Below are 57,671 nucleotides of genomic sequence, written 5' to 3'. Positions count from 1 at the left end.
CCGAAAATCGGCCGAAAAAGACCTGCTCGCGTCGTTGGACGATTGTTGATCCCATGAGGACGACGCGTTTCGAAGCGCGTTCGTGTGCAGATCTGCCGCCGAACCTGACAAACCAATGGACTTGGATCGCGCGCTACTTCGGGAATCTCCCGGCCAACACATCGCCAACCCAAATGTCTTCATCCAGACTCTCCCAACGCAGGGCCCTGCCTTCGACGCGCAAGCTGACTTGCTTGAGCCCTTCCGCAGTCGCGGCTGCGAGTCGTGGAAATTTCGAAACGGGAAAACTGATCGTGCGCTCATCGGCGAGCTCGAGACAAACCCGGCGGTTTTCGATCCAGCACCGCACCGCCTGCGGCGCTTCTGTTTCCAGTTCAGCGGTTGCCATGAAATTGACGATAAGCTTCGATGAGAAAATCGCAATGTTCCTCGACCAAGCGTCGAATGTCGCCTAGCTCCGACGGAGCAAAGCCGAAGTTCGCCGCCACTGAAATTGGACGCAGCCAGAATTTCACTTCAAGATCGTTGCGGGCGACGTGAATGTGCGGCGGTTCGTGCGATTCCCGGCTGTAAAAATGGAACCGATACGGGCCAATTCGCAGCACTGTCGGCATCGCCGCATCATCCGTCTCCCATCGACAATTTCAAAGGCCAAAGCTTCGCCTCTCAAACATGGGCGATGCGACCGAAGAGACCGTCTCGCATCTGCTCGCCTGCCTCGACGACTGCCTCGCCTCTTAGGCGGAAAGCTCGCTACGAGCCGAGGATGGCGCGTTTGGCGTCAGCGAGTTCTTCATCGCGGCGATGGTAGCCGCAATCGTTGATGAGTTTCTCAGCGGCGGCGAGATCCGCCGCGGCCGATTCCCACGGATACGCCGTCCCTTCTTTCCGGTTTCCGTTCTCCGCCTCCCGGTTTCCAAACAGCCTTGCCCGATAGAGATGGATGTCGGCTAGGAACAGTTTCATGGACCCGCGCTCGGCGATTTCCCATGCTTCTTCCAAATCCTCGTGCGGGCTTTCGGGCCCGTTGCGCGCACCCATGAGAAAACGCAGCCAGGCGCGGGTGAGGAGGCCGGCGGGAATCCATTGAGTCGTGCCGGCGCGGCGGAGGCCGGAGATACTCTGTTCAATTTCAGACGCCGCAACTCCGACGTCGGAGGGCGCGAGGATCGCCGTATAGAGGGCGGCGCGGCCCAACGTGAGGTAGTCGAGCGCGATGGTAAGGAGACCGAATTTCGCATCGGTCACCCACTTGAGTGTCTGCGCCGCGCGCTGAGAGACGGAGCGACAATCGGGAACGGTGAAGTTGATGGTTGATGGCTGAGAGTTGAGCGAGAGAACTTGTTGCCATGCGGCGCGCTCAGCGGCGGCGAGAAGCAGGTCGCAATAGTGGAAGCCTCTCACTGAGAAGAGCACCGGGAAGGAGGGCTGGCGCTCGGCCTGCATTTGCTCAGCCTCGCGGAATTGCGTCTCCGCCCCGGCCCGATGGCCCGCCTGGTGCAGCGCGTCGGCGGCTCTTGAGCGCGTGATTTCCCGCATGAACGCTTCGCTACTGCGGTCGGCGTAAGTCACTGACTGCTCGGCGTCCCCCAACGCCCCAGCCACCTCGCCCAGCGTTAGCTCCAGCTCGCTGAGGTTGACGTTGACGATGGCAGCGTTCTTCCAGTCCTCCTGCTCGATGAACATTTTCAGCCCAGCCCGCATCGGCTCGAGGGCCTCGGCCAGCCGGCCCAAAGCACGCAGGCGGAAGGCGGCTTCATTCAGCAACCATGCTTGGACGGCTTCAGTCAGCGCGGACGAGACACGACTCCAAGGTTGCTCGTAGAAGCATGCAACTGCGCCCAATTCAGAGCCAAATGCGCCGAGTTTTCGCATGGCATAATCTTTGTTTCCTCGTCGCGTACGAGTGAAGTAAACCTTGTCACATGCCTCTTGCTGCAAGCCCGCTTGGCAGCCGTGCGCCACGGCTTGGTAGAGCGGCTGGAGGTCTTCGAGCATTGGCTCGTCACCTTCCTTCGTCGTCGCGCAGAGGTGTTCGAAGAGCCGCCGGTGGGCAGCGCGCCAGGCATCGGGATTCTGCTCGCGGAGTTGCTTCGCGAAATACTCGCGCAGGTGCGGATGCGCATCCAGCGAGACGAGCGTGCCGGCCGCGTCGCGGTTCACCGTGAGCAGTTTCGCGGCTTCGAGACCGCTGAGGCAGAATTCCCAATCGTCGTCGGCCAGCCTGGCGAGCGGTTCGGTGAGGCCGGGGATGGTTCCGCTCCGCAGGGCCGCGAGACAGCCAGCGTCGGCGGGTCGGTCGAACAGGCCCATGAGCTGCAGCACGGCCACTTCGCGCAGGCCTTCGTCGCCGCCGTCGCGCAAGAGCCATTGCTCGTAGGCGGCCATGGTCCGGAACGCGTGCCCGCCATCCATCTTCTCGTCGGCCTTTTCGAACTTCACGCGGTCGCGCTGGCGGATGTCACCGCGGAAGGCGCGTTTCAGGAATCCGCCGAGCAGGGTCAGCGTGAGCGCGTGGCCTTTCACGTCTTCGACGAGCGTCTCGAATTCCTGCGCCGTGCCGCTTTCTTTTCTGACGCCGAGGGTTTTCAGCAGATGCACGCCGGCTTCGTGGGAGAGGCGGAGCAGCTTCACCTCCGGCGTGGTGGTCTGCCAGAACGCCCGCAGGTCCGGAAGCGAATACCGGGTGGTGACGACGCAGAGGCCGTGGCTGGCGGCGGCCAAACCCTTGAGCAGCGCGGCGATGCCCTGGTCCTTGAGCCGGCCCGGCGTGGGCGAGGTGGGCGCGTATTGCAGCGGCTCGAGGCCGTCGAGGATGAGGAGGCTGCGCCGCTGGCCTATGATGCGGGCGAGGCGTTGTCCTTTCTCGAATGCGCCGGCGCTACTGGCGGCGAACTGCTTGTCCGCGTCGTCGCCGAAAAACGTGAGAGCTTCTTTTAGGAACAGGTCGCCGGAAGCGGCCACCTGGTCGCGCGTACCCTGACTGTAGAAGCTCCACGCGAAGACGGCGTCGCAGCCGGGCCAATCCTGCGCGGCGAGCTCGACGGCCCACTTAGCAACGAGCGAAGTTTTCCCTTCGCCACCCAGAGCGACGAAGGTGATGACGTGGGCGCGGCCCTTTTCGAGGCGGAGAACCTTCTGCCACGCCTCATTAAGTTGCTTCGTCTCCTCTTCTCGTCCAATCAGGTCAGCGGGCGCATACTTGAGAATGCGGTCGATATTGAAGCGTCGTTCCGCGCGGGTCCGTGGTCGGAAGTCGATTACGTCGCGATCGGCGAACGTGGAAGGAAGGGGGCAGTTCTCCCGCCAAATTGGGATGATCTTCTTCGAAAGGCTTCGCGCAAATTCTACTTCACGCTTCACCCACTCTGAAGCATTGGCCGCGGCGGTGATGACGACGACGAAGGTTTCGCAGTCGGTAATTCCTTCCTCGATCTTCGGCCAGAATTTCTCGTCTGGATGGATAGCGCTGACATCGTTAAACACCTCGTCAAAGCCGGCAGCGCGGAGGAACGATTCCAACTCCGCGACGTAGTTGTCGTCGGCCGAGCTGTGGGAAACAAATGCGCGCCGCATCTGGAGGAACGAGGAGTATCATGAACCTGCGGCGCAGTCGCGCGATTTCTGCCAGGCATCGGCTCGCTTGCCTGAACAGATTTCTTCGGGAGATGATCATTTAGCCAGTCGCTTCTTGCAAGGCGCACGGCGAACTTGTGTTCGACCGGCGAAGACGGACTCTACTGACCGTCTCGTGCGCCAATCCAAGCTGATTTTCATTGCGGTTTTCCCGTTCCTTGCCAGCGCCATTTTGACAAATGCCCAGGAGGCCATGTCCCCTGTCATCGTGACCGCGCCGGCGGAGCTGGAATCGTTGACTTCCCCCTCTTTCACCCAAGCCGCGGAACAGAAGCGCGAGATCCCCGGAGGCTTCAGCTTGAGAAGCGCGGAAGAAATGGAACGTGGGCGCGGGTCGAATTTCGAGGATCTCCTGAAACGAACTCCCGGGTTGTTCCTGCAAACGGATAACGGAACGGAAATCACCAAAGTCTCAATTCGCGGTTCGGGAATATTGTCGGAGAACGAGCCGCTGGGCGTGCAGTTCATGCTGGACGGACTCACCCTCAACCAGGCTGATGGCGAAGCCATCCTGGAAGACTTCGACCTGGCTACGGTCAAGTACGCGGAGGTGTTTCGGGGAGCCAATGCCTTCAAATACGGCTCCCTTACCCTCGGGGGGGCGATCAATCTCGTGACCGTCACCGGCTACGAGGCCGACCGCTTCCGACTTCGACTCGAAGGCGGGAGCTTCGGATACTTCCGCGGCCAGATCAGTTTTGGCGGCGCGTCAGGTCCGGTCGATTACATCGGCTCGGTCATGGGCCGGTCGCGCGGCGGGTTTCGCGATCACAGTAGAGAGAACACAGAACGGATTTTCGGCGATGTCGGCTCCAAGGTCAGCGAGCATCTCGAAAACAGATTCTATGTGACGCTCGACCGGGTCGATCGCCAATTGCCCGGCGGATTGACCAAAGAAGAATTCAGGAATGATCCGGGACAGGCGAATGCGGACGCCGTGGCTGAGGATTTTGACAAGAAGTGGGAGCTGATTCGCCTTGCCGACAAGATCAGCTATCGAGACGACGGGCGTGAATTCGACGCAGGTCTGTTCTGGTTTCATCGAAACATGGAGGAACGCGGGTTTTTCCAATCCGATTTCAGACAGGGCCTCACCGCATTCTACTCGGACAATTTTGGCGGCAGTCTGACTTTCGTGACGCACGACGAGCTATTTGGCCGGCGCAATATTTTCACCGCCGGCTTCAGCCCCCAATTCGAGAGGGAAGTTTCCCAGAACTTCGAGAACCTGAGCGGGACCCGCGGAGAAACGACGGCCCTGGCGACCACAATTGCAATTAACGCGCCGCTCTATGTCGAGAACCAGCATTACCTGACGGAACAGCTCTCCATTCTTCTGGGGATGCAGGCGATCTATGCCCGACGTCAATTCGATGACCATTTCTTAGGCGACGACGAAGGAAACCAGTCGCACGAACAAACATTTTACGGCTGGAACCCGAAGATCGGAATGATCTACGAGATCGATGAAAGCAATCAGCTTTTCGGGAACTTCAGCGGGAGCTGGCAGCCCCCCTCCTTCGATAACATGGTCGAGTTTGCGGACGGTCCAAATTCCAGCGTCGTTTACACACCATTACAGCCGCAAAGGGCACGGACGCTGGAGCTGGGCACGCGAGGCGAGCACGGGCGCTTCGAGTGGGAATTGTCGCTCTACCATTCCTGGTTACGGAACGAACTGCTCGAATTGAATGACGCCCAGGGAAACGAGATCGGAGCCGTCAATGTCTCCCGATCGGAGCACCGGGGGATGGAAGCGAGCCTTGAGATCGAATTATTGGAATCACTCTTCCAGGAAAAGAAAAAAGACGATGCCGGAGATCGGCTCACGTTCAGTCAAACCTACACCCTGAACGATTTTCATTTCGACGGCGATCCGGTTTATGGTGCCAACCGTATCGCCGGCGTTCCCATGCATTTTTATGAAACGGATTTGCTTTATGAAAACGCAGCCGGCTTCTACGCTGGGGCGAATTTGCAGTGTAATCTCGCTCGTTATCCCGTGGACCAGGCCAACACCCTCTTCGCCGATCCCTACGCGCTTCTTGGATTAAAAATTGGATTTCGATCGAAAAAGGGCCTTTCCGTTTTTCTCGAAGCAAAGAATCTGACCAACAAACGCTTTGCGGCCGCCGTGGATCCAATTGCCGACGCGCGGACGGCCCCCGACGCCCGAATTTTTCATCCGGGGGACGGTCGGGCGTTTTACGGTGGCGTTTCTTGGAATTGGTGAGCATCACACGGCGCGGGCTGAAATCGCCGATTGGCGCTAGGATAGCGGAAGGGCGCCTTCGTTTCCGAAAGCGCCCTTCATTTTGATGGCTGTAAGCCGAATTCTGTCGCTCCCGCAGATGCGGGACGGATGATCATTTATCTCATCCCGCTCGCGCGGGACGCCCGGTGAACCATGATCGGCGGTCAGAGACCGCCGCTACAGTAACCGTGATGCGACGATACCCGAGGGTCTGCGGAGCCGGCTGTCCTGCCTCTGTTTTGTCTTGCACCACATGGGGTTTTTCGTGCCTCGCGGATTGCTCCGCGAGCGGTGAGCTCTTACCTCGCCTTTTCACCCTTGCCTGACCTTCGTTGCCAAAGAACCGGCGGTGTCTTTTCTGTGACACTTTCCGTCACCGCAACCTTGCGACTGCGGCGCCCGCGTGTTTTCCGCGGCATGCTGCCGTATGGTGTTCGGACTTTCCTCTCCGAATTGCTCCGGAGCGATCATCTGCCATCGCGCGTAACTTAGCACAATCCGGAAAGCGAGACATCAGGGAGTTGAACGCCCGATCTCACCGCATTCAATTTGGATTTTCGTGACGGCCTTTTGAGTCGCCGGACTTCTTTCCGTTAAGGCTGTCGAACCAATGGGTGAGGAAGAATTTCTTTTCGCCCGGGAGAAAACGGTCCGAGGTGCCGATGAGGGGCCGGAGAGTCGTGGTCATTTGCAGACAAACCAGGATGAAGATCAGACTCCATAGGTTCATCTGACCTCCTGAGCCGGCCAACAGGCGTCCCATCGCGCCAATCAAACGCAGTCCAAAACTGATGGCGATCACCCAAAGGATCAGGTGCAATCCACCCATAAAGGGAATGGAATCGGTTGATTGCGAGAATATCCAGGCCACCGGCGCGAAACCGATCAAGAGCAAGGCACTAAGAGCGACCGCGGCAAAAAGAACGCCAATAACAGTGCGAAATCGGACGTCCATTCCGGCCAGACCGGCGAAGATGTAGAGACTTGGAAGGCAGATGAGGACCGACAAAAGAGTGCCGAGGACAAGTTTGGCGGGCGCAATCCAGATTTGAGCGCCACCGGAAAAGCTCCCTACGACCACCCCGTAAGCAGCCATGCCTGCCAGGGCAAAAGCAAACAGCCAACCGCTCAGGTCGGCGCGCCAGTTGTTTTGCAATTCGTAAATGATGCGACCGGGAAATTTTAGCAGGGTCTCGATTATCAAAAGCGGTGATTTGCCGGCAGGCATCGGCTCGAACGCGAGTCTGGCAGCCCGCGGGAGTCGCGGGGGTTGTTGGGTTGGATTTTGCATGGGTGGTGGGATGGGGTTCTTAGAGAAAGACTTCTCGGATAGCGTACCAGACGTGTTCGTAAAAATTCCCCCAGAGCGGATTATCCCGCAGGAATTGCACCTCCAGGGTGGGATGACCGATGAAAGGTCGCAAATTCCACGCCAGCTGAGCGCCGAGAAACAGATTACCGGCCAGCCAACTCAATAATACGACAAATGCGGTCCTCGAATCGCCGCTCACTTTTCGAAGCAGGTCGAGCACGCGCCGGTTGGCCATGAGGCCGGCGAAAGCGATAGCACAGACATGGGCAAACAACATGAGGCTGTGCCCTAGCGAAGCGCTTTCAGAAGCAAGCGGAGGCGCGTTGAACCAGATAAAAAGAGTGATCGGGCTAAATCCACCCAGAATGATCGCCGCGATGGCGAAGCTCATGAGAATGGCGAGCGAGGTCTGCTTGAAGGAGAGACCTGCCCCGAGAATCTGGGCGAGCATGCCATTGAGCAACGCGTTGCCGCCACACGTGAGAAAAATCAGGACAGGAAATTTGATCGCCGTGTAAAGCGACTGCAGGGGCGCGCGCCAAAGGCCGAGGGTGAAACCGTAAAGTCCCGATCCAATCAAGATAATGATAAGGCAACCCGCCACCGACCGCAGGTCTGGCGCGGCCAGCCATTTCGCCAATTGCTCGGCATCGCCACGCAACAGAGCTTTGACGCGCTCTATCATAAATCTTCGCCGCCCAGAATTACACAGCCGTTCGTGTCCGGCCAAGACTGTTTCAGGCTGCCGCCCCGTTTAAATCGGCGACGGCACGGCAACCAGAAACCAGCAGACCATCGCGAGGGCGATCACGAGTTTGCCGATGATTCCGGCCAAATTGCCCAGAACCGTGCCCCAGCCCGCCCGGCCTGCGCTAACCAGACGTTTGCCCGCTACCAGCTCTCCGGCAATGGCGCCAACCAGCGGTCCGATCAATAGTCCCGGAAACGGATAGAACAGGCCGACGATCGTCCCAATCGTAGCGCCGAAGGCCCCCCATTTCGTGGCGCCGAACCGCTTCGCGCCGAAATATCCGCTCCCGAATTCCAAGGCGTAGGACAACAGCGTCAGGACGATCAACCCCGCGATATTCCACCAGCCAAGACTCTTTCCCGGTCCGACCATTACCTGATGAAGAATGGCCGCAGCCAGGATAACGACTGCGCCGGGAACCAGCGGCAGCACGGTCCCGATCAGCCCAACGGCCATCAGCACAATCGCAATCAACCACCAAAGAAGTTCCATCGCATTACCTTCGCCTTAAACTTTTTGACCATGTCCCCGCTGTTTCTATACTTGATCTCCCCCGATCAACCCAAACAGGAGATTCATATGGCACTCGCAGTTGGAACAAAAGCTCCCGATTTTTCTCTCCCCACCAAGACCGCTGAAGGACCCAAACAGGTCAAGCTCAGCGACAATTTCGGCAAGACCAACACGTTGCTCCTCTTTTTCCCGATGGCTTTCACCGGGGTCTGCACGACGGAAATGTGCGGCCAGAGCTCGGAGCTGGACAATTACGCCGGGATGAATGCAACGGTTTACGGGATCAGCGGCGACAACCCGTTCGCGCAGGAAGCGTGGGCGAAGAAGGAAAATATCTCCGTAACCCTGTTGAGCGATTACGAGCACAAGGTCGCCAACCAATACGACGTGGTCTACGACTCGTTCCTGCCGCAGATAAACCTCGGGATGGGCGGCGTGCCGAAACGCTCGGCTTTCATCGTCGATCGCAACGGCGTGATCCAATACGCGGAGAGCAACGACGACGCGAAAGAGCTGCCGAGTTTCGACAAGATCAAAGCGAAACTGGCGGAACTGAAGTGAACGACGAATTCAAGACGCTAAAGAAATTCGACGCGGGTGGCGGCCGCGAAGGATCGCTCTTCTCGCTGCCGACGCTGGAAGAACAGGGCATCGGGCGAGTTTCGCGGTTACCGGTCAGCATTCGGATCGTGCTGGAGTCCGTTCTGCGGAACTGCGATGGAAAAAAGGTCCGGCGCAAGGATGTCGAGACGCTGGCGAATTGGAACGCGAAGTCGCCGGCGAACGAGGAGATCCCGTTTGTCGTCGCGCGGATTGTTCTCCAGGATTTTACCGGTGTCCCGCTGGTGGTGGATCTGGCCGCGATGCGGAGCGCCGTGAAGGAGCTCGGCGGCGATCCGAAAATCATCGAGCCGCTCGTTCCGGTGGACCTCGTGGTCGATCACTCGGTCCAGGTCGATTTCGCGGGCTCGGCGCAGGCTCTCCAATTGAACATGGAAATGGAGTTCAAGCGGAACCGGGAGCGTTACCAATTCCTGAAATGGGGCCAGCAGGCCTTTAAAACTTTCGGCCTCGTGCCGCCCGGGATCGGGATCGTGCACCAGGTTAATCTCGAGTATCTCGCGAAGGGCGTGTTGTCATCGAAACCGGAAAGCGGAGACCAGAGACCGGAAATATTTTACCCCGACACGCTCGTTGGAACGGATTCGCACACGACGATGATCAACGGGCTCGGGGTCGTCGGCTGGGGCGTCGGCGGCATCGAAGCGGAAGCGGGAATGCTCGGGCAGCCTGTCTATTTTCTGACGCCGGAAGTGGTGGGCGTTCACATGACTGGCCAACTGCGCGAAGGCGTCACCGCGACCGACCTGGCGCTGCACATTACCCAGATGCTGCGGGCCCAAAAAGTCGTCGGGAAGTTTGTCGAGTTTTATGGCGAAGGCGCGGCGTCGCTTCCCCTGCCCGATCGCGCGACAGTCGGAAACATGGCGCCGGAGTACGGCGCGACCATGGGCTATTTCCCCGTCGATAGCGAGTCAGTCAATTATTTGCGGGCGACCGGACGAACGGACGAACAGTGCGCTGCGTTCGAGAATTATTTCCGCGCCCAAAAAATGTTCGGGATGCCGCGGAAAGGCGAAATTGATTACAGCGTCGATCTCGAGCTAGATCTTGGCGACGTCCAACCGAGCGTCGCTGGACCGAAACGTCCGCAGGATCGCGTGAACCTTCCGGAGCTGGGCGATGTTTTCCGCTCGCTCCTGCAGAAGCCGCTTACTGATGGGGGATACGGCAAGGCCAACGGCGATCTCGGCAAGCTTCATTTCGTCAACCTGAACGGCACGCCGCCGGTCCAGGGCGAAATGGCTTCCACCGATAAGACTGACCAGGGGATCCAGCCCGGCGATGAGCGGAACAAGATTGAGATGGTCGCGAACCGTCCAACGCCGGATCGGGTTGACGAAATCGACGCGAAACCGGGCGAGACTTTCGCCCACGGCCAAAGCCGGATTGGGCATGGCAGCGTTCTGATCGCGGCTATCACGAGTTGCACGAACACGAGCAATCCGAGCGTTATGCTCGCCGCAGGCCTCCTCGCCAAGAAAGCGGTCGAGCGTGGGCTGAAAATCGATCCGGCCGTGAAAACCTCGCTCGCCCCCGGCTCACGCGTGGTCTCCGATTACCTTCAGAAAACGGGGCTTCAAACCTATCTCGATCGGCTCGGGTTCAATATCGTCGGGTACGGGTGCACGACCTGCATCGGCAATTCCGGCCCGCTTCATCCGAAGATCGAGAAAGCAATTAGCGAACACGATCTCGTCGCGGCCTCGGTGCTTTCCGGAAACCGCAACTTCGAGGCGCGCGTGCACCAAAACATCAAGGCAAACTTCCTGATGTCGCCGCCGCTGGTCGTCGCCTTCGCTCTCGCCGGCCGGGTCGATCTCGATCTTTCCAAGGAATCAATGGGGCGCGGCTCCGACGGCAAGGAAGTTTATCTGCGTGATCTTTGGCCGACGCTCGCCGAGATCCGCGACACCATGCAGTCCGCCCTTACCCCGGAAGTTTTCCGCCGGCTCTACCGGGATTTCGCCGGACAAAATCCGAAGTGGAATGATATCCCGTCGAGCGTTGGCGAAATTTACGAGTGGGATGAGAAGAGCGACTACATTCATCAGCCGCCGTTCTTCGCGAATTTCTCGATGTCGGCGGGAACAATTGGCGATATTCGGGACGCGCGTCCGCTTGGCATTTTCGGCGACTCGGTGACGACGGATCACATTTCCCCGGCGGGCGCGATCAAGCCGACTTCGCCGGCAGGGCAATATCTGAAGTCGCGCGGCATCGAGCCGGTGGACTTCAACAGCTACGGCTCGCGGCGCGGAAACGACCTGGTCATGACGCGCGGCACGTTCGCGAATGTCCGGATCAAGAACCTGATGGTCCCGGGAACGGAAGGCGGCGTGACGAAATATTTCGGGAACCGGAATGCCGGACTCGGAGACGAAATGTCGATCTTCGACGCGGCCATGGAGTATCAGATGGAAGGGGTGCCGCTCGTTATCCTGGCCGGGCACGAATACGGGACCGGCTCGAGCCGGGACTGGGCGGCGAAAGGGACGCGATTGCTCGGGGTGAAAGCGGTTGTCGCAGCAAGCTTTGAGCGGATTCATCGCTCGAATCTCGTCGGCATGGGTGTGCTGCCGTTGCAGTTCGCGGACGGAACCAACGCGCAGACTCTCGGGCTCGATGGTTCGGAAATTTATTCGGTGACCGGATTGTCGGACGCGATCCAGCCCGGACAGACCGTGACGCTCAAGATCGCGCGCAAAAACGGGAAGGACGAATCCATTCCGGTGAAGTTGCGAATCGATACGCCGATCGAAATCGATTACTACCGTCACGGAGGCATTTTGCCATTTGTCCTGCGCGAACTAATGGCGCGCAGCTGAACTCCCGAGAGCGAAAACCGATCGAATTATGCGGAAGGTGCGCGTGGCAGTCTTGTACGGCGGCCGGTCGGGGGAACATGAGGTTTCGCTGCAATCGGCCGCTTCGGTCATCAATCATCTGGACCGGGAGCGTTTCGAAATCGTGCCGGTCGCAATCGATAAACAGGGTCGCTGGCATCTCAACGACATTTCATTGCTGGAAGGGCAAAAATCACTTCCTGTATTCAAGGATGCACCGAAGGTCGTGCTCCCGCCCAATGTTCCGGAGGCGAGCGATGGCAGTGCGCTGATTCATTTGGGCGAAAGCGGGGAAGACAAGGCAATCGACGTCGTTTTCCCAGTCGTGCACGGCCCTCTCTGCGAAGACGGAACCATCCAGGGGTTACTCGAACTCGCGGACGTCCCCTACGTCGGATGCGGAGTGCTCGCGTCGGCCGTGGCGATGGACAAGGAGATGGCGAAACGCGTGGCTCGTGACGCCGGCGTTCCGATCGTTCCTTATGTTTCGTTGAAGTCCGAGTCTTGGAAGAAACCAAAGCGCGAGGCGGCGGAGAAGATTCAGAAAGAACTTGGGTATCCGGTCTTCGTGAAGCCGGCCAACCTGGGCTCGAGTGTCGGCGTGCACAAGGTAACCGAACCAAGCGGACTCGACGCGGCGCTGGAGGACGCGTTCCGCTACGACACCAAGGTTCTGATCGAAGTGGCGATCAACGCGCGCGAAATCGAGTTGTCGGTGCTGGAAAATCCGGATCCTGGAGCCGAGCCGCTGGTCAGTGTCCCGGGCGAAGTAAATCCGACCCACGAATTTTATTCCTATGAGGCCAAATACCTCGACGAAAAGGGCGCGGAATTGATCATCCCCGCCAGGCTCGATGCGCCGCGGACGGAACGGGCCCAGGAAATCGCGGGGCAAATCTTCTCCGCGATCGAATGCGAAGGGATGGCGCGGGTGGATCTGCTCCTTGATCGCAAAACGGGTCAGTTTTTCTTCAACGAACTGAATACCATTCCCGGTTTCACCTCGATCAGCATGTATCCAAAAATGTGGGAAGCCTCCGGGATCAGCTACCGGGAGCTCTTGTCACGGCTGGTGGATCTGGCCGTCTCGAGGCATCAGCGCAAGAAGGCGTTGGTGCGCGAGTTTCAGACGCAACCCGAAAAACCATTCTAACCTTATAGTCTGCGCGGGCCAGTCTCCAACGAGGGTGTGTGACGCGGTCCGCGCCTAGCCCGGAATGCCGCGGAGTCGAAGCCGCTGCCTTAGTCTTTTTGCCCAGAACCCTTGAAGAATTCGTGAGCGGCGTTTTCTCTTACATTCGTAGCCGGAGTCGCTGCGGTGTTTTCCCAAATGAGTTGCACTGTCGAGGAACACGCATTTGCCAGCCTTCCCCCCGAGCCGTTGACATTGAAATTAACTGTATCCCCGACCGCGAGCTCCTGCATTTCAACTACTCTTCCGTTCGGCATCCACCCGACTCGACCCGGCTTGCCATCACCCTCATTTGTTCGGTAGACACGAACCAAGCCTTTGATTTCGTTGTGCGCGACCTCCTTGACGGCATGTGGCACTAAATTTTGGACTGGCATATTATGAGTTTCTTCTACGCAGTCCGGGATGACAAGCATTCATACCGCGCTCATTCCAGCTCGCGCGTGCGGCGGTGCACTTCGATGGGTGAGCCCTCGGCGATGAAACCCGAGACCGGCGGCGCCGCCAGCGTTTCCACAAATCGCGGCCCATAGAGGGTCGCGACGTCGGCATCGAATTTCGTGGTCTCCGCTTTCCACAACTTCCAGCGTGGATGTTCCACCCGATACTCGCTGCAGCCTGAGCGTCGCGCCGTGTAACCCCAATAATGCTCCGTGATAAATTCTTCGTGCGATCCCTCCGCCGCGCTTTGCGGTTCGCCCGTCGCCGTCATGGCGAGCGTCTCCCAGCGCCGGCCGCGTCGCCATTGATACTCAGCGAAAACGCGCCCCTCTTTGTGTTCGAGGTTATGCCGCATCGGCAACGCGGAATAGGGTTCCCCATAAAAAGTCCGGGCGACGATGGCGATGGCTGCCCGCGGAACCAGCTCGCGGACAAAGACGACGCCGCGGCGCCATTCCTCCGCGCTCTGGCGGCGCACATAAAAACGAAGATTCACTTCCTCGAAATCGCGATGGAAGGGAATCGGAAGACCAACTACGCGCGTATCCAGAAAAAGAAAGCCGACGACGCTGACGAAAGTCTGCCCGTGGTGGAAATCCAGTTCCGTCTCGGCCGGCACGAGCGGCTCCAGGATTCTCGGATCGACCGGGAAATTCAGCATCGCAAGATAACGCCATTTCGCGGTTAGAAACGGTTTTAGCATGGTGAATCGAGCTCGCCGCGCTCGATCGTTAAGATAGCCAGGGCACGATCCCGCGCATGCGGGACGCATCCACCTAGCGGAGCAACTTTTCCATGGCGGGGTCTGGCTCGGCCCCCAGCGCAGTTGCCTTGGTGTAATGCAATTTCGCTTTTTCCGTCGCGGGGGGCGAACTCGTCGCGTAAACCACCGCGAGGTTGAAGTGCGCGTCGGCGTAGTCGGGATTGGCTGCAATCGCGTCGAGCATTTCTTTCTCGGCCGCTTCCTGCCAACCTTTCTGGCTGGCCGTGATCCCGAGGTAATTGTGTGCCGTCGCGCTCTTCGGATTGATTCCAAGCGCCGTCGTCAGCTCAGTGATCGCGTCATCAAATTTGCTTTGGCGATAATAAACAATGCCAAGAGTGGTGTGGGAAAACTCATCCTTGGGCGCCAGAGCGACCGCCTTTTTCAGGGTCAATTCCGCCGCCTTCCATTTTCCAGTGCGGAAATAAACGACGCCCAGATTGGAGAGCGAATAGAGGTTGTTCGGACTTTTCGTCAGGATTTGCTGATACTGCTTTTCCGCGGCCCGGTATTTCCCCTTGTCGAAATTCTCTTTCGCTTCGCGGGCGACTGAGGCCAGTTCCTCCGGGACAGCGGGGACCGAAGTTTGCACGGAAGGTCCGGTCTGTTTTGTCGGCCCCTGTTGCTTCGGAAGCGAAAATGTCCCCGTCATCGCTGCCGGGTTGCTGTCCGAAATGCTCACGACCGGTTGTCGCAACAAGGCGAGCTCTTCTTCGCTGAGCTTCGTGACCGGCTGCGCCAGGAGCGCGATCTGTTGATTCAGGGTGTCGGACTTGACCTGCAATTTTTCGAACTCAGACAGCATGAGTTTCTTGGCCTGTTCGCGGCGTGCTTCCTCCTGGCGTTCGCGAACGACAATCCGGCGCAGCATCTCGTTCTCCTTCGTGAGCCGGGCCGTCTCCTCGGCGTTCGCGCCGGTCAATTTCGCTTTTTCCAGCTCTGTGCTCGCCTGGTCGAGCTGCGACCGCAGATCAGCCACCGTCACTTCAAAGTCCTTGTTTTGCTTCTGGCTGGCCGCGAGCTGCTCCCGTAGTTGCTCAACCTGGCGTTTTACGTCCGCCACCTCCTGCTCCTTCTTCGGCTTGTCGGCGCTGATTTCCCTGACCGTCTTTTCGGCTATCGCGAGTTTCGTCTTCAGGTCGGTGTTCTCCGTCACCAGGACCTGCACTCGTTCCTGCGCTTGTTTCGCGGTCTTCAACTCAGCCAATAACTGGTTCCGCTCTTTCGTCACCGTGGTGACCTTCGCGCTCTCCGCTTCTTTTTCTTTCTCCGCGGCGGCGCGTCCTTTTTCCGCGGAAGCGAGCGCTTTCTTCAATTGGGCAATTTCTGCCCGTAACGCTTCCTGCTTTTTCGAGTCCGTCTTGTCGGAACCCGCGATTTTCTTCAGGGAATCCTCGGCCTGCGCCAGCTGAGTTCGCGCTTCTTTGTCAGCGCCCCTGGTTTTTTCCAGCTCGCCCTGGGCCTGCTCGAGCTTCGTGTTTGTCTCCTGCAAACGGCCGTTCAGGGTATCCTTTTCTTTCGCGACGGCGTCATATTGGCTCCGCGATTTCTCGAGCTCGACCTGAAGTTGATCGACTTTGTCCTGCAATTTCTTAGTCGCTTCCTTGATGGCGGCATCGCTGGCCACCGAAGGGCTCGGTTGAGGCGGAGGAGGCGCTGAAGCCGCCGGGGCTGGAGGAGCCGGGGCACGGCTTGGAACCGCGGAAGGCTTCGCGACTTCCACACTCGGTTCCGGCGGCCCGGACTTTTTGGGAAGCACGGGCGGATTTGAGGCTACCGGAGGCGGTGGCCCGGTGGCAGCCGAGAGATCTTTTTGGGTCCCCATCTTCGCCTGCACGCGCACGATGCTTTCACCAATCTTGCGGCTCCGATAATCGACAATCGCGGTCTGCCAATCGCCATGCGTCTTCTTGAGCTCTTCGAGCAGACTGCCGGCAAAGCGGAACTTCGAGAGCGCGGCGTCGAACTGATTGTCGTGCTCGAGTTTTTCGCCCTGTTGCGAAGTCAAATAAGCCTTAAGAAATACCTCACTCGGGTCGTTCGATTGGGCGACCACCAGGGATGGCCCGAGGGAAAAGCAAAACGCGGCGAGAAGAATCAAACCGATTTTCTTCATGCCTTGAAGGAGCCGAGAATAGTCATGTGTGGTTGAGTTGCAATGCTGGAGAGCGTTGCGCCGGGTAGTAAAGCGCCCGGCGTGCCACTTTCTCCCGCTTTGCCTTTGCAATCCAGCGTCTAAAATCTAGGTTCCGCAACGCGACGGTGGCCGTAGCTCAATGGTAGAGCTCCAGATTGTGATTCTGGCTGTTGCGGGTTCGAGTCCCGTCGGCCACCCCTCCAGGGATTTTCGATCTTCGGTTTTCGATTGGCGATCGGGATAACGGTGGACGCGCTGGCACGTGCGTTGCTTAAGAAGTCGTCATGCTCAATCCTGCCACCCTCCTCGAACCCACGGCTTCCCACCCCCTCGTAGAAAATTTCGAGAATTTCTGGGTCCGCATCTTGGGGGACGAAACTTTGAGCGACTGCAACAACCTCCAAAAGCTGGTTGTCGGCTGCGAAATCATCGCGGCTCTGGACGCCGTCGACTTGCTCGCGGCCTGACAAACTCTGCGCGGCCCCAAAGCCGGCTCTCCCTGCGAGTTACGCGCGAACGGGCGCGATCCGAAACGCCGGTTTTTCTCGACCTCCGCAGGTAACAAGTGCGTTACCTTTACCCTCTCGCGCCCCGACGCGATTTCCGTACGGTCAATGATGGAGGATTCTTCGAAACGAATTGTCGACGAACAATGCGGGCGCTTTTAGCGTCGGTCTCAACCTCATGCACATACTGGTGATAGATGACGAAGTTCGCCTGGCCCGGCACGTCGCTTCGGCTTTGACCGAGGCGGGCCACGAGCCGGTGGTGATCCACGACGGCGAATCGGCTTTGGGAGAAATGGAAAGCACGCCCTTCGATCTGGTCGTTCTCGATGTCGGTTTGCCTGGAATGGATGGCTTCGAAGTCTTGCGGCGGATGCGAGCCAAGAACATCTCGCACCGGGTCCTGATGCTGACCGCGCGCGGCGAATTGAACGATCGCGTCACCGGATTGCAACTGGGCGCCGACGATTACCTGGCGAAGCCTTTTGCGATGCAGGAATTAATGGCGCGGGTGCGGGCCCTCGGGCGCCGTTACGCGGAAGAGCCTGAAATTACCCTGCGGGTCGCGGACCTCACGCTCGACCTGGCGAACCAGCAGGTCCATCGGGGGGATCGTCATATCGAGCTTTCCACCCGCGAAATGACTTTGTTAAAAGTCCTCATGCGCGAACCGGGCCGGGTGTTTACCCGGACGGAGCTGTGTGAACGCGTCTGGGAACGCGAGCATGAATATGATATGAAACTCGTGGAAGTTTTTGTGGGACGTTTGCGAAAGAAAATTGGCACACCGCCGCTCATTCACACGGTGCGGCATGTTGGCTATACGATTCGCGAACTCGAATCGCCATGAGGCGTTGGCCGCTGCGCTGGAAATTAGCGCTCTACGCCGCGGCCCTGGGAATCGGGGCGACCATCGCCGGCGCCGCGACGACCTGGACGATCATGCGCTATTGGGAGCTGAGAGCCTTCGATAACCGGCTCGCTCTGGACGCGCAGGAGCTCTTTCGCGATGTGGAAAATTTTGAAGGCGGAATTGCGAACAATAGCCGGATTTTCCAGGAGCGATTTGTTCCGCTCGCTCTCCGCGACCGATATGTTGAAATCCGTGGACCCGGGGGCGAATTACTTTACCTCTCGCCCAACGTTGAGGCGCCCGTGCTGAATGACGGCATTGAAAAATTTCATACCCGCAAAATCGGCACCAGCAGCGTTCGCCTGGGAACCTTTCATTGGAACGGGCTGACGCTTCACGTCGGCGCCGACCTGAAGGAAGTAAACAAAATCGGCTGGAACATCATGCTCGGAATGCTGGGGGCGATTCCAACCGTATTGATTGTGATCACGATCGGCGGCCGCTGGGTGGCGAGAAAAGCGCTCGCGCCCGTTGACGCAATTCGCGAAGCCGCTTCCCGCATCACCCTCCAGAATCTTCATCAGCGATTGCCGGCCCCCTCGACGAATGACGAGATCGCCGCGCTCATCGCGGTCCTCAACGCGACGTTCGACCGGTTGCAGCGCAGCTTCGAACAGTCGGTTCGCTTTTCCGCGGAAGCATCGCACCATCTTAAAACTCCGATCTCCGTCCTGCGCGCCGGAATTGAGGAAATCCTCACTGATCCGGACACGCCGGCGAAACAACAGACTCGCGCGGATGCATTGCTCCATCAGGTTCACCAGCTCACTTCCGTTGCCGAAAATCTTCTCCTCCTGGCCCGGGCGGATGCGGGACGGCTCGAACTGCATCGCGAGCAATTTAATTTAACTGAAGTCTTGGAAGGCGTTTGCGACGATGCGAGCGCCATGGCGGAGGCGGAAGGGTTGACCGTCGAGGCGGAGTTGCCGCCGAAATTGCCGGTGGAGGCGGACCGCCGCGCGGTTTCGCTGATTGTTCAGAACCTGCTCGAAAACGCGATCAAGTACAATCAGCCGGCAGGTTGCATTTGCATTCAGGCCCGCGCCCTTGATGGGAAAGCAGAGTTAACGGTGAGGAATAACGGCGAGCCGATTCCGCCAGACCGTGCCCCGCATATTTTCGAGCGCTTTTATCGCGCCCGTTCAGACGGCCGCATCCAGGGTCAGGGACTAGGGTTGAGTGTCGCCGTCGAGTTGGCCAAGGCCCACGGGGGCGATCTTGCCTTGGTCAGGTCGGACGAGGAGTGGACGGAATTTCGATTGTCGATGCCGCGCGGTCGAGCCTCAGTTTCGGATTCCTGAGCCCTCCCGCGCCTCTATTCTTCGCGTCGCGTAGGTGGATCGAGCGCTCCGTCGCTCGATATGTGACCAAGTCAGAACCGCGCGCAGAGCGCCCGGTCCACCCACGGCCGCTCGGCCAATCCGCAACTTTGGCGGGTTCAATCTGTTGAATCGAAACATGGCCAGAAACCCTGACCCGGATTCGAGCGAAAAGAGCAAAATCCAATTCGAAGAGGACATCTGCATCCACATCTTCACCGTTTCGTCCGCGATGGTCGGCGTTTGCCTGACGGTGATCGGACTCATCCGGGTGGTCATTACTCTCGGCAAAGCCGACACCCTGGCAGACGACCTCCTGGCGGCGGACGCGCTCCTCTTTCTTCTTTCCTGTCTTCTCTCCTACGCCGCGCTCCGTTCCCGCGGCTTCCGGCGCATGCACCGGATCGAACGCGCGGCGGACGCTACCTTTATTGTCGCCATGCTGGTCATGGTAACGATCTGCGGGTTTATCACCTACGCTGTTACGGCTCCCGGCCATTCCTAAGGCCTTGGGAAATGGACGGCGACAAAGCGCCGTGGCTACAGCAGCCGCAGCGCGTTAAGCGAAATTTACCGCGGGAACGGCTTCTCGAGATTTGCCAGCGCGTAGGCAGTCACCGCTACCACGGCGGCGTTTTCGGCAAGTTCCTGGGGCACAATTTTGTCCAGGGTATCGGCGGCCGTGTGGTGATAATTGAAGTAGGTCCGGTTGTCCTGGATCGGGCTGAACCCGGGCACGCCCAGTTTCGTCAGCGGGCTGATATCAGCGCCGGGATGTTCGGCCAGATTCAAGATGCCCGCGCCCGATTTCCGAAGGATTTGCGCCACCGGCTCGAAGAATGATTTCGCTTCGGGCTTCGTCGCGTAATTGATCCCGAGCGGATGTCCCGCTCCGCCATCCGTTTCCATTGCGGCGAAATGATTGGCAATTTCCTGTTGATGATTTTTCGCGTAAGTCTTGCCACCCGCGAGTCCGTTCTCTTCATTCATCCAGGCGATGACGCGGAGTGTTCGTTTCGGACGAAGATGCAGCTTCTGAAACAGGTTCGCGGCCTCCATCGAAACCGCCACGCCGGCGCCATCGTCGATGGCCCCAGTCCCGAGGTCCCAGGAATCCAAATGTCCTGAGACAATAATGATTTGCTCGGGATGTTCGCTTCCCTTTAGGTCTCCGATGACGTTATAGCTGACAGCTTCCGGGAGTTGTTGCGGCGTCAGGAGAAGGCGCATGCGTAACGGGCCTTGCGGAGCAAGGGCGGCCATTAGGTCGGCATCCTCGGCCGTCACAGCGGCGGCCGGAATCTTCGGCGCATCTTTCTTGTAATCGGTCTGGCCGGTGTGCGGGAGCCGATATTCCGCCCCGCCGACCGAGCGGATCAACGCCGCTACAGCTCCAAGTTTTCCCGCGGCGACAGGCGCGTCGGCACGATACTTCACCGCTTGTCCGTAGGCATCCCCCGCCCTGCTTTGCGCCGCCATCTGCTTGTCGAAATGGTAATTAAACAGAACGATCTTGCCGGCCACTTTGTCGCGACCGAGCTTTTGCAACTCGTCGAAATCGGCCACGACGACGACTTCGGCGGTCAATCCATGAGGCGGCGTCGCCACGCTGCCGCCAAGAGCGGTGAGAACAATTTTTTGGGTCGTGTTCTCGGCCATGCCCGGGAACTCAACCAGGGCCGCCGTTTCTTCGCCCCGCACCCAATGCTGCACCATGACTTTCTCGAGTTGAACCTCGAGACCGAGCGCCTTCAGTTCCCCCGCAACGTAATCCACCGCCTTTTGCGCCTGGGCCGAACCAGTCAACCGCGGCCCAATGTTATTCGAAAGATGCGCTACTTGCCGATAGGCGTAGTCGCTTTTCAAGGCCGCATCCTGAAGCTTTTCCAACTCAGCCAGAGTTTGCGCCGAATACAGGGGCGGCGTGGGTACCGGCGTCGGGGTCGGCGAATCTTCCTGCGCCCAGCAAGGCATCGCTCCAATCCAAACCACGCAGGCAAGGACCGCTAAACGAGTTGTGCTAGTTCGAATTCTACTTTGCCTCATATGTATGGAACCAGTTCATGGTTGTTATTTCCCGGGCCTTGCCAACAACAATGCCGCGACCGCCGCCGCGTTCAATTCAAACCGGAAAATTTCATGCATCCAACCAAACACCAGTCACGCCCTTCGTTTTTCGCGTTGCAATTATCTTATTCCACCCAAGGCCGAAGCGCCAAAGCGCTTCGACGTTTACCTCGCTCGAGCGGTCGCCGGCAACTATTACTTCCTAGGGTTGCGGAGCTCGAAGGTCGAATCGTTGCAGAAACTTGTCCGCAGTTGGTAAATATCCTTGACGGCCTCGCGGCCACAACATAAAAGGAGGCCGATTACGTCACCCGACGTTTCAACGCATCTTCGGCCGGGCTGAAGGAACCCGTGGGGCTGAACCTTCGCTGGAAGGCCGCTTAACGCGATCCCCCAGATTTCACCTGAAGCCCCGAGTCAGCCGAAATGAGGCCTAATTCTTGGAACGCGCCTCGCGAGGATGGTTCCCGGTTCCGGGCGGTCTGGAAACCGTTCAGGTCAACAATCCCTCCCTAGAAGCCAATCCCCATGAAAAAAAGATCCGCCTCTCGCTCGGCTTTCTTTAGTCCGCGCGTCTTAATGACCTGTTGTGCAATCGGCGTCCTCCTCGTGCTGCTTGCCTTTGCCCTCGACCCAGGCGGGACCGCCAGGGCACAGGGCTCGCAGCAAAATCAACAAACTGGTCAGGCAAGACCGCTTACGCCCGAGGAAGCCCGGGGACTGGTGGCGGCACTCAAACCGCTGCTCAATCAGTCGAGCAAGGCCTGCAACTCCGCGTCTAACGCATTCGTTATTCTCCTGACGTGCATATCTGGGGTGTCGTTACGCAGATGAATACGACGTTCCTTCAACGGAAAGCGAGAAGTATTTTCCGCGCCGCTATTACTTCCTTTGGACTACTGAGTCCGCAATAAGCGTGCGGTTGGCTAACGACATGTATTACTCCGTACGATGGATAGACGGCAATCGCCGAGATTCCCTACACTTCCAGAACTCAAGAAAGGCCCCGCCAGACAAAAGCGTCTGCCGGCCCCAAAAAGCCCCAGAGTCCCAGAGCCCCACAGCCCAGAAACGCAAAATAAGATTCCAAAGCATTTGAACTCCCTCATCTGCAAAGACCGTTGCATCGCCCTCTCTCGACGGGAAGACCATTCTTCACTTCTGCTTGTCGGGCTCCCGCGCCTTCTCTTCACTTCATTTGCGGGAGCAAAATCTAAAGTCAGGAAACCTACGCTGTTACTGTTTTCCGTTGCCGTGCTGCTGCCGGGCGGCACAGCGGCAATGCGCGGGCAATCTGCGCTTGATGGTTTCGACCCGAAAAACGGCGGGATTTGCGGCAGCGGCGTGCAGCCAGACGAGCGCGGCGGCATTGCGTTCTCGACGCAGAAAGTTTTTCTGCCCGGCGACAGCACGAAACCCAACGCCGGGACATGGAACTGGGCTGATCTCACCGGAGGCGTCAGCACCAGCAATCTGGACAATCTCGTCATGGACATAAGGACGGAGACGGCCTATACGCTGGCTGATTCTTCCGGCATCGCGTTGCCGTTTGCGGCCGAGCCGGGCAAAACACAACATCTCGCCTCTGCCGATGCTGTTCCCGAAGGGCTCACCGCGTCCGACTGGACTAATATCCGCGCTGCCTACCAAGCGCATCAACATCAAGCGATACGAGTGGAAGGCCGATACGCGGCGCGCAATCCAGAGCAACAGTGGCGGACGGATTTCGATGACCGCGGTTTTACCACACGACCGGATGCGGGCGGTTGGCAGCGGGGCTGGAAGTTGAAAAGTTACGGCTTCCGAGGGCAGGAGCGCGCCATCGGCGGGCGGTCAGAGGCTTCCAACACCGATGCCAGTGACGACTTCGCCAGTTCGGTGGCCCCAACGCCGACCCCAACACCGACGCCAACGCCCACTCCTTGCGCAGCTTGTACTCCAACCCCGACCCCGACCGCATCACCTACGGCTACACCCACAGCTACTCCGACCGCGACCCCTGCATGCACCCCGTTCACCTTTGCGGGGACGGGAGCAGGACCTATTGCTGATGGCGGCAGTGGGACGCCGCCGGTGTTCGGCACCCCGCTGGTGATTAGCTTCGCCGTTGCGGGCCAGAGCGCACCGCTTAGCAGTGTGGCAGTCGACCTGACCCTGACCCACTCGTGGGTGGGAGACCTGGATATGATCCTGACCTCCCCGGGCGGCACAGCCAGCCTGATTACGGTAAGCCGGATCGGGGTGACGACCGCGAACTCTGTGGGAGACAGCTCCAATTACGCCGGGACGTATAACTTCACCGATGCCGCGGCAGGAACGAACATCTGGACGATAGCGACAGCAGCGGCGTGCGGAGACACCTGCAACATCACGGTGGGCGATTACCGGACGACGGCCGGAGGCACTACCGGGCAGACCAATCCGCCACCGGTGACCTCGCTGAACACGACGTTTGCGGGGCTGACGACTGGCCAGATCAACGGGATCTGGACACTGACCATCCGCGACGGCGCGGCGGTGGACACCGGAAGTGTGACGGCCGCGAACCTGAAGCTGGCTGGCGCTTGTGGGCCGACGCCGACGCCTGGGGTCACAGCTACACCTACAGCCACCCCGACGCCGACGGCAACGGGAACGCCTCCACCGTGCCAAATCACAGCGTATGCGTTCGACGTGACCGGCGATTCTCAGGGCACGGTCGATCCGGATGACGACACCTTTTCCCCCGACACCTTTTCCTTTGGGGTGTACGTGACCGGCTCACATGTGGGTCCCCACTGGATGGCCAATACTCCGTCGGGGATTTTGACCGGCAATTACGACGAGCTTGTCCACCTGGGTCCATATTCCACGAGCCTGTTGCCGCTCACGGTGACATTCCGGGATGAAACTGATGCGGCTTGCACCGCCGTCGTCGTGGTTTCCAACGTGGCCACTCCGCCCTGCTCGGTCACCATCAATGTCCCGCCCGTTGTCACTGTTACGGCGGAAGAAGCAGGCGGCGCGTATATTGGTTTCCTACTGCCGGTCACTAAACCCGCAGGCTGCAACCGCCAGGTTGAGCTGCTTTTCTCGCCACCGTCGGGATCGTTTTTCGCGGTCGGTTCCCATCAGGTTGTTGCGCAAGTTTCTGGATCACCTAACGAAAGAGCCTTGTTTACACTGGTCGTCCAACCTCCTGATCCAGCTGATTTGCCGAATCCACTGGGCATTTATGTTCCGACCCCAGGAGGCCCGCGCATGGAATTGGCCCTCGACGAGGCAGAATTCACGGTGGCGGCGAATGCAGGCGCATTCTCATGGAGCATGGATGCCGTGGGCGGATTTGCTGGACAGGCCCCGCTGACCATTCCCGCGACATCACCCTCCGATGGCTTGCTCTTTGGCGCAGTATCAAGGGAAGAAAGCGACCCGAAGGTGGCGATGACTACTGTGGCAACGGGGACGGGTTGGACGCTGCATCTCACGACCTGCCGGCCATTCGTCGATGACAACCCGAATCCGGCAGAGCCCGCCCCGCTTACCTGGCAACCGCCGACTACAGGGGGAATGGAAGCCCTGTTCGTTCCGTGGTCCACGCCAAGGCTGATCGCTGGCCGCGTCCTGGCTGCCAGCGGAGCTGTGACCCAACGCGCGGGCGCCTTCGATCTGTCTAAGCTGGGCGCGGGTAAATTCAATATTCGGATTCAAAACGGGAACGATGAGAGTGGGAACCTCCTCATCATGCCAACCGCACTCGATGACCGTGGGAAGGCACCGCTCGTGACCACGGAATTTGCTGACGGAGTGTTTACAGTCAGCTTGCGGCAGGCGATTCCGAGCCCGGATGGATTCGATCCGAACGCACCTCTGATCGATGTCGACTTCGTGTTCGTTTGGGTACCGCTGATCAATCGCGACGACAGCGAGGTGGTAACTCGCCTGAATAACTCCCACTTCAACATCACGAGGCCAGGTGGGAGCACTGCCCGATTAGAGTGGAACGACACACAGGACCCGGCATCTCTCGAAGCATCCACGGATCTCACATCGTGGGCACCGCTCGGAGGCTCCCCCGTGCTCGCAAACGGCCGCTGGTCTCAGGATACGCCGATGATCGGAGTGAATGGTTTTTTTCGTCTCGCACCGAATTATGCCACTGCAGACGATGACACTGCAGCTCCCTCCGGGTCTTGCAGTGTATGTACGAACGGCGGGTTTGAACTCAATAACTTAGATCATTGGTCTTGCGAAACTGGTAATACTTACTCTTTGAAATGGAAGTCCGGATGCGTGACTGAGCCGCCCGCACCGGGAAGGCAGACAATCATGAGCGCTGGATTTGACCCTAAAATCCCGACGCTGCCTAAAGTATGGTCCGGGGCGCACAGCGCCCGCTTGGGGAATTCGGCCGTTGGATCCGAGAGAGAACGACTGAAGTTTACCTTTTTGGTTACCAACCAGACACAGAACTTTGCCTTCGGCTACGCCGTGGTGCTTCAGAATCCTCCACATCCCAAAAAACGGCAACCGTATTTTTCGTACCGCTTTTTTAAGGGGGCTACCTATCACTGGTGGAAAAAGATTGGGTCCGAGGTCAAAAAAGTTGCGGACGGACATGACCATTACTTCACGCACGCTTCCTCGAACTCCAACATACTTTACCGCCCTTGGGACTGCTATAAGAAGGATCTGAGTAAATTTGTGGGCAAGTGCGTTAGTGTCGAATTCGAAACAGCCGACTGCGAGGACAGCGGCCACTTCGGCTACGCCTATATCGATGGTCTTTGCGAGCCACCCGACAACTCCCTTAATCCCGTCTTCACTCTGCCTCCGGTGAGGTGTGCTCCCACTGGGCCCTTCATCGCTGATGCAACTGCGACAACAGGCGAAACGTCATATTTTTGGAGTATAGAAGAAAGTGATCCATGGTGCGGGCGCAAACCGTCGACCGAGGTGATGGAATGGTTCGTCGCGCAGCAAGCGGGGCAGATAAATCTAACATCATGGTACGCTTCCAAGGGAGGCACGTTCAAGCCTGGCCAGTGTTACCGCATCAAGCTAGCCGTTCAAAACGGTTGCTCCCAGTGGAAGGAAACCGTTCAGTGTCCGTGTTTTCTTCCCGCACCGAAAGCCGATGCCGGTCCCGACCGTCATATCTGCCGGACTACCGATACCTTTGTCCAGATTGGAACGCCTGCTGTTGCGGGCAACACCTACATGTGGACTTCCGATCCTTTGGGCTTTTCAAGTTCACAAGCCAATCCCTCGGTGGATCCACACTGTACCACCACGTATATCCTCACTGTTACCGGCCAGAACGGCTGTTCCGCCACCGATCGCGTGACGGTCTTCGTTGACGATACTTTTACCCTTGGCGTCAATAGGACACACGTTGGGGGCGAGCCGTGCGACCTTTGCGATTTATCGTCCAGTTATTATGATCTGGAAGCTTTGTCAGTATCCCCTCCGACCAGCTGCCGAACCATCAGCGGTAAGCCTCCACCGGTTGAGTATTCTTACGCCTGGAGCACGGGTGAGACGACCTCGCACATCAAAGTGCGGCCAACCGTGGCAACAACCTACTCAGTGACTGTTTCAAATGCCTGCATGAGCGCGACCAGGCAAGTCATAGTGCCGCCAAGCGTCCCGGGGGACAATTCGCGACCCACGCTCTACATTCCGAATGTCTTCGCTCCAAACAGTAGCACTCCAGCAAACCAAGTGTTCCGGATAATGCATGTACCCCTGGCTCCGGGGCAAGCACCTGCCTACCGAGCCGTACAATACAACTTTAGAGTTTATAACAGGTGGGGCAACACGGTTTATTCCAAGACGAGGATGGTGTGTTCCTTGAACGACGCCTTCTTAAACGGTGAAATTAGTTGGGATGGAAGAAGATCCAACGGAAAAGTTCGTCCTACGGCTTCCTATGATTGGGTACTCGAGCTTCGCAATTGCGAAAAAGGCTGGTTTGCCCCCTGGAAAGGCAGTGTCACCTTGCTCAAGTAAACGTCATGACTGCGATTTGCGAATTTGTTTGTGTTGATAGCGGGCCACGCCAGCCATCGAGGGGCATGTTCTCATCTAATGTTGTTCGCAAAATCTGCCTGTTAGGTTGTACAGCTATTTTCGCCGGCGCGTCCCCGTTGTCTGGACAGATGGTGATCACCGAGCCTGTGGGCTTCACGCGCATCAACTGCCTCGGCAACTCAGATACCTTTGTGGGGATGCCGTTCACCCGGCCGCCCGAATTCGTCGGAACCATTCAATCTGTCTCCGGCAACACAATTGTGGTGAGCGGCACTCCGTGGACAGCGGGCCAATTTGTCTACGCGACTGGCACCCAGCCAAATCGCTATTATATGCTGGTCGGTCCGGCCGGGACGACCAATCCGACGGAGGGCCGTACGTTCTTTATCACCGGTAACTCATCGAACACCCTGACGCTCGAGACAACGCCAGATGAATTGGGCGGCACGCCGGCCGGCGCACAGCTGCTCGTGATCCCGTACTGGACACTCAACTCCGTTTTCCCAGCCAGCCACGCCAATGCCTCTTTCACCCCCACCGTCTCCACGCGTGACTTCAAGACGCAAATTCTGATCCCCGCTAACGGTGCGACAGGTGTGAACCTGGCCAATGCTCAAGTCTATTTCTTTAGCAACAACGTCAACAATACCACCGGGAATATCGGGTGGCGCGTGGTGGGCGACAACACCGCCGATCATGGCGACGATCCGTTGGGCCCTGGGGGTTCCTTCGTTGTGAGAAATTTGAATGCGGCGCCGACTCTTTCTCTCGTTTCGGCTGGCGCGGTTTTGACGAAAAGGCTTTCCATTCCACTGACTGCTCCCACCTCGGGTAGCCAGGGCCAGGACAAAGCGGTTAGCATGGTCCGCCCCGTGGAGGTGACGTTGACCAACACTGGTTTATGGCCGGCCGATGACTCGTTTGTTGCCACCACGAATACAAACGATTTCAAGGACCGCCTCCTAGTCTATAACAACGCTCAAGCAGCATTGAATAAGGCTCCGAGCGCAGTCTATTTCTATAGTGACAACGTTAATTCCTCGACGTCGAATTTCGGATGGCGCCTCGTCGGGGACAACACAACACCGCACGACAATGATGTTATCCCCTTAGGTGCCGGGTTCACTGTCCGCAAGGCTGGCAATGGCGGCCAAACCGTAATCTGGACGAACGCCCCAACCTACTAGCTCAAAGTGAAGAACTTATTTTCTCTATTCTTCTTTTCGACCGTCGCCGTTGCCTACGCTGATTTCTCAATCCAGTTGGACGCCGGGCGGCTGCGCATCAACGCGTCCTTGCCGCTTTCGCATATCGACAACACGTCGCCTTCCAACGGCGGTTCACTGCTTCTCGTGATTGCCGCCAATGGCGACGGTGGATTCGACAATAGTATCGCTTCGGGGAACTATGTCGCCGGTAACGATCTTGTCCTAGCCGCTGGCGGCTTTAGCACCTCCGGCGGCACAGACGAGACGATCACCTTCTTTTACGTCTCGACCAACAACCTGACGCTTCCTGCGAATGATCGGATCGCGTTGCGTTGGTTCCCGCAAATTACGTTTCAAGATTACAAAAATGGTGTGACTCCGTCCACCGGACAGACGTTCGGCACCTACAATCCGCGTACGTCCAATCCGCCAAACGCCAGCGACGACCCCGATGGAGGAGATCCTTGGCTCGTGCCGTTAGGTGGCTTGATTTATCTAAACTTCTTTACCACTGGATCAGATCTCGGCGGTACCCAAAGCCCTGGAGAGGGGTTTGCCCAATTCGTAATTGGGACCGGTCCTTCTCCTACCCCACCTCAACCGCCAACCCCCACTCCCACTCTCACCCCAACCGCGACTCCAACCCCGACTCCGCCTACGCCTACGCCTACGCCTACGCCTACGCTGACACCTACGGCGACGGCAACGCCGCCTCCCGCGGTGTGTAACCTAACGGAAGGGTTTGACGCCGTCACGACGTTGGTTCCGGGCGGCTGGGTCATGCGGAACAACAGCAGCCCGATAGGAACCACTGGATGGTTCAAAGGCAATTCGACCCTGTTCCCGTCTCAGTCGGGTGCTCCCGACTCCTACATTGCCGCCAACCTTAACAACACCATGGACACCGGCACGATCAGCAACTGGCTGTTGACTCCACCGTTGACCTTGCAGAACGGTGCCCAGTTCAGCTTCTGGACTCGGACGACGAACGGCATATTCCCAGACCGTCTCCAGGTGCGCATGAGCACCAACGGCACCAGCTCGAACGTGGGGACCACGGCCACCAGCGTAGGTGATTTTGGGACCATCCCCGAGGGGGGAACTGGCAATGGGGCCCTCCTGCTCGACATCAATCCGACCTATTCGACGACTGGCTATCCAACTGGGTGGACTAATTTCACCGTGACAGTCAGCGGGCTTGGTTTGCCAATCACAGGCCGGCTTGCCTTCCGCTACTTTGTCGAAAGCGGCGGATCCGCCAGCCCGAACTCAGATTACATCGGTATTGACGCGGTGCAGTACTCCTGCAACGCGGGACTACCAACGCCGACTCCAACGCCGACGCCAACGGTAACGCCGACGGTAACGCCGCCTCCCACGGTGTGTAACCTAACGGACGGGTTTGACGCCATCACGACGTTGGCTCCAGGCGGCTGGGTCATGCGGAACAACAGCAGCTCGGTGGGAACCACCGGCTGGTTCCAAGGCAATTCGATCCTGTTCCCGTCCCAGTGGGGCGCTCCCGACTCCTACATTGCCGCCGACTTTAATAACACCACGGACACCGGCACGATCAGCAACTGGTTGTTGACTCCACCGTTGACCTTGCAGAACGGTGGCCAGTTCAGCTTCTGGACTCGGACGACGGACGGCACCTTCCCAGACCGTCTCCAAGTGCGCATGAGCACCAACGGCACCAGCTCGAACGTGGGGAACACGGCCACCAGCGTAGGTGACTTTACGACTCTCCTGCTCGACATCAATCCGACCTATACGACGACTGGCTATCCCACTGGGTGGACTAATTTCACCGTGACGGTCAGCGGGCTTGGTGGCCCGGCACAGGGCCGGGTTGCCTTCCGCTACTTTGTCGAGAGCGGCGGACCAGACGGCGCCAACTCGGATTACATCGGCATTGACGCGGTGCAGTACTCCTGCAATGGGGGAATACCAACGCCAACGCCAACCTCGACGGTAACGCCAACGGTAACGCCGGCTCCCACGGTGTGTAACCTGACGGAAGGGTTTGACACCAGCACGACGTTGGTTCCGGGCGGCTGGGTCATGCAGAACAACAGCAGCCCGGTGGGAAGCACGGGCTGGTTCCAAGGCAATTCGGCAGTGTTCCCGTCTCAGTCGGGCGCTCCCGACTCCTACATTACCGCCGACTTTAACAACACCATGGGCACCAACACGATCAGCAACTGGCTGTTGACTCCACCCGTCACCTTGCAGAACGGCGCTCAGTTGGCCTTCTGGACCCGGACGACGGACGGCATATTCCCAGACCGTCTTCAAGTGCGCATGAGCACCAACGGCACCAGCTCGAATGTGGGGACCACGGCCACGAGCGTAGGTGACTTTACGACGCTCCTGCTCGACGTCAATCCGACCTATGCGACGACTGGGTATCCAACCGGGTGGACTAATTTCGTCGTGACGATGAGCGGACTTGGCGGGCCCGTAACAGGCCGGCTTGCCTTCCGATACTTTGTGGAAAACGGCGGACCTAGTGGTGCCAACTCGGATTACATCGGCATCGACGCGGTGGATTACCACTGCAACGGGGTAACATCAACACCAACACCAACACCAACACCAACACCAACACCAACACCAACACCAACACCAACACCAACACCAACACCAACACCAACACCAACACCAACACCAACACCAACACCAACACCAACACCAACACCAGCAACACCGACACCGACACCGACACCAACGCCCATCCCCATACCGACCCCGACACCAACGCCAACCCCGACAGCGACAGCGACACCAACACCGACACCGGCCGTCACACCAACGCCAACGCCGACACCATCACCAACGTCAACTCCAACCCCCACACACACACCAACACCGAGCCCGACATCAACGCCGACGGCAATCCCCACAGCTACCCCAACTGCTACCCCCGTACCTTCAGCGACTCCCACACCGACTCCAACCCCGACGCCGACTGCTACAGCAACACCGTCACCCCCCATTGGCCAGTTGGGTAACATCTCGAGCCGGCTGCAAGTGGGGACCGGTGGCAGGGTGATGATCGCCGGTTTCATTATTCAGGGAAGCGCGCCGAAGCAGGTGCTCATCCGAGCAGGAGGTCCCTCCTTGACCCAATTCGGAGTTCCGAATGCGCTGGCTAACCCGCGGCTGGAGCTCCACGACACCACTAACACCATTGCGAGGAACAATGATTGGCAGACAACGCAAATCGGCGGCGTGATTACCTTAGACCAAGTCGCGGCGATTCAAAGCAGCGGACTAGCTCCGACCGATCCACTCGAGTCCGCGATTATCGCCACCGTACCGCCGGGTAGCTACACGGCCATTGTGGAAGGCGTAAGCGCCGGGACTGGCGTAGGGATCGTGGAAGTTTACGATTTAGACCTAACGGGCGGATCCATCCTCGGCAACATCGCCACGCGCGGCTTCGTGCAGACCGGGAACAATGTCATGATCGGCGGATTCATCTTGGGAGGAACTACCCAGAACACCGGGATAATCGTGCGCGGGATCGGACCCTCGCTGGCCCCATTCGGTCTCAGTCCCCTGCTGGCCGATCCTACCCTTGAGTTGCGCGATAGCAACGGCGCTCTCTTGATCTCGAACGACGATTGGCAGGACGACCCGGGTCAAGCGGCCCAGTTGAGCGCCCGCGGCCTGGCTCCGCAAGCCCCAAAGGAGTCTGGAATCTTCGTCTCATTGCCGGTCGGTGCCTTTACCGCCATCGTGGCTGGAAAGAACGGCGGCTCGGGGATCGGTTTGGTTGAGATCTACAACGTGAACTAAGTCCGTCTCTCTAGTCGGTGATCTGCGGCCAGATTACGCGGCCGCCGAGAACAGGGCTCCATGTAGCTGCGCTCAACACCCGTTCCGATTGGCAGCGCGGGTGTTCCGGGTCAGAGTCAGTTCGTGCGCGACTTGTTGCAAGGCGCAGGTCAAAGCGACGGCGATCAGGCAGCGGAGATTCGTCTCGAAAGAATTTCATTGCTGATTGTTCTTTTCTTGATGTCGTACTAATAATGCCGCGCTCGCCGTGGCATGCGATTCAAACCAAAACTTCCGTGCACTTGACCAAACTTCTCATCACGCCCGTCGCCTGCGCTGGGTTGCAACTTTGCCAGGCCGCCGGCGCGCAAAGCAACAACGACCACGCCGAGGCGGCTAAATCGCTTAACGTCTTTTTTGAAGCGGAGTGGAACTACGAGATGGAGCAAAGTCCGGCGCGCGCTTCGTCGATGGGCGATCGCCGGTGGAACGATCGCTGGGGCGACCAGAATCTCGAGGCGATCCGAAAGCGGGAAGAACATGCCGCCGACACCCTGACGCGCCTAAAGAAATTCGATCGCGCAAAACTCTCCGCCGCGGATCAGCTGAATTACGACCTCTTCCAAAAAGACCTCGAGACCGACATCGAAGGCTTCAAGTTCAAGACCTATTTGATGCCCATCAATCAGCGCGGTGGCATCCAGACCCTGGACGAGCTCGGCGACCGGCTCCGTTTTGAGACGGTCAAGGATTACGAAGATTGGATCGCGCGGCTGAAAGCCTTTTCCGGTTTGATGGACCAGAACATCGCGCTCATGCGGGAAGGAGCGCGCAGTCACGTCATCTGGCCCAAGATCGTGTTGGAACGAGTCCCGGCCCAGATCGACAAGCAGCTTGTCTCAAAGCCGGAGGAGAGCCCCTTTTTCAAGCCGTTCAAAAAGTTCCCGGACGAGATTTCACCCGCGGATCGCGAGCGCCTGGTGAAAGCAGCCCAGGCCGCAATCACCTCGGACGTGCTGCCTTCGTTTCAAAAGCTCAAAAAATATTTCGTCGATGAATATCTGCCCGCGGCCTTCGACCAGGTCGGAGTCTGGCAAATGCCGCAGGGCGCCGAGTTCTATGCCTTTCTCGCGCGACGCCACACCACGACTGCCCTGACCCCGGAGCAGATTCACGAGAAAGGACTCTCCGAAGTGGCCCGGATCAAAGCCGAGATGGAGGCGATCAAGGAGAAGGTGGGATTCAAAGGAACGCTGCCGGAATTCTTCACCAAGCTGCGAACCGATCCGCAGTTTTTTTACAAGACCCCGGATGAATTGCTGGAGGCGTATCGGGCGCTGGCGAAGCGCATCGATCCGAACCTGGTCAAGGTTTCCAAGACGCTTCCACGCACTCCCTACGGCGTGACGCCCATTCCTGATAAGATCGCGCCGGATACGACAACCGCCTATTACAACCAGCCCGCGGCGGATGGCTCGCGAGCGGGGCTTTATTTCGTTAATCTCTACAAACCCGAGACGCGGCCAAAATGGGAGATGATGGCGCTCTCCCTCCACGAATCCGTTCCGGGACATCACCTGCAAATCGCCCTCGCCCAGGAGCTCGGCGATATCCCAAAATTCCGGCGTTACGGCGGCTACACTGCTTTCGTGGAGGGCTGGGGCCTGTACGCCGAATCGCTTGGTCAGGACATGGGACTGTATGACGATCCCTATTCGAAGTTCGGCCAGCTTACTTACGAAATGTGGCGCGCTGTCCGCCTCGTCGTCGATACCGGAATGCATCACATGAAATGGGATCGCCAGCGGGCGATCAACTACTTCATGGACAATGCGCCCAAGGCCGAGAACGACATCGTCAACGAGATCGACCGTTACATCTCGATGCCCGGCCAGGCTCTCGCCTACAAAATCGGCGAACTAAAGATCAAAGAGCTGCGGAATCTGGCCCGGCAGGAGATCGGCGAATCTTTTGACGTGCGCGAGTTTCACGATGCCGTGCTGCTCTCGGGCGCCGTCCCGCTCGACGTCCTCGAGACCAAGGTCAAGGCGTGGATCGCCACCAGGAAAAAAACTGCGACGCCATCCCCCACGGCCACTCGTTAGGGCCGAAATCACGAGCATTGAGCGGACATGCAACGCCCTTTGATGGCCTCGACGTGGTTGCCTTGAACGCGATATCTCCTCGAACTAATCGAAAAGGCTTGCAGCCGTCTCTTTGAATCTGTCTAACTCGCCGCCATGAACCCTCCCGCCCCCGGGATTAGTTCTGGCTTTAGATTGATGTTGCCCTTCATCGGGCCGGCTCAATTGCCCCTCCGCCAATCGGTCTCCCCCGAGTCACCCCTCAGGATAATTGCAACCCAACCAATCGGTGACTCCTATGACAAAACTCATTCACTCCGGTTTCTTTCTCTTTGCGATCTTTCTTTTCCTATGGCCTGAACATGTGCTGGGTCAGGAACCGCTGATTCCGCCGCTTTCCCCCCCCGCGATTCTCCCGCCGGATCCGCCTGACCCGGACACATTGCCGCCACCGCCGCAACTGCAGTGGGAATCGCTCACGCCCAAGGGCGGGGACGACATAAGCGGCGGGAGTGTGGAGGCAGTCATTCCGCCAGAACAATTGGAAACGCCAATCGCTCCGCCGCCGCCGCCGGTGACTGAAATTCCGCTTCCAGCACCTGACCCGGCGGAATTGGTTTTGGCTCAGCCTAGTGTTGAAGTGTGGCGCGCCGGCTCGGAGTCGCCGCAAGTCCCGCCGCGCCAATTCAACAAGTTGGACGTGGCCTATGTGACGGGCACCGAGCCGGTATGGTTGCGCGTCCAATTCGACCCGGCTGCGGCCGGTAAGACGGTTTACGTCAAGCCGAGCCGGGGGATCACGCTCAATCCTCCGATGTCGCAGATGACCATTTCAGGAACCGGCGAATGCCTCTTCCTCGCGCAGGTCCCTGAAGATTTCACGCGGAGCCACATCATTTTTTACTGCGAGGGAATCAAGACGGTCCTGCCGGTGGTGCGCGCGTCGCTCGAGAAAGTGGAAGAAATGGAAGGGGCAAGCCTGCCATGAGAGCCCAATTTGGTCTTGCTTTGATGTTGAGCGTCTTCGTCGTGAGTCAAAATGTGCTGACCGCCGAGGACAATCCATCGGGAAATGCGGGAGCGCTCAAAGGGCAGATTGAAACCGGAGGCAGTTATGACGCTCATAGCGGCAACGCCACCCGAGTAGTAAACGATCTCCACGTTCCCGGCGCCTTGGGCGAATATGGGCTCGATTTCACCCGCTACTGGAATTCGACCCACAATGATTATGACAACGATGATGCCGATTGGCCCCTGGACTTCGGCATGTCCGGTTGGTCGCATTCCTGGAAATGGACCGCGGTCGAAGGCCAGGAAGGCGGGGTGCCGATCCCGGGCACAGACCATGAGACTCCCGTCCGAAAAACGTCTATTACCATTACGTTCCCGGATGGCCATACTTCGAAGTACCAGGTTATTCGCTGCGAACCTGCATCGTGGAACTGTAGCGGGCATCCTGGATCCAGTTCGCCTTACGGTCCGCCTTATTCGGGGGCAGAGATCACGGCGGCCTGGCCCAACGGCGGGCTTGGCGTTCATGACCACATCACCAAAATGGCCCCCGACGGCTCGGACTTCTGGCTGGCCCGCGCGGACGGGGGTTCGGTTCATTTCACTGGCGGGCCGGGAGTCTATAATGCAACCGAGGTGTACGACCCGCACGGTTTTCGCACCACCCTTCATTACGACGCGAATGGACATCTCGATCACGTGGACCAGGATGGCGGCCGATCCCTGTATCTGCATTGGGACTTTTACCCCGGTGGGGGCTGGGCAATTTCGGGTGTCGACACGGGCAATACCGCCGGCACCCAGCACGTAACCTACGCCTATACCATGGCGAGCGGCTTTTTCGTGCTGGCGACGGTGACTTATGAAAACGACCCGATGCCAGGCCAAACGGCCACCGCGTTCTACACCTACGGGAACTGTTATGGAGCTGGGACCGAGCCGTGCTCCATACTGACGGGAGAAGGCGCTCCCTTCCCTGTGCTGAAGCGCGCGGATGATCCGCATTTTGCCGGGCCCATGACAAAGATCAGTTATGACTACCGGGCAATGGCATGCCCGTCTCCGCCCCCGCCTCCGACCGGGCAGCCGGAGTTCTATCACGATTTTGTTCCAGCCCAACCATATGCCATCGCGGCGGAAAAAAGCGATAGAGGCGCCGTCGTGGTATCAGGATTTACCCTGAACTGTCTTACCGGCCAGCGTTTGGAATCAAATGGCCTGGGCGGTCAGCGTAAATTTTATTTCGGGCGGGGCGCGGGCACGACGCTGAATTGCCGCAGCTATCAACTGGGCAAGATGACCGATTTCACTCAGGGGTACCTGCCAGATCCCCAGGGCGAGAACTGTGCGCCCGGGGTCCCTTGCGACAGGCAAAACTATAATGGCGACGGCCAGCCGGCTCAGATTTGGGATGGACGAAATAACCGCACCTGGCAGTACTCCACGACCGGGGACGACAGCGGCCAGCCGGGCCGGATTGATTATGAGGGGGGCGGCAGTTGCACCTATGACCGGATTAACGTTATCGGCACGGCGACCCTCGACGCCACCTGCATGAATAACGATTACAATCATTGGCTCTTCCAGAAGAACGAATTTGGGAAAGCCACCACTTACACGCGGGATTCGCGCCGGCGGGTGACACAGATTTCCTACTACAACGGCCCGGCCCAGGGAAATCCAGCCGCGGTGGAAAGTTTTACTTACAATCTGTGGAACCAGGTCGAAACCCATACGTTGCCCAGCGGCGCCGTTCAGCATTATGAGTACGACGCGTATCACCGGCTCCAGAAGGAATACAACTCCGTCGACAATCCGACGGGTTCAGGCCCGGACTACACGTTCTACACCTACTATGGCCGCACGAATAATCACCCGGAATGGACCGATCTGGTGGCGACCGTGACTGACGGCCGGGCCCGGGCCAACGGCACATTTACGGTCACAAAGACTTACAACGGCCGGCAACAGGTGATCAGCGAAGAATACCCTTCTACCGACGGCGGCGTGTCGCATCCAACCGTCCGCTACGAGTACGACAAGTACGGCAATCGCACCGCCGTTATCAACGAGGTGGGACACCGGAAGGATTTCATCTTTGATATCTACCGGCGCTGCCTGTCCGCCACGGAGCAGGTCGGTTCCAGCACGGAGTGCAATGGCGTCCAGGTCCGCCGGACGGACTGGATTTATGATCGGGTGATTGAAGGCGACACCCAGCCGACTCGTTCCGCCTTCGCCCATACTTCGAAGGAATGGCGCATCCAGATCGAGCCCGCCTTTGACGCCACGGGCCGGCGCCGTGCGACCTCGCGGACCTTCGACGTCAACAACCGGATTCTCTCAGAGCAAACGGGTCTGATTCAATTACCCACCGAAGCGCTGGGGATCTTGCACCCGGGCGATGACACCGAGACGCACCGGATTACTTACGATGAAAATGGCCAGAAGAAGACGTCGACCGATCCGCGCGGACGCGTGACCACGTACGGGTACGACGTCCGCAACCGGCTGGAGACGACGACAGAGCCGAAGCGGGAGGACCAGCCGGATTTTCCAGTCACCCGGTTCCAATACGACGTGGCGGGAAACAAGATGAGGGTGACCTTCCCCGACCTGAAAACACAACATTGGGAAAACTACGATGCCTTTGGCCAGCCGGGGCAGTTCTTCGACGAACTGGAACAACGGACCGATCTGACCTACCAGTGGGGGCCGATGAAAAAGCTCGATACGGTCACGACTTTTCGGCAACCCGGCGGTGGAGACCCGCAATTGACCAATTTCGACTACGACGGTTTGGGCCGACTGACCAAAACAACGTTCCCCGACACCAGCACCGAAGTGAGCACGTATGAATTCGGACAGCTGAAAACCTACAAGACGCGGCGCGGCCAGACGAAAATTGTCGATCTTTACGACGCCCGGGGACGGGAGTTGCACCATTCCTGGTTCGACATCCACAATAACCCAGACCCCGCCACTTCGGCGATCGTGCAGAACTGGGACAACGCGGGGCGGATGACAAACATTTCGAACAAATTTTCCCTCATCGAGTACACGTATGACGAAGCCGGAGGGGTGCGGACGGAACGCACGACCGTGGCGGGAAGCGGCGGATCGAATGAAGTTCGCTATTGCCGGTATCCCAGCGGGGAAGTGTCGCGAATTACCTATCCCAATGGAACGCTGGTGGATCGCTTTTACACGGCGCGGGGGCAACTCCAGAGCGTGGGCTGGGGTGTCGGGGCCACCAGCTACGTTTATTGGCCGGACGGCAGAGTGCATTATCAGGCCCGGACCAATAACGTCACGACCAGCTATGAGTATGATGGACGAGGAATGATCAGCTCGGTCCGGCACAGGAAGGAGGTCGACGTATTGAATCCGACGGCATACGATCTCGCTTTTCGAGAGTATTGGCGGGACAACCGGGATCGAATCGTGGCTTGGAAGCGGGGGTTCGACGCCACTCACAACCCGATGGAGAACGGGCGGGGAAACCGTTACAAGTACTATGACGACGGGCAACTGGAGAGAGCGTGGTATCGGGCGGAAAATCCTGAGACGGAGAATCCGGGAACTCCGGCGCGGGGCGATCATTTCTATTATGACGGGATGGGGAACCGGGTGGGTTGGAACGAGGTGGCGAGCCGGGGACTGATGCTGTTCCAGGGCAAGAACAACGGGCTCAATCAATATTTCAGCTGGGAGAACAGCCATCCGCCCGGGGAGCCGGGGCACTGGGGGACTACGACAAATTACGACGACGACGTGGGCGGGGAGTGGGGTGCGCCGGGGGCGGCCAATGGAGTGCTCATGCAGGATGGATATATCACGGCGGGTTATAACGCGCTGAACCAGCCGATCAAGATGTGGGGCAAATCCTACTTCATTACCGATTGGATGTGGTTTGGGTATGATCCGCTGGGGCGACTGGTGAAGCGGTGGAAGAGCGCTTCGGGCGATCCGAACACGACCAGCGCCACGTTCTTTTACTACGACGGCTCGGACCTGGTGCAGGAAGGGCCGGCGGCGCCGTTCGTGGATCGCGTCTATGTGCATGGGGGACGGATTGATGAGATCGTGGCGAGTCAGGTGAACGGGGTTTGGTATAACCATCATTACGACGCGCAGGGCAGTTGCATTCTGCTGAGCAACACCAGCGGCGGAATCGAGCAGCAGTACGACTACGATGCGTTTGGGTTCCCTTATTTCTACACGGCGAGCGGAGGCAAAGTCGGCAGCCTGAAAACGCGGTTTCTGTTTACCGGCCGGGAATGGATCAACGACATGCGGATCTACGATTTCCGCGCTCGGATGTATCAGCCCGAGCTGGGCCGCTTCCTCCAGCCCGATCCGGTGGAGTTTGCAGCCAGCGACTACAACCTCTATCGGTATTGCCACAATGACCCTGTGAACAAGAACGATCCGACGGGGTTACGGTCAGAGCTAATCGGTGAATTAAGTAGAACCTTTCAGTGGAAAATAAGTTGTTTCTTCGATGGCGGGAACGTTTATCAAGGCTCGTTTGGAGAATTCATGAATCCGGGACACAACCTTGCATCGCTCGATTCACACGGAACATCGAGGACGATATCGAGATCCGACTTGGAACGAGAAATGAGCCCTTCGGCTCCCCTTTCAAATGAGGCCAAGGCGAATTTAGATCGTGGATGTATCGGATTAACTTCGGAGTACCAAGGACTGCACCAGAAGTTTCCTGAGGATGCTCCTGGAACTAAAGCCTATCTTTCCGAGGACCAAGCCCGCAAACGAGATGTGGGGGCCGGGAAAGCGAACTTTGTATTCGCAAAACAAGCTGAATGGGCAAGGGGTGAGCCGACACCAGACAAGAAGACAGGAGAAGTTCCGTTGAAGTCTGTTATAGGCCGGGGGGGTCACTTCAATTATGTGACCAGTTTTGCAAGCACACACAGTTATGCCTGGATGAATAACGGAGCGTCGCCTATTCGACCTCAGACCGCTACAATAGCGCCGGCTCCGCCTCCATCTCCATATTGGCATACTGTGTGGTATTCTACGCCCAGGGACTATTGAGGATTGACGATTATGAAACAGTTCGCTTCGTGTCTGATACTTCTGATAGCATTTGAGTCGCACTGTTTTGGCGAGACGAGACGCGGGGAGTCTGACATGAATGAGTTTGCCTCGAAATATAAACTGGCGTCTTCGGAAAAGGAGCGAATGCAGCTGTGCATCGAAGCCATTGATTTGGGACTCGTTTACCGGGGTGGCTCTATAAGGGATTTTGACTCTCTTTTTGGGACACGTCTCAGCGCGAACATTCCGGCTAAAGGCAAGTCGGTCGAAAAGGGATGTCTGTTTTTTGTCGATAACCCGCCTTCTCCTTCGGAGGATATTGCGGCGGTGATGACGGGATGGTATCTGGTTGTAGAGTTCGATTCCGGCGGGATGATTCAGAATTACTTCCTCAGTAATCTGCATAAGTAAATGGCGAGGCGGGAATCCTGAGAGGGTCAGTCTTTTTTTTGCATTTTTTGGCAATTGGAGAGAGCGTGGTATCGCGCGGAAAATCCTGACACGGAGAATCCGGGGACTCCGGCTCGGGGCGATCATTTCTATTACGACGCGCTGGGGAACCGGGTGGGCTGGAACGAGTTGGCGAGCCGGGGACCGATGCTGTTTCAAGGCAAGACCAACGGGCTCAACCAATATTTCAGCTGGGAGAACGGCTATGACGGGCCGGCGCAGCACTGGGGGACCACGACCAATTACGACGACGACGTGGGCGGGGAGTGGGGTGCGCCGGGAGCGGCCAATGGAGTGCTCATGCAGGATGGTTATATCACGGCGGGTTATAACGCGCTGAACCAGCCGATAAAGATGTGGGGCAAATCTTACTTCAGTGCCGATTGGATGTGGTTTGGGTATGATCCGCTGGGGCGACTGGTCAAGCGGTGGAAGAGCTCTTCGGGCGATCCGAACACGACCAGCGCCACGTTCTTTTACTACGACGGCTCAAGCCTGGTGCAGGAAGGGCCGGCGGCGGCGTTCGTGGATCGCGTCTATGTGCATGGGGGACGGATCGATGAGATCGTGGCGAGCCAGGTGAGCGGGGTTTGGTATAACCATCATTACGATGCGCAGGGCAGTTGCATTCTGCTGAGCAACGACAGCGGCGGGATCGAGCAGCAGTACGACTACGACGCGTTTGGATTCCCGTATTTCTACACGGGGAGCGGAGGGAAGGCCGGCAGCCCGAAGACACGGTTTCTGTTCACCGGCCGGGAATGGATTGTTGACATGCGGATTTACGATTTCCGGGCCCGGATGTATCAGCCCGAGCTGGGCCGCTTCCTCCAGCCCGATCCGGTGGAGTTTGCGGCGAGCGATTACAATCTGTATCGGTATTGCCACAATGACCCTGTGAACAGTAGCGATCCGATGGGGCTGCGAGAACAACTAGCCGGGGAAATCATGAGAGACAGTATGTGGGATTTCGCATGCCGAATGGATAGTGGGGACAGCTTTCAAGGTGAGTACAGCGCTTTCCCGAATGGACATGATCATACCGCGATGGGCAACGGCGACGGCGGCAGTGGTGGAGGAGGCGACGGTGGCCGTCGGTATTCATTCGCGCAGGTCTCACAGAGCAACGGTGCCGACGAAGCTACTATCCAAAAGAGCAGACGGATTCTCGCTCAACAAACAAAGGAGGGAGAGGACTCAACGGGCGCGATTGTTGACGGCAAGCCAGTCCCCGGTGACACGATCAGAGGAAAACAGGTTCCATATAGGTTTGGAAAACCGGTTTACGCCGCGTCTGGTAATTCTGTTTTGGTACTTAGAAAAGTCGACCACTACGAAGAGCCCCCAGTGCCCAGTCGCCCAGACGCCTTATCCCATTATCACTCACGAACTGGGTTCAACTCTCACGGAGTCTCGGTCGCTGAACCGACGCCTCTCGACATGAGGGCGTTAACAAAAACTGGATTCATGCTTTTTTCCAACCCAAACCTGAAAGCACAAGGTGCTTACCGAATTTATCGAGATGGCGTCCCCGGTTACGTAACTCGTCATGACCTTTACGATCCCTAAGCGACATGCGTATATGACCAGAACTACAACCATTTTTTGCGCTTTGTTGGCATCGACCTGTTGGTTGGTGACGCCACAACTCCGGGGAGGCGATCTTCTTTTCGAGGAGGGCTCCAAGAGTTATCACATGGAGGGAGATTTAGGGGAAGCATTCCGCCGGGAGTTCGAGCCACGTATGTTTACTCAGGCGACCTGGCGTCAAAGATTTTACAGAAACTTCAGCTTTGGCGACGACGAGACGCTTGAATTCTACGTCCGAAGCGATGGCTCGCGATGGTTGAGCTTTCGGCGGGCCACTCCTTCACTGACGCAGGCAATACTCGATCGTTATTGGTCTGGCGAGGAATTCGACTTGAAGAAGCGATTGGATTCTTCCCGCATCGTAGCCTGCGAAGCAAAGCTGCCTGCGGACATTGCAAATCAGATCGAGGCGCTCTGGCAAACGATGGTGCCGGGAGTGCCCAAGGAACCAGAGCGAAAAACGTTTGGCTCAACAATGCCCGGAGTAATCTACGCCTTGAAGAAAAATGGCGACTCGCCTGAGATCGGGGTCATGGCATTTGGCGCCTACCACACTCCAGCTTATGAAGAGTTTATTAAGATCGTGGATGACCTAATCGCTCTGTGCGAGCGGCCAGCTGCCCGGGCGCGCCTTCTACGGAAATTGCCTCCAAAGATACGACATCTAACTGAGCGATTGCGCGCCAAGTAGTCAAACACAGGAAAAATACAAAAGGGGTCAGTGCACCACGGCGAATTCGTCTGGCGCAAATCTGTGAATCACGTCAAATCGGCTGGGATGACGCGGGCCGGATGACAAACATCTCAAACAGCTTCTCCATTATCGAATACACGTATGACGACGCGGGAGGAGAGCACGACCGTGGCGGGAAGCGGCGGATTGAATGAAGTTCGCTATTGCCGGTATCCCAGCGGGGAAGTGTCGCGAATTACTTATCCCAAGAGCGGCGAAATAGGAGGTCAGTCCTTTTTTCTTGCATTTTCAGGCAGCCGGAGAGAAAGCGGAGTGCTCTCTTCCCGCAGCCGGAAGGATTCATTACTCCGGCAAGAACTTTCTCAGTTTTTCTTAATTAGATCCGCGCCCCTTTGCGCTTTCCAACGGCGAGGTCGATCGGCAGAATCGCTCAGGCGCATCCCTCATGAAGGCGATTCATACACCCCTGGAAGCTCCTCCTGAGGAATCGGCCGCTACGGGAGCGTTGGCGTGCAGTCATGCCCGGGCCATGCGCGCGGAAGCGAAGGGCCATTATTCGCGCCTGTTTGAGAAGCCCGCTACCCCTCTAACCCGAGAGGATGAAGGTAAGCTAGTCGAGCTGGGCAGCGCGATGCGTTATGAAAAAGAGCGGGAAGGCACACTGACCCCGCGGGTGGGCTACACTTATTTCGGACAATTTCTCGGGCACGACCTGACGCACGATCCAACCCCGTTGGCCGGGCCTTATCTTGACCCGGAGGAAACGCCGAATTTTCGAACCGCCTCGTTCGATCTGGACCATGTTTACGGGCAAGGCCCCGAAGGATCGCCCTACCTTTACGAAGGGGAACCAGGCGCGGAAACATTCAAGATCGGCGCTACGACGCCGACCGGGTACCAGCGCGATCTGCCGATCAGGCACGGAAGAATCCTGATCGGCGACATGGAAGACACGCGCAATCTCGACAATCTTATTCTGAGGCAACTGCACGTTCTCTTTTTGAAGTTTCACAACGAGGCGATCAGACAGCTAAGCGACAGCGCTTCTTCGATATCGGCAATTAACGGCTCTGTATCTGGCTCGCTCTTCGAGCGCGCCCAACGGCTGGTTCGCTGGCACTACCAATGGATCATTCGCCATGATTACCTGCCGCGCATTCTGCACAATGATGTCTGGCATTCTCAGGAGCAACGCACGCCTCGCAAACCGGAGTGTGGCTTCTCCGTGCCTATTGAGTTCTCGCTGGCGGCATTCCGCTTCGGCCATAGCATGGTGCGCAATGCCTACCGGCTCAATTGCCGGAGGAAGCGCGTGCTGATCGGCGAACTGATGGCGCTCGGCCAAGAAGCCTCCCCGATTCCGGACGATTATCTCGTCGAATGGGGAACATTTTTGGACGGTTTACCCGCCTCCGGCCCGCAAGCGTCCAGCAATTACATCGATACGTCCCTGAGCGCCGCGATGCATGGTTTGGCCCCCGGGACTATTCGCCTTGCCAATCGTCTGGAGACGCCGGACCCGCCGAATTTGCCGGTGCGAACGCTTCTGCGCGGCGCCCGCGCCCAATTGCCCTCGGGACCGGAAGCAGCGGCGGAATTGGTAAGGCAGGGCAGAATCAACTCCGAGGATCAGCTGACCGAGCTCCAACTGAACAAAGACACCTGCGATCGGACCGGGAGCGTCCTGCGCAAACATCGGCTGGCACAAAACGCGCCGCTTTTTTATTACATCCTGAAGGAAGCGGAACTGAAGGGGCGCGGCGTTACCCTGGGGCCGGTGGGGAGTCACATTACTTTTGACGTGATCCAAAGCGCGCTCGAGGCAGACCCTGAGAGTTATCTATCAGTCGCAGGCCCGAAATGGGAAATGCCGCGATGGCGGTTTCCGAATGGATCACAACGACCCCTCAACTCGCTTATCGGAATTGTTCAACTCGTCGGCAACGACCAACTTCTCCCAGAATGTGAAGCGCAGTGGCGACGGTACCAATTTCTTCCCGAGCCCGCGTAACGGCCGCCAACCGGCGGCGGTTGCTGGCTGGAGTGGAGCGGGCCGCATATAAATCAGGCGGAGGCTCGCCGCTGGCGAAATTGTGTGGCGCGGGAGTCGATTTTGGGTGGGGCGAGGTGGAGCGATCAGCAGGGGACCATCTTCTCCAGACGTCGGCGAGAGCGCGGCGAAGTTTGCGGCGTTACCTCCACGCGAAGTTGGAATGGATCACCCGGCCGTGCCTGGAACTGGAATGGGAGAGCTTCGCGCTCGCAGTCAATTCGCTCGGCCTCGCGCCCGGGTCGGACCATGCAACCCTTGAGCGGATGTTCTTGCGAGACCGGCCTGGTTATCGTCTCTGCCAATTGTTCCAGAAGTTTCCTCTCCTCGAGGATCTCTGGTCCCTCTCGATTTCCCAATGGCGAAACCAGATCGACGAAATCCTCGGCCGTGCTGCGGCCGACGCCCAGGCACTCTCGCGCAGTTTTTTTGACGGACGGCCCTGGAAACGGATCGAAGACCTGCGGCTCGGACTATCCGATCCTCACGAGGGTGGGCGGTCCGTTGCCCTCGTCGAATTTGACGCCGGACGCCTGATTCATAAGCCGCGCTCCGGCGCAAGTGAAGTGGCCTGGTTTTCGTTGTTGGAATCGATGAACCGCCAGGGCTTTCGGCCCCCGCTCCGGATCGCGCGCGTTCTCGTGGGCGAGCGTTACTGCTGGATGGAATATGTCGAGAACGCCTCGTGCGAAAGCGAAGCAGCCGTCCGGCGGTTTTATGAACGCCTGGGAGGAATTATCGCGGCCGCGTATTTGCTCAAGGGCGTCGATTGTCATCGACAAAACCTCATCGCCGCCGGCGAACACCCCGTGCTCGTGGACATCGACGCACTCTGGCAGGTAGCGCCCCACACCGAAACGCAAAGCTTCGCCGACGTCCTTTACCGCACCGGTTTCTTTCCCAATCCAAAACGGAAGAGCTTGCAGAGTCGGAGCAGCGTCCTGGGCCCGGCGACCAACGGAGCGCATCTGGCACGGATCGCAGGCAAGCCGGTGATCGCGGCTGATTATGAGCGCGAGATAGTTCGGGGTTTTAAGCGAGGCTGGCATCGGCTTATCGGAACCCCGACGCGCCGGGCGACGTTTTTAAGAAAAGTGCGGCGCCTCCGCGGCCAGCCTCGACGCTGGATTTATCTCGCGACGGAGAAATACGCTGCGATCAGGCAGGCCTCCATCGGACCAGCGGCGCTGCGGTCAGCGGCAGCGCGCAACGCGCTCATCACGGAGGCTTGCCGGCGCAAGAGCGCAGACCACGCTGTGGTGCGGGCGGAAATCGAAGCTTTGCGGCAGCTCGACCTTCCTTACTTCGTGCGAACGACTAACGAATCAATGCCGGCCGATCCCCAAGTCGCTCCGCCGGAATTGATTCAGGCGATTCGGGACGCGCTCCGTTGGGGTGCGTCAGGCGTCCCGAAAAAACCCTAGCTCCTCCAGGGAAAATAAGTGCAGGTCTGATAGTCTTCCGCGTTCCGCAGTTCAGCCTCGCCGTTTTGCGGCGGAATGAAATCAGGAACCGCCAGAACGAGTTTCTTCATCCGCTGCTCGGGCGTAAGAAACTGAACCTCGAAGTCAGGAGCGAACTCAATTCCTGCCATTTCGCTCACCGCTTTTTTGGCGGACTCTGGCGAGACCAGACACCGATCGCGAAACTTGACATCCGACCCTGCGAGAGTCAGCACGGAGGTCAGACGATCGAGTTTTTCGTCGTTGGTCATTTCGTCCCATTTTTTCGTATCTGTATCGTTCATGTTGCTACTAATTGTCCTTAATTGCCCTTAACCGCATCTCCGCCACCTTGGCGGATATCTCCCCGGTAATTCGAATGAATTCCGGATCCGATCGAAGCGAATCGAAGCGCGGATCCAGGAGGAGGGAACGATAGTCGAGCCAGCCGAGATCGATCGCCTGGCGTAAATGTTGGTAAGATTTTTCGGAAAGATTTAGGCAAGCTTCGACAGCGGCGACCCGATACGCGGCGTCCGGATTCATCGGCTGGCGCGCCAGCATCGCCGCCTCTGCGGCCAGACAATCTTTTAGAAGAATCGTGGCCGCTTCATTTTCTCCAAGCTCTTGTTGGATTCGGCCCAGGGCGGATTGGTAGGTTACGGTTCCGTAAAATGATCCGCCTCCATTGGGATCTCCCAGGGCAAGCTTGCGGTAAAGCTCCTCGGCGGCCGGGAAGTTTCTGGCGAAGAATTCGATTTGGGCCGCAATCGCCGTCAGATCGCCAAGTTCATTGTGAGTTCCGAGACGAGTCCGAATGATTTCGCGGGCCGAATCAAAATGACTCTGAACAAGCTCCAGATGACATTTCCCGACCACGCCATCGGAAGATCCGGGCCGTAGTTCTATCTTTCGATTGTAGGCCCGGAGAGCCCGCTCATCGTCAGCAAGTTTTGTCCACGCATCGCCCGCCGGACCCTCGATGTCTCCGGGACTTTTGAACAACCTGGAGGCCAGTTTATACCAGCGCAGAGACTGATGCGGACTTCCTAGCGAGTCCAGAATCAGCCCGATTGACGTCATCGCAATCCCCTCCATTCCGCCAATTTCAAGAGTTCGAATTTGTTCTTCCAAGGCTTCGCGAAGCTTCCCCTCTTGAAGATAAACTCCAGCCAAAGCGCGGTGTGCATCCGCCAAGTCCGGAGAAAGCTGGAGAGCCTTGTTCGCTTCGGCTCTGCCGAGTTCCAGGAATCGTTGATCCGCAATATAATGGGTCCGGGTCGTGACCGCACTGGCAAGATAGGAGTGGGCCAGAGCTGAGTTAGGTTCCTCGCTGAGGGCTCTCTCGAACAAGGCTATGGCCCGGTCAGTGTCCGAAACCGTGTAGTGGGTCATCCATTCGCGGCCGGCGATCATCGCTTCCCGCGCGACATCGTTGCGCAATCCAGGATCGACTTTCGATTGCCGAATCTCCGACCAATCATTGGCGCTTAATACCGCGTAAATGTTCTGGCTCAATTGCCGGGTCTCGTTGGCCGGCTGTTCCGGTTCGGCTCCTTCTTCCCAAATTTTTACAAAGAGCGGATCCCCATTCGCTGCATCTAACAACCGAACAGAGAAGCGCTTCCTACCTTCAACAATTCGAACCGTGCCGGTCAGGACCGTCCGAGCCTTGCTCTCCTGGCCAGCAATTCGGACATCCTCCGGCGCATCCCACGTCCGCAGCGACCCCGGGGTCACCCGCGCCGGGCCGAATTTTTCGAGTTGCCCCTGCAAAAAAGCAGCGAACGCCTGTGACTCGGTTGAATCGCGCGCAACATTGTCGAGATCGAGAAAGGGCAGCACCACCACGGAACGCTGACTCAGCGCAGTCGCTCGCATGGCGGATTGCAGCCTGCTGGCCCGGATCTGCCAGACAAGGGACGCCACGCCGAGGAGACAGAAGGCGGCGACCAGAGCCGCCATCCAGCGATTGCGGCGAACCCAGCGCCGCGAATGGCGCCACAGGTTGCTCCGCCGCGCAGCGATTGGCCGATCGTCGAGCCATCTTTCCAAGTCTTCGGCCAGCTCGGCGGCGGATTGATAGCGATCGCCCGGTTCGCGTTCAAGACAGCGCGCGCAGATTGTTTCCAGGTCTCGATCCACGTGCGGCACGAACGTCCGCACTTTGGGTGCGGGATTGTCGGCCGACTGTTTCATGACCGCGAACGCATTTTCGCCCACGAAAGGAAGCCGGCCGGTGAGGAGCTCAAACAGGATCGCCCCGAGACTGTAGATATCCGCGGCGGGAGTCAGTTGCGCGGCGGGACCATCGGCCTGTTCCGGAGCGATGTAACCCGGCGTTCCGAAGCTGGCGAGCGACCGCGTGAGATAACTTGAGTTTGCCTCGCACCGGGCCAGGCCAAAATCGCTGACCAGCGGTTCACCCCGCTCGTCCAGAAGGATATTTCCCGGCTTGAGATCGCGATGCAAAACGCCCTTTTCGTGCGCGTACTGAACGGCATTCGCCACCTTCAAGAGCAGCTGGACGCTTTGGCGCGGATGCTGAAGCAGGGGACCGCGAGCCTGCAACAGGCTACCCGCAAGCGCGTACTTCATCGTGTAATACGGGAAGCCGTCTGCCGTCTCCCCGACCTGATAGATCGGGACAATGTTAGGATGGTCCAGGCGCGCGGCCGTTTCCGCTTCGCGACGAAAACGCGCGACCGCGTGGTCGGAATCGCCCTGGTAAGCCAGAACGCATTTCAAGGCGACGATGCGGTCGGAATGGGGCTCCCTTGCCTGGTAAACGACGCCCATTCCGCCCCGGGCGATTTCATCGAGAATCTCGTGGTCGGCAATCTGCCAATCGCCATTTCGCGACCTCACCGCGGCGAGCGCTTCCTTGAAAACTTCGCGGCCCGAAGAAGCTGTCTGCTCGCCGAGGGCGCCCCGCAGGAGACAATTCAGGCAAAGGCCATTCGTCAGGCGCGAAACGGACTGGCATTCGCTGCAAACTTCGGGTTCGGCCACAGCTGCAAACGAATCATTAGGGGAACCCTCTTGCATGAACTGTCAGCGTGGCTCGGCAGACAGAGTGGCACAGAGGTAGCGAATCTCGTCGTCCACGTTCGCCTCAGACCCGACGGTTTTCGCGACCTCCTCCCGCAAGAGCGCGCGGTAGCGAGTGCGAAAATGATGCAACAAACTTTTTACGGTCGGCTCAGGCACGCCAAGGGTGCGCGACAGGTCCTGGTAACAAATCTCAGCGCGTTCGCTGGCGAGGTACCCATGCAACACTTCATAGACCCGCCGCCGCCCCTTGCTTTCGCATTCCATCCTTAATCGTCGCAAAGCCTCTTCCGCGATCGCAGCGGCCCACCCGGCATCAAATAGTGCCTCGGGCGGGGAAGATTCCACGGTCGCCAGAGGGATGGATAACTGCGCAGGGGCCTCGGCCATCCATTTTTCCCACGAAACAAATTGGACTCCCCCGCCGCGTTTGTGACGCCCACGCTTAACCGCGGCATCGATCAAAAAATTCTGCAGAGACTTGAGCAGGAGAGAGCGAAACCGCCCGCGCTTCGGATCGGCCGATTGGAGAAGGTTACCTCCCAGGATCATGAGGAAGAAATCCTGCGTCAGGTCTTGCGCGTCCGGAGCGGCATATCCGCGGCGATAAATGTAGGTGAAAATCGGCCGCCAATAAATTTGGCAAAGCTTTGCCAGGGCTGGGTCGACCTCCGATCCCCCGTCCGGAAGGCCTCGATGGCGGATCAAACTCCATCGCGTCGTGACGAAGTGAGTAAGCGCCCCGGGACTTTCGTCAGCGCAATCAGCTTTCACGGACAAAGCGTGATTGGATCGAAATTCTTACTCAAGAATAAAATCAAGAAAAGTGCTCCCGCGCAGTTGGAGGAAACGTCAAAAACCATGCGTTTGATCATTTGCGGCATCACCCATTATAGAGTTCGAACCGAGGCCCGTCGGTTAGGTATCCTTGAGAACAGAGCGCGCTATTTCCAAACGTTTAGCCTCGACTCGTTCGTGCTGCTCAGTCGCCCGTTTCTCGAGCCCGGCGTAATCCAGGCGAGCCAGTTGCGGTATCTCTGGAGAGGCAACTTGGAGTGCCTGCCAGAGCGACCTCTTGCCCATGATCCCCAGGGCCAGCGCTTCCAGCGCCAGGAACAGTCCCATCTCGTCCTCGGAAGATTCGCTCACCGGCATTTTGGCGCGGGAAAGCTTCTCCATCAGCCACGCGCCGGCTTTGCGGACGGCGCTCTCCTCCGCGCCCACCGCCTGAATCAGCTCCCGCAGTTTCTCCTGGTCCTCGTGAATGTCGTTGCGCAACCCGGCAAAGAAAACGGCGAGCGGCTTTCCTTCATAAGTCTCAACCAGCCGATCCAGCAGCTCCAGCGCGCCCACCGAGCCCGCCAGGTGATCGTTGAGATAGCTGGAAAGGTTTTCCAAAGACGAATTCGAAGCAGCCGTTCTCGACGCGCGATCAGGGATGCAAAGGGGTGAAGACGCGATCGAAGACGTAATCAGCCACCCGGCGGCCCTGGGCGATCCCTTCCGTTTTGTCGAAGGACCAGTGAATGCCGAGGTAAATCCGGCTCTGTCCGTTTTCCTCTTCCGCCTGAGAAAAGGTGGAGAAACTCCGCGGCATATAGGGACGCATGATGCCGTCATTTCCCCGGGTAACTCCGTTGAACTCATCGGAAACGAAGGTAAACCCAACCCGATCCGTCGCGTAAAATCGGCGGAAAACCTGAAACAACGCGCCCCCGAAAGCGGCGTGGCCCGAAGGATAGGCCGGGAATGGAGGGGTGAAATTCGGTCCCGTCAGGTTGCTCGCAGGCGCTCCCAGCGGAGTGAAGGCGGGATCGCCGACGGTGGCCGGATTGTCGTCACCCAGGCCCTGCGGACCCGTGCCGGGATCCGACTCGCGAATCCCGGTGATCGGTCGCCAAAAATCCCAATAAAATTTCGACTCCCAGGCCGCCATTCCGGTGTCCGCCATGGCGACGTTGATCAAAGCCAGAAGCCGCGCCAGCCGGACAGTATCGAGCCGCTGCTGGTCGGCGATCTGGACTGCAATCTGGTTATAAAGTCTGGGCGGCGCGCAGAGGCTTGGCGTTCCGTCGTAAGCCCAGAAAAGGCCGGCGAAGGTTTGGTCCGCGGTGCGCGTCGTTGGGGTCACGATGCCGTCGCCACCGACCGACTTCACTTCGTTATAAGCGGCGGCATAAGCCGCGCTGGTCATCGCGGGCGGAGGCGGAGTCCGAAACTGGGTGGTGGCTTGCAGAACAAAAGGCGTGCAGTCCCCCCAATGCGCCCCGAGCGCAATTGGGATCTGGCTGATCGGATCCTGCCGCCAGTGGCCGGCCAGATCGCTTGTCTGGTAAGAACCCGGGCCACTGCCGAGGGGCGATTCGGCGGTCGCCGAGCCGTCGTTGGCGCGCATGGCGAGGATGGCCGTAGCCACCCGTTTTCCCGCGTCAATGCCGTTCTCCCTCTGCGGCCGGCTGCTGATCCGGAGAAGGTCTTCCGCCAGCAGCATGTCGAAGGCAGGTTTCTGCGACGGGAAAAGCGCCGAGAGCGTATCATGCGCCGCCTGGGCAATGGCTGCATCCATCGAGGCCGCGCCGCCCCGGGCGGTGATACCCGTGTAGCTTCTATAGCCGCCGGCGATGGCATTCACGGAATCAAAGATCGCGATATGGACGATCGCCATGGCGCGGCTAGCCCGGGCGGGCCCGAGCTGTTCGCCAAAATGGCGGGGATCCCCGGGAGCCACCGGAGTGTGGTCGAGTCCTGAAGCGTCGACGGCGATCTGGTTCCAGCGATGAAGGACATCGAGGCCTTGCATCGGCCCCTGCACCCGAAGCTCAAATGGGGTCGCGCCAAACTTCAGCCCGTAAAAATTGCGGAAGCTTTCCGCGTTTGCCGGGGCTGACGCTGCCAGCAAGGACAGAACGACGGCCGCCAGCGGCAGAGCGCTTTCTCGGAGCGCGCGGCTTGGTGAGAAGAAGAAACGAGAGAGATGGGAAATAATCATGAAGCGCCTTTTTCTGCGGAAAGGCTTAAACAGATTTGCCTCCGTTAGACAAGGAAAATACGACCCCGGGGGTCGACATCGGGGGTCCGCCGCCGGCAAACCACGACTTTCAAACTTACGGATTATCGGCCCATTTCCGATAGCCGAACACGCAAGTTACCGTGAAAGCCGCCGCGGCGTTTCGGTTCTAATCGCGCACGTCATAAGCGCGGATCCCGGCTGGTTGCGATCCTTTGTGGGGAACGGCGACAAAAAGCGTATCGAGTTCCGGCACGAACAGGCCGGTGCGCGCTCCTTCCGCCGTGTCAACGCCTGTTAAACGCTGGTAACTGTCCGGTCCGCTTTGCGCGATGACGTCGATCCTCCCCGCGCCGCAAATCGCATAAACGTGGTGCCGTTTGTTGTCGTAGAACAGGTCGTCGGAATCGCCCGCGATCTCCATCTTGCTGACGACTTCGCCGGAATCAGTGTTGAGCACGAGAAGTTTCGCGGGCGCGCGGCAGCCGACGAATAAACGATGGTTCGTTTCGTCCAGCGCCATCGGAAAATTCGAGGCGGCCCAATCTGTTCTCCACCTGGCGACGACTTTACGCTGATCGCGATCGAGCACCGCCACCTGGAGGCGACTGGGAACATTTACGAAAATGCGCGGCCCGTTCCTCTCAAACTGAAAGCTCTCCGGATGCGCGGGGAGACTGATGGCGCCGAGCTGCTTTCCCGCGGTCGGATCAATAATCGCAATACCGCCGCTGCCAAATCCGGCCAGGACCTGATGGGCAGCGGAGTCGTAACGAATGTTATCCGCATCATCCTTGAGGTCGACGGTTGCGAGAGGCTGAAACGATTTCGCATCGTAGATTGTGCACCGCCCGCCCTCATCGTTTGCGACCACGAGGCGATTGGAATCAGCTAGGTAAGCGACACCCTGCGGCGCGCCGAGACCCGTAATCGAACGCACCTTCTCCCCCTTGGCCAGGTCGATGACTTCAACGCTGTTGTTGCCCAACGCACAGACAAACAATCGTTTGCCCGAAGAATCGAAAGCGAGGTGGTCGATTCGGCCTTCCACTCCCGGCAGGTGAATTGTCCGGGCAAGTTTCAGCGGCGGTTCACTCCCCGCCAGTGCCGGCAACGCAAAAAGGAAAAGGACCGCGGAATAGGACCGGTGCAGTTTCAATTACCGGCCGAGCTCTTGGTGGCGCCAGACACCTGCGTTGCGGGAAGGGCGCCCTTGATCGAATTCGCGAGGTCTTTCGCCTTGCCGCGACCCCAGTAGTGGAAAAAGAGAATCCGCGGCCGCTCGTGAGTCATGTGCGAATGGATCGCCACGACATTTATGTTGGCCGCGCGGACCGCTTTCAAAGCCGGCTGCAGCTCATCCTCGGTCACGGCAAAATCTCCATCGACCACGGCGTTTTCATCGGTGCCGGCAAACGCCGCCCAGGTGTTGACGCCCATGTCTTTGTCCACCTTCACCCCATGCATCGTCGCCGGACGGCCGATGGTGAACTTCACCATCCCGTTGTTGCTGTCGCCGGCGACACCGAAAATGGTGTTGAGCGGCTCGGCCGTGATCGAGCTCTTCTCCGGCATTGCCCCAGCCGAGAACGAGTTTTTCGGCTGCGGACTGGCCGCACGGATCTCCTTTATCTTGTCATAAAGTTTCCGGACGGCGCCAGCCAGTTGCTCCGTCGTTCCCTCGCCCTCGACATGCATGAAATAAACTTTCGGGCTGTCGAAGAAGAAATGGTTATGCAGCGCGGTCACGCTTAACCCGTTGTCGAACGCGACCGACATCACGGCGTTGACTTCGTCTTCGAAGAGCACCGTATCGCCCATCACCATCGCGTCGGCATGAGCGCCTTTGGTAAACGCGGCCCACGTCCCGAGTCCCAGAAACGGCGGCATCTTCCAGCCGTCAATGTCAACGGGCACATCAGCTCGAGTAAAGGTGACACGATAAACGCCTTCCTTTTCGTTGAGCTTTCCCTTGAGGCCGGTCAGCTCATCGATCCGGGCGCCATTCAAATCCGCGGCGCTGGCCTCAGAGGCCGCGGCGAACGCGCCGATCGTTCCAACTATCACGATAAGGGCGACCGTGAGTTTCGTTTTCATCCATTGCTCCGCTGCGACCATATACCCGCCCCACCGTTCCTCAAGGGCGGTCAGTCGGACGAAAGTCGCCAGCCGAAGACGTCGCCTACGCGGCACCGCCATCGTAATAATCTTGTGGAGCGCCGTTTTTTCCCATTGCCTCTCCGAAATCGGCAATCGAAATTCGAAAATCGAAAATTCGACGTGTCTGTAGCTCAACCGGATAGAGCAGCTGACTTCGGATCAGCAGGTTGGGGGTTCGAATCCCTCCAGGCACGCTTCCGCGAACTTATTGGTGTTCTTAATTTTAACGACATGAGGCTCCCCGTACCTGAAAGTCGAGTTCCAAGGAGGTGAGCCCTTACTCAATTTTTTCCTAATTTAGTACGTTGTTAACGAGGTCAATCGACGCAATGACGGAAGGCACATTCAATTCGTAATCACCTCGAATCTAGCGCCGCTGACAGATGAGATGCTGAATTTTTGCTTTCAACATCGCGTTTTCTTTTCCACATCCCTTGACGGCCCTGCTGAGCTTCACAATCATAATCGACCACGCCCAACCCGTGACAGTCATCGTCTCGCCGTGGAAGGCATTCCGCGGGTTCGACGCCGCCTTGGCGACGACGCCGTGTCCGCCCTGATGACTTCGACCGTAGAAAGTTTAGAACAGCCTGAAGCTATTATCGATGAATACGTCGATCTGGGCTTCAGATCGAGCCCCCCTGATTCACCGACTTCTCAAGCTGCTGGCTTTTTTTTGCTTCGGGTTTTTCCGGCCGGTGAACAACAATACCAAAATATTCCAAGCCTGACCTTACCGTCCAGGTTCAGGAAACAACATCAAACCACTTGGATCAACAGTTGACGATGTGAAGCGACGCCTTCCTGGCTTCGCGCCTACGGTCGGCGTCCGCAACTTCTTACCTCCCTTGAATCGGAGTCTACCAGAACCCACCAGTACGCCGCTCCTCCGTCAAATACGTTCTGACTGATACGGTCCTTAAGCCATAATTCGGGAGCATCAGAATCGAGAGGCGTTGCGTCGATCAACATGTGCTTCCGTCCGCCGATAAGAAGTCCGAAGATTTGAAAACGACTTTGATCGATACGTTTCAGTGAAAATTCCATTCGCACGCCAGCGGCCGCCTTCGCGAGAATCTCGCGCTTACCGACTTCGCTCTTAACGAATGCCATTACCTCCAAAACCTGTGACCGACTTGGTGTCCACGCCCCCTCCGCTTCGGGAGGGAGCGATTGGCGTAATTGTAGGGTTAATTGCTGATCAGCCACGGCTATGGTAGGAGCAATCTCGGATAAAGCCTGCCCGTTCATTGTCTCGGCCAAAGCAAGCGCGGCGAGGCAAATCCACCGCCAAGTGAATCTCGGGCTAAGAACCGTAATATTCTTCAGTAGCGGTTTATTTTCTGGGCGTTTCACTTTCTTCAAGCCTCTTAACTTCCGTTTGAATTTTGATGGCATTTTGTTCATTTGGGGTTCGCTCATACTGCTCTTGGGTCATAGATTTCCTGTCGTCCGGCCTCGTGGCCGTACCACTGTCGATGTCTTGGCCGTGGCCTACAGCGTGTGCGACCTTTTCCGACATCGTTTTCGCGCCAGATCCGTCGACCCGGAGCGGGTCGATCTTCAGGATCGAACCCGTGCCTGTCCCATTCGTTGCTTTATCCATATTATCTGGTGTGGTCGCTTCGGCCCTACCATAAGGATCGCCGGTCATCATAGTGATGACGTGTAGATGGTCTTCTGACCTGGTTAACTGGCTAATCGCCGGCCCTCCTGATTCGGTTCTGCCTACATCATAGAGCGCAACAATTACTGATAGTTGAAAGAGTATAGGCGTTGACGGATCAATTTCTAGCTTCAATCCGGTTGGATCGGTCTTGTTTACTGGATCATTGTGGCAATAGCGGTAAAGGTTGTAATCGCCAGCTTCAAACTGCTTCGGATCGGGCTGAAGGAAGCGGCCTAGCTCAGGTTGATACAGGCGGTTGCGATAATCGTACAGTCGCAGGTCGCTTAAATATTCTCGGCCTGTAAACAGGAATCGGGTCTTGGGAACGCCTTTGCCTCCGGCGGAATTGTAAAAGTAAGGGAAGCCGAAGGCATCGTAATCAAACTGCGCCTGGATGCCACCGTTCGTCATGCTCTGGAGGATGCAGTTCCCTTGAGCGTCGTAATGGTTGTAATACCAAGTCCCGTCCACCTGGGTCGCTACGATCTCATCCACGCGAGCCCCGTGAACATACAGGCGAACCGATGCCGCTGCGTTCGGCCCTTCCTGGATGAGGTTCCACCCCTCGTAAAAGAAGAAAGTTGCGCCACCGCTATCGCGGAAGGGAATAGGGGTCAGTCCTTTTTCTTGCATTTCATTGTGCTTGACGAAACGAACGCCAGCCGGGGTGACTGGCCAAGTCTTTCATACAACCGCTCACCCGGCTGAGGTGGCCCTCGCTCCCCATCCCTAAACGCTCCGTCAACCAGCGCAAGGTCACGCTCGTTTCCTGGCGCACCCGCTGCGCAATGATGCGCTTTCGCCAATCACCCTTGCGAGCGCTCACGACCTCCCGCTCACTCATGCCCAGCCCCTCCAGCATCTCCATGATGATGCGCTCCGCATGCCGTTGGCCGTGATCCGGGTCGGCTTCTTCGCGCCGCAACTTCCTCGCCATCGCACCCCGCTTTCTCTCCGGTCGCCAGAAAATGCAAGAAAAAAGGACTGGGGTTGCATTAATTTGACGGACAGTGGGCTGAGGGTCAAAACCCAAAGGAGCCCACATGAAAACACAGTTATCGAAGCCAACTCGCAGGCCGGCGAGATATACCGAGCAATATAAGCAGGACGCACTGGAATTATGGC

At 58.1% G+C, this 57,671-nt stretch carries 42 protein-coding genes, 2 tRNA genes and 1 other RNA gene; 24 read left to right on the top strand and 21 right to left on the bottom strand.

Annotated elements, in window-relative coordinates; all coding sequences use genetic code 11:
• Window positions 1-133: 133 nt before the first annotated feature.
• From VJU77_11575 to VJU77_11565, 3 genes are all read right to left on the bottom strand, one after another.
• The gene (locus VJU77_11575) at window positions 134-388 is read right to left on the bottom strand and encodes a DUF2442 domain-containing protein (protein ID HKP03981.1); all 255 of its coding nucleotides are present in this window, start codon (window positions 386-388) and stop codon (window positions 134-136) included.
• Complete coding sequence (locus VJU77_11570; GenBank protein ID HKP03980.1) at window positions 375-614, bottom strand: DUF4160 domain-containing protein; 240 nt, start codon at window positions 612-614, stop codon at window positions 375-377. The genes VJU77_11575 and VJU77_11570 overlap by 14 nt, the downstream gene beginning before the upstream one ends.
• A gap of 139 nt (window positions 615-753) precedes the next feature.
• Window positions 754-3,576: a toll/interleukin-1 receptor domain-containing protein gene (locus tag VJU77_11565; GenBank protein ID HKP03979.1), complete on the bottom strand. Its 2,823-nt coding sequence runs from the start codon at window positions 3,574-3,576 to the stop codon at window positions 754-756.
• Window positions 3,577-3,829: 253 nt separating this feature from the next.
• On the opposite strand from VJU77_11565, the gene VJU77_11560 reads away from it, so the two are divergent.
• The gene (locus tag VJU77_11560) at window positions 3,830-5,869 is read left to right on the top strand and encodes a TonB-dependent receptor (GenBank protein ID HKP03978.1); all 2,040 of its coding nucleotides are present in this window, start codon (window positions 3,830-3,832) and stop codon (window positions 5,867-5,869) included.
• Between the two features lie 79 nt (window positions 5,870-5,948).
• Here VJU77_11560 and rnpB read toward each other — a convergent pair.
• The 4 genes from rnpB to VJU77_11540 all read right to left on the bottom strand — a co-directional run bounded on the left by rnpB (window position 5,949) and on the right by VJU77_11540 (window position 8,445).
• Window positions 5,949-6,370, bottom strand: an RNA gene (rnpB, locus tag VJU77_11555) — RNase P RNA component class A.
• Window positions 6,371-6,434: 64 nt separating this feature from the next.
• The gene (locus VJU77_11550) at window positions 6,435-7,181 is read right to left on the bottom strand and encodes a hypothetical protein (protein HKP03977.1); all 747 of its coding nucleotides are present in this window, start codon (window positions 7,179-7,181) and stop codon (window positions 6,435-6,437) included.
• A 19-nt stretch (window positions 7,182-7,200) separates the two neighbouring features.
• On the bottom strand, window positions 7,201-7,887 hold the full coding sequence (locus tag VJU77_11545) for a hypothetical protein (protein HKP03976.1): 687 nt from the start codon (window positions 7,885-7,887) through the stop codon (window positions 7,201-7,203).
• Between the two features lie 69 nt (window positions 7,888-7,956).
• Window positions 7,957-8,445 carry a DUF456 family protein gene (locus VJU77_11540; GenBank protein HKP03975.1) on the bottom strand — a complete coding sequence of 163 codons (489 nt, stop codon included), beginning with the start codon at window positions 8,443-8,445 and terminating at the stop codon, window positions 7,957-7,959.
• 87 nt (window positions 8,446-8,532) lie between these two features.
• On the opposite strand from VJU77_11540, the gene VJU77_11535 reads away from it, so the two are divergent.
• Genes VJU77_11535 through VJU77_11525 form a run of 3 tightly spaced genes read left to right on the top strand, consistent with a single transcriptional unit; the run spans window position 8,533 to window position 13,086 of the window.
• Window positions 8,533-9,027, top strand: a complete 495-nt coding sequence (locus VJU77_11535) for a peroxiredoxin (protein ID HKP03974.1) — start codon at window positions 8,533-8,535, stop codon at window positions 9,025-9,027.
• Window positions 9,024-11,915 (top strand): aconitate hydratase, encoded by a 2,892-nt coding sequence (locus VJU77_11530; protein ID HKP03973.1) that lies wholly within the window; start codon window positions 9,024-9,026, stop codon window positions 11,913-11,915. The genes VJU77_11535 and VJU77_11530 overlap by 4 nt, the downstream gene beginning before the upstream one ends.
• Before the next feature lie 28 nt (window positions 11,916-11,943).
• A complete protein-coding gene (locus tag VJU77_11525) occupies window positions 11,944-13,086 on the top strand; it encodes a D-alanine--D-alanine ligase family protein (GenBank protein HKP03972.1) in 1,143 nt (380 codons plus the stop codon).
• A gap of 89 nt (window positions 13,087-13,175) precedes the next feature.
• On the opposite strand, the gene VJU77_11520 is transcribed toward VJU77_11525, so the two are convergent.
• From VJU77_11520 to VJU77_11510, 3 genes are all read right to left on the bottom strand, one after another.
• On the bottom strand, window positions 13,176-13,502 hold the full coding sequence (locus VJU77_11520) for a hypothetical protein (GenBank protein HKP03971.1): 327 nt from the start codon (window positions 13,500-13,502) through the stop codon (window positions 13,176-13,178).
• A 50-nt stretch (window positions 13,503-13,552) separates the two neighbouring features.
• Window positions 13,553-14,269, bottom strand: coding sequence for a DUF2071 domain-containing protein (locus VJU77_11515; GenBank protein HKP03970.1), 717 nt, complete (start codon window positions 14,267-14,269; stop codon window positions 13,553-13,555).
• Window positions 14,270-14,342: 73 nt separating this feature from the next.
• On the bottom strand, window positions 14,343-16,445 hold the full coding sequence (locus tag VJU77_11510; GenBank protein HKP03969.1) for a tetratricopeptide repeat protein: 2,103 nt from the start codon (window positions 16,443-16,445) through the stop codon (window positions 14,343-14,345).
• Between the two features lie 146 nt (window positions 16,446-16,591).
• Between VJU77_11510 and VJU77_11505 the strand changes: the two genes are divergently transcribed.
• The 5 genes from VJU77_11505 (at window position 16,592) to VJU77_11485 (ending at window position 19,709) form a co-directional block, all read left to right on the top strand.
• A tRNA-His gene (locus tag VJU77_11505) sits at window positions 16,592-16,663 on the top strand.
• 87 nt (window positions 16,664-16,750) lie between these two features.
• Window positions 16,751-16,933: a hypothetical protein gene (locus VJU77_11500; GenBank protein ID HKP03968.1), complete on the top strand. Its 183-nt coding sequence runs from the start codon at window positions 16,751-16,753 to the stop codon at window positions 16,931-16,933.
• Window positions 16,934-17,150: 217 nt separating this feature from the next.
• Window positions 17,151-17,822: a response regulator transcription factor gene (locus VJU77_11495; GenBank protein ID HKP03967.1), complete on the top strand. Its 672-nt coding sequence runs from the start codon at window positions 17,151-17,153 to the stop codon at window positions 17,820-17,822.
• On the top strand, window positions 17,819-19,186 hold the full coding sequence (locus tag VJU77_11490; protein HKP03966.1) for a HAMP domain-containing sensor histidine kinase: 1,368 nt from the start codon (window positions 17,819-17,821) through the stop codon (window positions 19,184-19,186). Before VJU77_11495 ends, VJU77_11490 begins: the two co-directional genes overlap by 4 nt.
• A gap of 157 nt (window positions 19,187-19,343) precedes the next feature.
• Complete coding sequence (locus VJU77_11485; protein HKP03965.1) at window positions 19,344-19,709, top strand: hypothetical protein; 366 nt, start codon at window positions 19,344-19,346, stop codon at window positions 19,707-19,709.
• 65 nt (window positions 19,710-19,774) lie between these two features.
• On the opposite strand, the gene VJU77_11480 is transcribed toward VJU77_11485, so the two are convergent.
• Window positions 19,775-21,178 carry a M20/M25/M40 family metallo-hydrolase gene (locus VJU77_11480; protein HKP03964.1) on the bottom strand — a complete coding sequence of 468 codons (1,404 nt, stop codon included), beginning with the start codon at window positions 21,176-21,178 and terminating at the stop codon, window positions 19,775-19,777.
• A gap of 76 nt (window positions 21,179-21,254) precedes the next feature.
• Here VJU77_11480 and VJU77_11475 point away from each other — a divergent pair, with 76 nt between their 5' ends.
• From VJU77_11475 to VJU77_11415, 13 genes are all read left to right on the top strand, one after another.
• Complete coding sequence (locus VJU77_11475) at window positions 21,255-21,530, top strand: hypothetical protein (protein ID HKP03963.1); 276 nt, start codon at window positions 21,255-21,257, stop codon at window positions 21,528-21,530.
• Window positions 21,531-21,799: 269 nt separating this feature from the next.
• Window positions 21,800-22,105: a hypothetical protein gene (locus tag VJU77_11470; GenBank protein ID HKP03962.1), complete on the top strand. Its 306-nt coding sequence runs from the start codon at window positions 21,800-21,802 to the stop codon at window positions 22,103-22,105.
• A 447-nt stretch (window positions 22,106-22,552) separates the two neighbouring features.
• The gene (locus VJU77_11465; GenBank protein HKP03961.1) at window positions 22,553-27,262 is read left to right on the top strand and encodes a proprotein convertase P-domain-containing protein; all 4,710 of its coding nucleotides are present in this window, start codon (window positions 22,553-22,555) and stop codon (window positions 27,260-27,262) included.
• Between the two features lie 5 nt (window positions 27,263-27,267).
• Window positions 27,268-28,470, top strand: coding sequence for a TIGR02597 family protein (locus VJU77_11460; protein HKP03960.1), 1,203 nt, complete (start codon window positions 27,268-27,270; stop codon window positions 28,468-28,470).
• Between the two features lie 6 nt (window positions 28,471-28,476).
• Window positions 28,477-32,295: a choice-of-anchor J domain-containing protein gene (locus VJU77_11455; GenBank protein ID HKP03959.1), complete on the top strand. Its 3,819-nt coding sequence runs from the start codon at window positions 28,477-28,479 to the stop codon at window positions 32,293-32,295.
• 275 nt (window positions 32,296-32,570) lie between these two features.
• Window positions 32,571-34,379 carry a DUF885 domain-containing protein gene (locus VJU77_11450; protein HKP03958.1) on the top strand — a complete coding sequence of 603 codons (1,809 nt, stop codon included), beginning with the start codon at window positions 32,571-32,573 and terminating at the stop codon, window positions 34,377-34,379.
• 277 nt (window positions 34,380-34,656) lie between these two features.
• Window positions 34,657-35,346, top strand: a complete 690-nt coding sequence (locus tag VJU77_11445) for a hypothetical protein (protein HKP03957.1) — start codon at window positions 34,657-34,659, stop codon at window positions 35,344-35,346.
• Window positions 35,343-40,430: an RHS repeat-associated core domain-containing protein gene (locus VJU77_11440; GenBank protein ID HKP03956.1), complete on the top strand. Its 5,088-nt coding sequence runs from the start codon at window positions 35,343-35,345 to the stop codon at window positions 40,428-40,430. The genes VJU77_11445 and VJU77_11440 overlap by 4 nt, the downstream gene beginning before the upstream one ends.
• A gap of 96 nt (window positions 40,431-40,526) precedes the next feature.
• A complete protein-coding gene (locus VJU77_11435; GenBank protein HKP03955.1) occupies window positions 40,527-40,844 on the top strand; it encodes a hypothetical protein in 318 nt (105 codons plus the stop codon).
• Between the two features lie 54 nt (window positions 40,845-40,898).
• The gene (locus VJU77_11430) at window positions 40,899-42,452 is read left to right on the top strand and encodes an RHS repeat-associated core domain-containing protein (protein HKP03954.1); all 1,554 of its coding nucleotides are present in this window, start codon (window positions 40,899-40,901) and stop codon (window positions 42,450-42,452) included.
• Entirely contained in the window at window positions 42,433-43,164 is a 732-nt protein-coding gene (locus VJU77_11425) for a hypothetical protein (protein HKP03953.1), read from the top strand. The genes VJU77_11430 and VJU77_11425 overlap by 20 nt, the downstream gene beginning before the upstream one ends.
• A 448-nt stretch (window positions 43,165-43,612) precedes the next feature.
• On the top strand, window positions 43,613-45,178 hold the full coding sequence (locus tag VJU77_11420) for a peroxidase family protein (protein HKP03952.1): 1,566 nt from the start codon (window positions 43,613-43,615) through the stop codon (window positions 45,176-45,178).
• Between the two features lie 116 nt (window positions 45,179-45,294).
• On the top strand, window positions 45,295-46,641 hold the full coding sequence (locus VJU77_11415) for a type 2 lanthipeptide synthetase LanM (protein ID HKP03951.1): 1,347 nt from the start codon (window positions 45,295-45,297) through the stop codon (window positions 46,639-46,641).
• Here the strand turns inward: VJU77_11415 and VJU77_11410 are convergent.
• From VJU77_11410 to VJU77_11380, 7 genes are all read right to left on the bottom strand, one after another.
• Window positions 46,638-46,964 (bottom strand): hypothetical protein, encoded by a 327-nt coding sequence (locus tag VJU77_11410; GenBank protein HKP03950.1) that lies wholly within the window; start codon window positions 46,962-46,964, stop codon window positions 46,638-46,640. The two genes, VJU77_11415 and VJU77_11410, sit on opposite strands and share 4 nt — an antisense overlap.
• Before the next feature lie 7 nt (window positions 46,965-46,971).
• Window positions 46,972-49,671, bottom strand: a complete 2,700-nt coding sequence (locus tag VJU77_11405; protein HKP03949.1) for a protein kinase — start codon at window positions 49,669-49,671, stop codon at window positions 46,972-46,974.
• A gap of 42 nt (window positions 49,672-49,713) precedes the next feature.
• Window positions 49,714-50,484: a hypothetical protein gene (locus VJU77_11400; GenBank protein ID HKP03948.1), complete on the bottom strand. Its 771-nt coding sequence runs from the start codon at window positions 50,482-50,484 to the stop codon at window positions 49,714-49,716.
• A gap of 144 nt (window positions 50,485-50,628) precedes the next feature.
• Window positions 50,629-51,108, bottom strand: a complete 480-nt coding sequence (locus tag VJU77_11395; protein ID HKP03947.1) for a hypothetical protein — start codon at window positions 51,106-51,108, stop codon at window positions 50,629-50,631.
• Between the two features lie 34 nt (window positions 51,109-51,142).
• Window positions 51,143-52,699, bottom strand: coding sequence for a hypothetical protein (locus VJU77_11390; GenBank protein ID HKP03946.1), 1,557 nt, complete (start codon window positions 52,697-52,699; stop codon window positions 51,143-51,145).
• 187 nt (window positions 52,700-52,886) lie between these two features.
• Window positions 52,887-53,876 (bottom strand): hypothetical protein, encoded by a 990-nt coding sequence (locus VJU77_11385; protein HKP03945.1) that lies wholly within the window; start codon window positions 53,874-53,876, stop codon window positions 52,887-52,889.
• Entirely contained in the window at window positions 53,873-55,012 is a 1,140-nt protein-coding gene (locus tag VJU77_11380) for a DUF1259 domain-containing protein (GenBank protein HKP03944.1), read from the bottom strand. Before VJU77_11380 ends, VJU77_11385 begins: the two co-directional genes overlap by 4 nt.
• On the opposite strand from VJU77_11380, the gene VJU77_11375 reads away from it, so the two are divergent.
• A tRNA-Arg gene (locus VJU77_11375) sits at window positions 54,998-55,071 on the top strand. The two genes, VJU77_11380 and VJU77_11375, sit on opposite strands and share 15 nt — an antisense overlap.
• A 308-nt stretch (window positions 55,072-55,379) precedes the next feature.
• Entirely contained in the window at window positions 55,380-55,661 is a 282-nt protein-coding gene (locus tag VJU77_11370; GenBank protein HKP03943.1) for a hypothetical protein, read from the top strand.
• A 32-nt stretch (window positions 55,662-55,693) separates the two neighbouring features.
• Here the strand turns inward: VJU77_11370 and VJU77_11365 are convergent, their stop codons facing one another.
• The 3 genes from VJU77_11365 to VJU77_11355 all read right to left on the bottom strand — a co-directional run.
• Window positions 55,694-56,242 carry a hypothetical protein gene (locus VJU77_11365; GenBank protein ID HKP03942.1) on the bottom strand — a complete coding sequence of 183 codons (549 nt, stop codon included), beginning with the start codon at window positions 56,240-56,242 and terminating at the stop codon, window positions 55,694-55,696.
• Window positions 56,214-57,179 (bottom strand): RHS repeat-associated core domain-containing protein, encoded by a 966-nt coding sequence (locus VJU77_11360; protein ID HKP03941.1) that lies wholly within the window; start codon window positions 57,177-57,179, stop codon window positions 56,214-56,216. Before VJU77_11360 ends, VJU77_11365 begins: the two co-directional genes overlap by 29 nt.
• Before the next feature lies 1 nt (window position 57,180).
• Window positions 57,181-57,671, bottom strand: a 491-nt coding sequence (locus tag VJU77_11355) for a hypothetical protein (protein HKP03940.1), incomplete at its 5' end; no start/stop codon positions are given.

The sequence above is a fragment of the Chthoniobacterales bacterium genome, assembly GCA_035274845.1.
GTDB lineage: Bacteria > Verrucomicrobiota > Verrucomicrobiia > Chthoniobacterales > UBA10450 > AV80.
This window is presented reverse-complemented; position numbering and strand designations above follow the sequence as displayed.

Coding starts and splice junctions, on each gene's coding strand:
- VJU77_11575 (HKP03981.1), bottom strand. CDS start 388: ATGGCAACCGCTGAACTGGAAACAGAAGCGCCGCAGGCGGTGCGGTGC.
- VJU77_11570 (HKP03980.1), bottom strand. CDS start 614: ATGCCGACAGTGCTGCGAATTGGCCCGTATCGGTTCCATTTTTACAGC.
- VJU77_11565 (HKP03979.1), bottom strand. CDS start 3,576: ATGCGGCGCGCATTTGTTTCCCACAGCTCGGCCGACGACAACTACGTC.
- VJU77_11560 (HKP03978.1), top strand. CDS start 3,830: ATGTCCCCTGTCATCGTGACCGCGCCGGCGGAGCTGGAATCGTTGACT.
- VJU77_11550 (HKP03977.1), bottom strand. CDS start 7,181: ATGCAAAATCCAACCCAACAACCCCCGCGACTCCCGCGGGCTGCCAGA.
- VJU77_11545 (HKP03976.1), bottom strand. CDS start 7,887: ATGATAGAGCGCGTCAAAGCTCTGTTGCGTGGCGATGCCGAGCAATTG.
- VJU77_11540 (HKP03975.1), bottom strand. CDS start 8,445: ATGGAACTTCTTTGGTGGTTGATTGCGATTGTGCTGATGGCCGTTGGG.
- VJU77_11535 (HKP03974.1), top strand. CDS start 8,533: ATGGCACTCGCAGTTGGAACAAAAGCTCCCGATTTTTCTCTCCCCACC.
- VJU77_11525 (HKP03972.1), top strand. CDS start 11,944: ATGCGGAAGGTGCGCGTGGCAGTCTTGTACGGCGGCCGGTCGGGGGAA.
- VJU77_11520 (HKP03971.1), bottom strand. CDS start 13,502: ATGCCAGTCCAAAATTTAGTGCCACATGCCGTCAAGGAGGTCGCGCAC.
- VJU77_11515 (HKP03970.1), bottom strand. CDS start 14,269: ATGCTAAAACCGTTTCTAACCGCGAAATGGCGTTATCTTGCGATGCTG.
- VJU77_11510 (HKP03969.1), bottom strand. CDS start 16,445: ATGAAGAAAATCGGTTTGATTCTTCTCGCCGCGTTTTGCTTTTCCCTC.
- VJU77_11500 (HKP03968.1), top strand. CDS start 16,751: ATGCTCAATCCTGCCACCCTCCTCGAACCCACGGCTTCCCACCCCCTC.
- VJU77_11495 (HKP03967.1), top strand. CDS start 17,151: ATGCACATACTGGTGATAGATGACGAAGTTCGCCTGGCCCGGCACGTC.
- VJU77_11490 (HKP03966.1), top strand. CDS start 17,819: ATGAGGCGTTGGCCGCTGCGCTGGAAATTAGCGCTCTACGCCGCGGCC.
- VJU77_11485 (HKP03965.1), top strand. CDS start 19,344: ATGGCCAGAAACCCTGACCCGGATTCGAGCGAAAAGAGCAAAATCCAA.
- VJU77_11480 (HKP03964.1), bottom strand. CDS start 21,178: ATGCCTTGCTGGGCGCAGGAAGATTCGCCGACCCCGACGCCGGTACCC.
- VJU77_11475 (HKP03963.1), top strand. CDS start 21,255: ATGGAACCAGTTCATGGTTGTTATTTCCCGGGCCTTGCCAACAACAAT.
- VJU77_11470 (HKP03962.1), top strand. CDS start 21,800: ATGAAAAAAAGATCCGCCTCTCGCTCGGCTTTCTTTAGTCCGCGCGTC.
- VJU77_11465 (HKP03961.1), top strand. CDS start 22,553: ATGCGCGGGCAATCTGCGCTTGATGGTTTCGACCCGAAAAACGGCGGG.
- VJU77_11460 (HKP03960.1), top strand. CDS start 27,268: ATGACTGCGATTTGCGAATTTGTTTGTGTTGATAGCGGGCCACGCCAG.
- VJU77_11445 (HKP03957.1), top strand. CDS start 34,657: ATGACAAAACTCATTCACTCCGGTTTCTTTCTCTTTGCGATCTTTCTT.
- VJU77_11440 (HKP03956.1), top strand. CDS start 35,343: ATGAGAGCCCAATTTGGTCTTGCTTTGATGTTGAGCGTCTTCGTCGTG.
- VJU77_11435 (HKP03955.1), top strand. CDS start 40,527: ATGAATGAGTTTGCCTCGAAATATAAACTGGCGTCTTCGGAAAAGGAG.
- VJU77_11425 (HKP03953.1), top strand. CDS start 42,433: ATGACCTTTACGATCCCTAAGCGACATGCGTATATGACCAGAACTACA.
- VJU77_11420 (HKP03952.1), top strand. CDS start 43,613: ATGAAGGCGATTCATACACCCCTGGAAGCTCCTCCTGAGGAATCGGCC.
- VJU77_11410 (HKP03950.1), bottom strand. CDS start 46,964: ATGAACGATACAGATACGAAAAAATGGGACGAAATGACCAACGACGAA.
- VJU77_11390 (HKP03946.1), bottom strand. CDS start 52,699: ATGATTATTTCCCATCTCTCTCGTTTCTTCTTCTCACCAAGCCGCGCG.
- VJU77_11360 (HKP03941.1), bottom strand. CDS start 57,179: ATGCAAGAAAAAGGACTGACCCCTATTCCCTTCCGCGATAGCGGTGGC.